Raw genomic sequence first — 57671 nt, forward strand, 5'->3', positions numbered from 1 at the left:
TGTAAATCAAACTTGAGAAAAATGAGCATGTATTTAAGAAAATCACTTTGTGCTGCTGTATTACTTGGAATGTCCTTACCTGTATTTGCACAGGGAATTGTATTAAATAATGAAGATCTTCGCACAGATTTGAACTGGTTAAATCAACAAGGTGTGATTCAAATCAGTACATCGACTTGGCCAATGAGTGGGGATGAAATTCAACGTGCCTTATCTCAAGCAAAAGTTTTAAACAATACTCAACAAAAAGTTATTGATTCAATTCAAAATGCACTAAAAGCAGATAATCAAACCGCAAAATTAGGTTTGTTTGCCGAAACTGATCAAAAAAATATTCCTCAAGCTTTTGGGGACAGTGCTAAAGCACAGTATGTGGGTTCATTAGAATTTAATGCAGGCGGTGAAAACTGGGATGCAAAGCTTCGTGTGAATGGTGAAAAAGATCCGCACATTGACAATGGTCAAGATGTCAATGTGGAAGGTTCATATATTGCAGGGAAGTTGTGGAATCAATGGGTTATTGCGGGTCAAATCCCAACATATTGGGGGCCAGGACATGATGGTAGTTTGATTCGTGGTGATGCCAGCCGTCCAGTTTATGGTTTTACAGCACAGCGTGCTGAACAAAAGGCTTTTGAATCTAAATGGTTGTCTTGGATTGGTCCTTGGCAATATCAAGCATTTGCTGGACAGCTAGATGATTATAAAGCTGTTCCAGATGCTAAGCTGCTAGGATTTCGTTTAACAGCACAACCATTGCCATATTTAGAACTGGGTGCTTCACGTACTTTACAATGGGGCGGAGAAGGGCGTTCACAAAGTTGGGATTCACTATGGAATGCGATAAAAGGGAATGATAACTTTGAAAATGGTGATGATGACAAATCTAATCAGGTTGCAGGTTTTGATGCTCGTTTAAATTTACAAACGTTATTGAATGTACCTGTTAGTTTATATGGCCAGTATGTTGGGGAAGATGAAGCAGGGCTATTACCTTCGAAAAAAATGTATTTGGCAGGTATGGATTATTCGACACGTTTTAAAAACATGCCAGTTCAGCTTTATGCTGAGTGGGCAGATACAACAACAAATGGTGATGTTCAGGCGATTTCTTATAATCATTATATTTATAAAGATGGTTATTACCAACAAGGTTTCCCATTGGGGCATGCAATGGGTGGTGATGGTGAAATGATTTCTGTCGGTGGTGATATTCGTTTTGATGTGATGAATCGTTTATCTGGTCGTGCAATCTATGCCAAAGTTAACCAATCTGCTGCTTCCTTTGGTGATAAGCAAATCAACTTAGCTTTTCCAGAAAAAGACAAAATTAAAGCATTAGATTTAACTTGGACACATTATATTAAACCGACCATACCATTAAAAATTAATGGTTGGGTCAGTGATTCTGATGTACATGGCAATGATGCAGGTGCTTCTGTAGGAATCGAAATTCCTTTAGATAAAGCATTATTCGGCCATTAAGCCCTGAGTTGTCAGACTGTACATATCTAATTTTAGGCATATACAGTTTGATGAGCTGGGACTAAGCTAAAATCGCTTCTTTAAAATTTTTACAAAAGAAGCGATTTTTAGTTTTTGATTGTTGGTTGAATTATTTGATATGCAGATCTTCAATTTTTTAAATGAATTACATCTAATAAGTTATGTTAATGCCTTTTTATATTGGATAAATCCTGTTTTATTCGCAATACGATCATAAAGGTGTTGGGCGCTAATATTGGATTCTTGAGTGAGCCAATAAACACGGTCAAACTTTGTTGCGCAGACCTGATAACAATGCTCAATTAATTGCCGAGCTAAACCTCGATTCCTAAAAGCTTCATCCACAAATAAATCTTGTAGATAACAGTAGGGTAAATCTGTCCACATGCTCATATGTGCAATCAAATGTACAAAGCCAACTACCTGACCATTTACTTTGATGGCAAAACCAAACATATCAGTTTGTTCAGGATTTGTGATTCGCTTCCAAGATAATCTTATTTGTTCATCACGGAGTTGTGATTTATAAAATGTTAAATAGCCGCGCCAAAGTGGAAGCCATTGCTCAAAATCAATCTGTTCTAGTGCAATAATTTGTGTGGTCATGCCAATCTCTTGTTGTTGCTTATGATGTTTTTATATATGAATATAAAAAAACAAGCAAAAGGGTTGAGGTGTAAATCACTATAATGAATATAAATTTTAATATGTGTAATAAGTACACGTTTTTGTGAGCTGGTGCTGTCAATGCCTATATCTGAGGAAAGACTTACTCATCTAAAACAGCTTGAAGCTGAGAGTATTCATATCATCCGTGAAGTTGCTGCTGAGTTTGAAAATCCAGTGATGCTTTACTCAATCGGGAAAGACTCAGCTGTCATGCTGCATCTTGCTTTAAAAGCATTTTATCCTGCTAAACTTCCTTTCCCACTGTTGCATGTCGACACAGGTTGGAAGTTTAAGGACATGATTAAATTCCGTGACAACATGGCAAAAGAACACGGTTTTGATCTGATTGTGCATCAAAACAAAGAAGGTAAAGATGCAGGCGTAAACCCATTTGATTATGGTAGCTCAAAATATACTGATATTATGAAAACCCAAGGCTTAAAACAGGCATTGGATAAATATCAGTTTGATGCTGCATTTGGTGGTGCACGCCGTGATGAAGAAAAGTCACGTGCAAAAGAACGTGTTTATTCTTTCCGTGATGCTAAACATCGTTGGGATCCTAAAAACCAACGCCCAGAGCTTTGGAATCTTTATAACGGTAAAGTCAATAAAGGCGAGAGTATCCGTGTATTCCCATTGTCAAACTGGACTGAGTTAGACATTTGGCAATATATCTACCAAGAAAGTATTCCTTTGGTACCTTTGTATTTAGCAGCTGAACGTCCAGTTGTTGAACGTAGTGGTACGTTGATCATGGTGGATGATGAACGTATGCGTTTAAAAGAAGGTGAAGTTCCACAAATGAAATCGGTACGTTTCCGTACTTTGGGCTGTTACCCGTTGACAGGTGCAGTTGAATCAACGGCAACAACATTACCTGAAATTATCCAAGAAATGCTTTTAGCCACCAGCTCTGAACGTCAAGGTCGTATGATTGACCATGATGAAGCAGGTTCGATGGAAAAGAAAAAGCAAGAAGGCTATTTCTAAGTATTTTTTATATGAATCTCCCCCTAACCCCTCTTTATAAAAGAGGGGGGAACTCCAGCAAGAAAACGGAGGACTTAGGAGGATTTAAAGATATAGCAACCGATTTCAAAATATTGTGGAGCTTTGAGCAATGTCTCATCAATCAGAATTAATTAGCCAAGATATCTTGGCATATTTAAAACAGCACGAAAATAAAGACCTGTTAAGATTTTTGACTTGCGGTAATGTGGATGATGGTAAATCAACGTTAATTGGTCGTTTACTTTATGATTCAAAATTGATTTATGAAGATCAATTACAAGCAGTAACCCGTGATTCTAAAAAAGTGGGTACAACAGGTGATGCACCTGACTTGGCCTTGCTTGTCGATGGTTTACAGGCTGAACGTGAGCAAGGTATTACCATTGATGTAGCTTATCGTTATTTTTCTACTGAAAAGCGTAAGTTTATCATTGCTGATACACCAGGGCATGAGCAATATACTCGTAACATGGCCACAGGTGCATCTACCGCAGATCTTGCAATCATTTTGATTGATGCTCGTTATGGTGTACAAACACAAACTCGTCGTCATACCTTTATTGCGAGTCTATTGGGTATTCGGAATATCGTAGTTGCGATTAACAAAATGGACTTGGTTGAATTCTCTGAAGCGCGTTTCAATGAAATTCAAGTTGAGTACAATAATTTTGTCAATCAATTGGGTGAGCGTAAACCTGCCAATATCATCTTCTCGCCAATTTCTGCATTGAATGGCGATAACGTTGTAAATAAATCCGCAAATACGCCGTGGTATCAGGGTAAAACCTTGATGGAAACATTGGAAACTGTTGAAATTACACATGATGTAAGCAAACATGAATTCCGTTTTCCTGTGCAATATGTAAACCGTCCTAACCTCGATTTCCGTGGTTTCTGCGGTACGATTGCTTTAGGTGAGGTGAAAGTTGGCGATGAAATTGTGGCTTTACCTTCGGGCAAGAAATCAACAGTGAAAGAAATAGTCACTTTTGATGGCAATTTAGCACATGCAATTGCTGGTCAAGCAGTGACTTTGACCTTGAATGATGAAATTGATATTTCGCGTGGTAATGTCTTGGTCAAAGCAGGTGAGCAACCGCTCATTTCACGTTCTGCTCGTGCGACAGTCGTATGGATGACTGATCAGCCATTAGTGTTGGGCAAACTTTATAATGTGAAGTTTGGTACACAAACCATTCCGGCTAAGGTTGCGAAGATTAATTATCGTACCAATGTCAACACATTGGAAAAAATGCAAGTTGAACAGCTTGATTTAAATGCGATTGCAGATGTAACGATTGAGTTTGATGCACCCGTGGTATTTGACCGTTATCATGATAGTCGTTATACGGGTTCTTTTATCTTTATTGACCGTTTAAGTAATGTGACTGTTGGTGCGGGTATGGTTGAAGCTGCGGTTGAATGGACTGCACACAATGAACCTGTCACTGCTGAAGCTCGTGCTGCACGTTTAGGTCAAAAACCTGCTGTGGTTGCTGTCTCTGCTCAAGCACTTAAACATGCACAATCTCTTGAAAGCTTGTTGATTCAACAAGGTGTTGTTGCGATTGCAAAAGTAGGTTTATCAAGCGACCAAGTTGCATTACTTCGTCAAACTGGTGTTGTGGTGGTGACGGATGTTGAACAGGGTGCTGATGTAGCATTTGCTCAAGAAGCAGTTGAAGAATTGGCTGAAAAAATTGTGGAATTGGTTCGTCTTTAACAGATTGGATTGGTTGAGAGAAGCCCACCATAAGGTGGGTTTTTTGATGCAAAAAATTTAATATATACAAGATAATACTAATCAACATTATATAGGTTAAAGCATTTTTAATTTTGCATTGTTTAATACTTAGAGTATATATCTTGCTATAAATAAAGGAATTTTAAAATTTTTATCCTTAGCAAGAGTAGATGAGTACTTTTTGCATTCCTCAGCTAAATCTATTTAGAACTTCAAAGAACGGTACGGCTGTGCAAGCTTTAAAAAAATAAGAATTCACATTGATGGAATGCGATCAAAACAGACTTGCAACAGTACAAGCAATAAAATTTAGTTTTAATTCAAGTTAAGATTTAATAGTAGGTCATGTAATGAAAACATTTTTCCTGATTGGTATTGCAAGCATATTGACAGCCTGTGCCTCAAACCAACCGAAAATACAGGAGCCGACCAAAGAATGCCGGAACTATCATGCAATGATGACGGCACCTATGGATCCGATGGCAATGCAGCGTTTAAAACAAGCGTGTGATGAGTCCGAGCAACAAAAATAATTTAATGATCAATCGTGTGCCGATGATTATAAAAAATGCGCTAATCCCAAGGGTTTAGCGCATTTAATTTTTATATAGTTGCGAATATTATAGTTAAAAAGCATGTTGCGTTTTTAAAGTCAAATACGCCCGTAAATCGTTTGGATAGCCATGAATCAATTCTAAAAACAGCGCTTGATTACCTTGATATAAAGCACGAGTGGCTTCCTCATAATTTGGCATATTGCCTGACATTGCTGACATAAAACGATCAGTTGCCTGTTTTGCCAACATTTTATTACTTGCTGAATCGGGGTTATTTAACTCTTGGTCAATCAATTTTCGAATCACGGCAGATGCACTAGAACTTTGTTGATCTAACCAATCCCAATGCTTTTGCTGCAAAGTGATTTCACGAGAAATTACCCCTAATTTAGGACGTCCAACTTTTTTAACCGCTTCAGGTTCAGCATAACGTTGTTGAATATCGGCTGTAGAGCCTATGATATTAACATCAATAGCTTGACCCGTTTGATCATTAAAAATCAACACAGGTGTGGAGGTGTTTTGTTGAGTCTTAATGGTTAATGCCACGTTTAACAAAGAATCAGTGATTAAACGCTCATTGCCAACAAAGGCAGTGTAGGTGTTTTCAGTATTCATTTTAAAACCTTTGAATATTTTTATCTGGGTAAAACTAATTTGTGTTTGAATATTATCAGGGTAAAATTAGATTAGCAAACAAAAAATGATCAAAAGGGTCTTTGATGCTTAAAAATAGCAATAAAAAAGCATGTAAATCTTTAAAAATTAAATGCTTACTTGCAAAAAATATAATGAGTTAAAGGCGATAATCTATTTTTAAACCATAAGCGAGTGCATGGTTATGTGTAATTAACAAATAGTTGGTTTTTTGATATTTGTTCTTACGTCTTTATCCGTTTGGTGCAATTTGTATAAACAATTGAAAACTATATTTTTGTAAGGATACTCACTCTATTTTGTAGACATTGGTGGCGAAATATTTGCACATGCACTGGTTTATGTTCAAATACAGAAAACATGAAAAGTAATGAATGGAATAGGAAAGAAAGTATGTCTACAAATAACATGCAACAGGTCATTATTACAGAACCCGGTGGTATAGAAAAACTGGCTTATGAAACGGTAGAAATTCCTCAACCCAAAGCAGATGAAGTTTTGGTTAAAGTCCATGCATTTGGGATTAATCGGCCCGATATTTTACAGCGTCAAGGCTTATATCCTATGCCAAAAGGGGTGACACCTGTTCCCGGTTTGGAAGTTGCTGGAGAAGTGATTGCAGTAGGAGAAAAAGTCACTTTATTCACAGTGGGGGATAAGGTTTGTGGACTGACCAACGGCGGTGGTTATGCAGAATATTGTGTCGTGCCAGAATCTCAAACCATTAATATTCCAGAAGCTGTAAGTTTTGTCCAAGCTGCAGCAATACCTGAAACCTTCTTTACCGTATGGGCCAATGTTTTTCAAATGGCGCATGCCAAAGCAGGTGAAACATTATTGGTACATGGTGGCTCAAGTGGTATTGGTACAACCGCGTTAATGTTAGCGCAATCATTAGGTTTGAAAAGCTTTGCAACTGTAGGTTCTGATGAGAAGATTCAAGCCATTCGCCATTTGACCGACGCGATTAATTATAAGACTCAAGACTTTGAACAGGTCATTCATGAAAAGACTCAAAATGAGGGAGTTGATATTATTCTTGACATGGTTGGGGCGCCTTATCTAGATCAAAATCTAAACCTACTCCGTAGAGATGGGCGTTTGGTTTATATCGCATTTTTGGGTGGCGCAAAGGCCAAAGAAGTAAAATTAGGGCAGATTATGATGAAACGTCTTACTATTACTGGTTCAACCATGCGTGCGCGTACAACTGCTGAAAAAGCTGAAATTGCCAAAGGTTTGATGGAACAAGTCGTTCCACTGTGGGCAAAAGGTGAATGTTTACCCATGATTTATAAAACATTTAAGTTTGATCAGATCCAAGCTGCGCATGCATGTATGGATACTGGTGAGCATGTTGGTAAAGTTGTGGTGGAAGTGATTTAAGCTCACATTGTTATACAAAACTTTAATCTTTTGCCTTTGTTTATAAATGTGTAAGGCGATTTCAATCTAACTCATACAGATTGAAATCGCCATTAAAAAACCAGCGATTAAAAGCCTGCTAATACGATCTTACCGATGCTTTTACCTGACTCAATCAGCGTATGGGCTTGGGTTATATGCTCAACGTTGATTTGGCCTAGGTTTTGTCCCAAAGTGGTTTTGATTCTTTGATCATCTACTAATTTTGAAACTTTATTTAAAATATCACCTTGTCGGCTGAGATCTTTGGTTTGGAATGTAGAGCGGGTAAACATCGATTCCCAATGAACAGAAACAGACTTAACTTTAAACGGGTTAATGATAAAGTTTTCAGGATCATCAATTAAACCAAAATGACCTTGGGGTGCAATCAAGTTGGCAATGGCTTGTGTATATCGCCCTGTACCATTAATTGAAAAAATATAATGAGGTAGCCCAATATTCAAGTCTAGGATTTGCTGTTCTAAAGGTTGGCTATGATCCACAATATAATCTGCACCAATTTCAGTCAGCCATGCTTTAGATTCAGGGCGGGAAGCTGTGGCAATAACAGTAAATTCAGTTAGTACTTTTAACAATTGAACCGTAATAGACCCTACACCACCTGCAGCACCAATGACTAAAATCACAGGTTTTTCAACTTTTGTGTCTTGGATTTTTAAACGGTCAAATAACATTTCATATGCGGTGAGTGACGTTAAAGGTAAGGCTGCGGCTTCTGCATCACTCAATGATTTAGGTTTTAGTCCAACGATACGTTCATCGACCAATTGGAATTCAGCATAAGAACCTTGTCTTTGGTTTGAACCCGCATAAAAAACTTCATCACCCACTTTAAAATTTTGAACTTTTTCTCCGATTGCTTTCACGATCCCAACCGCATCATGACCCAAAATTTTCCAAGTATCATTGTCTGGCGAAGTGCGCTGTCGCATTTTGATATCGACTGGATTGATTGAAATGGCTTTGACCTCAATTAGTAAGTCATGACCTGTTGCAACTGGCTGTTCGATTTCGATTTCGGAAAAAACATTGGCTTCTGAAATTGCGAATGGTTTTTTATAAGCAACAGCTTTCATAAGGTTTCACTTTTTATTGGCATATCAAATCAATAGCAAAAAAATCCCAATTAAGAAAGCAAAAAATTGTCAGTTTATGCTTATTGATAAGATTTTATCGAATGGTCTTAATCAAGAAATTTGGACAGCAACAAGCGTATAGGTAAGATAAACAATTGCCAGCATGTGTAAAGCGGCAAAGTCAGCCAATTTTCATGATTCAAGGTGCGGTTAAATGGTTGTCGTCCCTTTTGATAAGACGCTGGAGTAATTCGGTAAGCAAATATGAGTAAAATCACTGCCAATATAAGGAAAAGAGGTTGTGGTTGTTGAGCAAAATAAAAATAGATAAGATACAAGGCGGAATAAAAACTGGTACAGGCCAGTAAGGCTAAAACAGACATTAAACTATCATCCTTTATTGTTATTTGATCAGTTTGAGATACATCGCAGCAGATTAACATTATCTCTGACTTAATTTTAAAATTGTGCGAAAATAGAGTTTCTATTTATTTTTGTTTTAGGACTCCCATGACAGATTCTTCTGCTTCATTAAGTGATATTGAAATTTTAGACATTCTTCAGTCGATGAAATCGGATGAACTGAATGTTGAAGCACAAAAAATCATTCGTGATGGTGGAAAAGCAGGGCGTCAAGAAGCACATAAACAGGCATTGGTTGCTTTACATCAAAGCTTTGAAGACAAACTTGTTGAAGCAGTGACTTTGGCTTTAAATTTAAATGAAGCACAAGCCAAGAAAATTCGTTATAAGAAAGATCGTGTTCGTATTTTAAAAGCAAAAGGTATCGATTATTTAGCCATTGATGGTGCAGAAACTGCTCAAGTGCTATCGCAAGTTGCTCAAGCGATTATTCGTGAAGATGCCACCGTGACGCGTGACCTACATAATATTTTCCCTTTCTGGAAAGAAGGCTGGCCAATGGTACAGTTCGATAGCGCCTATAAAATTTTAGAAGATGACATTTCAATTCATTATCAAGCGTTGCTCGATGTCTTGATTCATCCTTAATTGGATTTGATTGTAAATAAATCATTATTTTAAATAGATGATGATGAAAATAATCTATTTAAAATGAAAAAAAGCCGATATAAATATCGGCTTTTGTCTATTAGTGGAGTGTTGAATAGAGTGGGAATACACCGAGCAGCATGGCTGCAACCAGCATTACCAAGCAGGTCAGAATTGCCCATTTAATGGTGAACTTCTGATGCTGTCCAAATTCGATACCAGCCAATCCACATAATAAATAGGTAGAAGGAACCAATGGTGACAGTAAGTGCACAGGTTGGCCGACAATTGAAGCACGTGCCATTTCTACAGGTGTAATACCATAATGACTTGCTGCTTCTGAAAGGATCGGTAACACCCCATAATAGAAAGCATCATTCGACATAAAGAAGGTCAAAGGCATACTAATCACAGCAGTAATTGGTGCTAAGAAAGGCCCCATACTTTGTGGGATAATCGCCACCAATTCTTTCGACATCGCATCAACCATGCCTGTCCCTGAAAGAATCCCAGTAAAAATCCCTGCAGCAAAAATAATACCCACAACGTTTAGGGCACTACCTGCATGATGAGCAACCAAAGATTTTTGCATATCGACGTCTTTATAGTTCACTACCAATGCAATACAAAGTGCGATCATAAATAAGATCGGTAAAGGCAACACACCTTTCACCAAACAGATCATCAGTACGACGGTTAATAAGCCATTGAACCATCTTAAGTGTGCACGATTCGCTTCTGGATTACTTGAAATTTGAATGTCATCACCATGACTAACATCAAGTTCAATAATACCTAAGCGTTTACGTTCCATGCGACCATACATAAAACCGACAAAATAGAGCCAAAGAATTGCAGCCAGCATTGGTAAAACCATAGGCACAAAGATTTCACTCGCCTCTACATGCAGCGCACTTGCAGCACGTGCCGTTGGTCCACCCCAAGGGGTAAGGTTCATGATTCCGCTTGCCAGCATCATTAAACACGCCATAATCAGCGGGCTCATACCTAATTTTTTATAGAGCGGAAGCATTGCTGCCACACAAATCATGTAGGTGGTTGAACCATCACCATCAAGAGAGACGATGAGTGTCAGGGTAATAGTACCAATAACGACTTTAAGGGGATCACCTTTGACCAGCTTTAAGATGAACTTTACAGAAGGATCAAACAATCCCGTGTCAATCATGATGGCAAAATAGAGAATTGCAAAAAGTAGCATTACGCCTGTTGGTGCAAGTTTTTTCACACCATCAAGCATCATTTCACCGAGCTGTTTGATTTCTAAATGCCCAAGGCTGTCGAAATAGAAGCTAAGACCGTAAGCGATTAATGCAAATAAAATTGGAATAAGTGTGAGTGCTGCAAGCGCAGTCATTCGTCTAGACATGATTAAGTACATAAAGCACAAAATCATGCCCAAACCTAGTACGGTTAGCATAGTTCGATCCTTGAATGAGACTTTTTTAACAGAAGTCTTTTAGTTTTTTAAGCAGAAGCATGCTAATAGTTATTTGATTAAATTAAAATATCCTTGTAGAAATACTGAATTCAGTACTATTTTTTAAATAAATAGAGTATTCAAAACAGATATTTAAAAATGAATATTATTTTTGCACCAAAATGGTTATAAATTATATATTGTTGATTTATATGTTTATTATATTTTTTCTTTTTAATAATTGAGTTCATGTTAATTTTCATATTTTTAAAATTTATAAATCAAAAGCCCATAAGCTAATCAAAGATGCTCTGGAAGTTTTAATATTGAAGCACTACTTTGCATAAAAAAAGCTTAGCAAGGTGATTGCTAAGCTTTAAATACGCTAAAGAAACTTACTGTGAAGAATCTTCTGAGCTTGATGGTTCTGCTTTTTCAAGTAATCGAGTGACCAGTAGCTGGTCAATTTTAAAATGATCTACATCGACCACTTCAAATTTATAACCACCAAAAATCACCGTGTCAGCTGGTTTAGGAATTTTTCTTAACTGATACATCATAAAACCTGCCAGTGTTTCATAGTTTTCTTCATCTGGCATTTCATCAATGGCTAAGGCATGCTTCATGTCTTCAATTGGAGTACTCCCATCGATCAACCATGAGTTGTTATCCCGTTTAATGATTTGTAGCTCTTCATCCATTGGTGTAACCCAGTCGCCCATCACAGTGATCATGATATCTGACAGGGTAATAACACCAACCACAAGCGCGTATTCATTAAATACTACCGCAAATTTTTCTTTGCTTGAGCGGAAGCGGTCAAGAAGTTCAGAAAGGGTCAATGAGTCAGGAATGGTTAATACTGTACGAATGGTTGATTCATGTAATTGATTAATTTTCTGGTTATTCAGAATACGTACTAAAATATCTTTAGCATCTACATAGCCAATCACTTGGTCAATGGTTTCGTTACAAACCAGGAACTTTGAATAAGGGTATTCAGCTAGCTTTTGGCGGATACTTTCTTCTGGTTCTTTTAAAGTAAAAAACACCACGTTTTCACGTGGGGTCATACTAGATGGAACATTACGTTCTTCAAGTTCAAATACATTTTCAATAAAATGATGTTCTTGCTTTTGTAAAACACCTGCCTGAGCACCTGCATCCATCACCGCTGAAATATCATCAAAGGTAATGTTGTCTTCACGTGTTGTATTGACTTTAAACAAGCGGAACAACAAATTAGCCACCGCATTGATAAACCACGCTAAGGGTTTACAGACCACGATGAAGATCTGGATGGGATTAATGACTGAAACCGCAATTTTTTCCGGTGCAATCATTGCCATACGTTTTGGCATTAAATCGGCAAAAAGAATAAATAGTGAAGTGACTAAAGTAAATGAGAGGACAAAGCTAATGGTTTCTGTCCAATTTCCAACATAGAAACGCGAGACAAATTCAAGAAAATAAGGGCGAAAGGCACCTTCACCTAAAATACCGCCAAGAATAGCAACAGCATTTAAACCGATTTGGGATGCGGCAAAGAAATCGGCAGAGTTTTGCTGTAAGTCTAGGACTTTTTGTGCTCTCTCATCGCCAGATTCGGCAAGAATTTTGAGTTTAACTTTACGCGCACCTGCAAGGGCGATTTCAGTTAAAGATAAAAAACCAGCTCCTGCGATGAGGACAGCGATGATTAGGATATTCTGGAACAGGCTCACGAATCCACCTATGGATCATCATTATTATGAGATATTTTTAACACATAAAAGGGGGTGGTAGTGAGTAACACACTACCGATCTGGAATTAGTATAAGCTTGAAATGATAAGAATTTAAGAAAATTCCTATTAATATTGAGAAAAATGCGAATTATTTTGCATAAATTCACGATTTTCTTCTTCAATCATTTGACGTGCAACATAAAGAATCAATTGGCGTAACCAACGATGTGCAGGATGATGATGAAGTAACGGGCACCATGCCATTTTTAATTCAAATTCTGGAATATAAAAAGGCGGATCTTTAATGAGTAAATTTTGGCTTTTGGCTTGTAAACGGGCGATACGGGTTGGTAATGTTGCAATCAAATCGACATTTGAAGCCAACAATGCTGGCATTTGATAATGACGAGTAAAGACTGAAATTTTACGCTTTTGACCAATTCGCTCTAAAGCTTGATCAATCCAACCCAATCCTGCTTGTTTCTCAGGATTCACACCAAAACCGACCCCCATACCTGTTTTTGATACCCAGATATGTTGCGCATCTAAATAACTTTTAAGATTTAAATTACTCGAAGCAGGATGTTTGTTGTTGAGTAGGCAAGAGAAACTGTCACGCCATACTAAAACTTGGTGAAAGCTTTGTGGGATTTCATTAAAACGGTTAATGGCTAAATCAACTTTACCTTGTTCCATGTCACGATATGACACGTCACTTGGTGTTAAAAAGTCGAGTACAACATTCGGTGCTTCTGAGCGCAATGCTTTGACTAGACGAGGAACAAGTGTCGCTTCGGCATAATCAGAGGTCATAATACGGAATACACGGTTTGAAGTATAAGGTCGGAACTCAGTACGAGGTTCCAAAATCATTGATAAATCAGACAGTGCGTCACGGATGCGGGGTTGTAATTCTAAAGCACGTTCTGTTGGTGTCATACCTTCAGAAGAACGAATTAAAAGAGGGTCATTAAATAAATTACGAAGACGACGTAAAATATTACTCATTGCGGGTTGGGTAACACCAAGCTGTTCAGCAGCACGAGTCACATTTTTTTCACGTAAAAGAACGTCAAGGTAAATTAAGAGGTTGAGATCGACCCGCTCCAGATTCATAAAAAAAATACCGAAAATAAAATTTAGAAATCACAGGGGATTATGCCATAAGGAAATGCTTTTGTGTAAAAAGTAGATAAAAAAACAGCAGGCGATTTATTGTTATAGAAGGATCAAGATTTATTGTCTTGGTTTTAAATTGAGATGCATGCTTGAATAAATCCTAATCTCCTCATTATACCTCAAGACCAGCAGATTTTTGAGCAACAGCATTGTTTCTCAATGGATGAATTCGGCGATTATACTTTGTGTGATTATTGATCATTCAGGGTATTTTTATATCAAAAAAATCCAGTTCTGGTTTTTTTGTTACAAGCTCAGACTTAAGTCTAATAGCGATAAAATCAGTAAATTGTCTGCTATTTAAGCAAAAAATAGATGATTGGGTTTTATATAAGGTTTTATAAATTAAAGAGTTATAGATTTTTTATATAATTATAATACGACTTTGATCTACATATTTTTTAAATAAATACTGAAAATTAACTCAGAATATTGGATTAATTTGAGGAGTCAATCTAAGCTAAGACCATAACAACGAAGTGTTCTAAATCTGTACAAACAAATACCGAGTGGATTTAGCTCTTCGATTGATGAAATCCTAATATTATTACAGGAACATATCATGACTACATACCAAACAGCGATTGATGCAATCCGTGAATTAAAAGCAAAATTCGGAAGCACATGGCGCGATATTAGCCCAGAAGATGCTGCGCGTATGCAAATGCAAAACCAATTCAAAACTGGTTTAGATATCGCTAAATATACAGCTGCGATCATGCGTCGTGATATGGCTGAATATGATGCTGACTCTAGCAAATACACTCAATCTTTAGGTTGCTGGCATGGTTTCATTGCACAACAAAAAATGATTGCGAACAAAAAATATTTCGGTACTACAAGCAAACGTTATATCTACCTTTCTGGTTGGATGGTTGCTGCACTTCGTTCAGAATTCGGTCCACTTCCTGACCAATCTATGCACGAAAAAACTTCTGTACCTGCTTTAATCGCTGAAATCTATACATTCTTACGTCAAGCTGATGCGAAAGAACTTAACGATTTATTCCGTGCACTTAAAAAAGCAAACGAAGCTGGTGATACTGCTAAAGCTGCTGAAATCACTGCTCAAATCGACGGTTTCCAAACTCACGTTGTGCCAATTATTGCGGACATCGATGCTGGTTTCGGTAACGAAGAAGCGACTTATTTACTTGCACGTAAGATGATCGAAGCTGGTGCTTGTGCACTACAAATCGAAAACCAAGTATCTGATGCTAAACAATGTGGTCACCAAGCTGGTAAAGTAACAGTTCCACATGAAGACTTTATCTCTAAAATCCATGCATTACGTTATGCATTCTTAGAAATGGGTCTTGATGACGGTATCATCGTTGCGCGTACTGACTCTGAAGGCGCTGACTTGACTCAAAAAATCCCAGTGGTTAAAGAGCCAGGTGATATTGCTTCTCAATATATCAGCTACTTAGACACAACTGAAATTGACATTGCTGATGCTCAAGAAGATGAAATCTTGATTAAACGTGATGGTAAATTACACCGTCCTAAGCGTTTAGCTTCTGGCTTATATCAGTTCCGTGAAGGTACTCAAATTGACCGTGTTGTACTTGACTGTGTGTCTAGCTTACAAAACGGTGCAGATCTTCTTTGGATCGAAACTGCGACTCCAAACGTTGAAGAAATTGCACACATGGTTAACCGTGTACGTGAAACAGTTCCAAATGCGAAGCTTGTTTATAACAACAGCCCATCATTTAACTGGACTTTAAACTTCCGTCAACAAGCTTACGATCGTTGGGTTGCTGAAGGTAAAGACGTTTCTGCTTATGACCGTGCTAAATTAATGAGCGCTGAGTACGATGCTTCTGAATTGGCTGCTGATGCTGACTCGAAAATCCGTACATTCCAAGCAGATGCTTCTCGTGAAGCTGGTGTATTCCATCACTTGATTACACTTCCGACTTACCATACTGCTGCGCTTTCTACTCATGAGCTTGCACAAGGTTACTTCGGTACTGAAGGTATGTTGGCTTATGTTGCTGGCGTACAACGTAAAGAAATCCGTGGTGGTATCGCTTGTGTTAAACACCAAGCAATGGCGGGTTCTGACATCGGTGATGATCACAAAGAAATCTTCTCTGGTGACAATGCACTTAAAGCGCATGACGATGCTAAAAACACAATGAACCAATTCGCTGCTCACTAAGCACTGACTTGATTCGAAGAACCCAGCGTAAGCTGGGTTTTTTTATGGCAGCTGATTAAGTTAACTGTAGGATTTAGTTTACACAGCATATTGTTGTTTGAATTAAATAGAGGTCGATGATGTTAAAACATCGTTAAAGACTGAATCAAATAGCGGATTTTAGCAAAGTTTATTCATGTTGATGTGTATAAGTATTTAAATTATTGTATTCAATAGTGATGACGATACGTTAGAGCGCTTTGTGATATACATTGAGAAAAAGAGGGCTGTATAAAATAAAAATGCCCAATGAAATTCATCAGGCATTTATTGATTAACAATATTGAGTTGTATTGTGTTATTCGCGTATTTTAGTCGTTAAGCAAACTTTGCTAATACGTCTAAGAAACCTTCTTTTTGACGCGGATATTCTGCGATCACATCATGAATACGTTGACCTTCAGGATTGGTTGCATTGATGTCTCGACCATCAGCAACAAACTTGGTCAACAAACGCTCATAGTCAAATGGGCGCATATGTTTAAATGCATGATAAAGTGCATGAAAATCTGTATTGGTACCTTCAGGAGGAAGTTGATCTAAATAGGCAAATACACGCTCGTCTGACCATTCTTCATTGAACGTTGCTGGCTGTGAAAGTGCCATAACAGCATCTCCTCAAAATAAAATAATTCTAAATCAAATGATTGATTTGCAGCATTATATAAACCTTACTGATCTTTTGTTTAATAAGGATAAATACAATATTTAGCTGAAAAAAATCTAAAATAAAAAGGGCAAAATATATTGCATGAGTAAAAGCAATGCTTTTTGACTCTGCCCTATATTTTGCCCTGAATCAATTCACTTGACTAATCAATAATGAAATTATCGTTCTTCAGGTAAATTGATATTCATTTCCAACATTTCAATGTTGGCTTCAGAACGAACTTGCATTTGAATATGCTGTTCATCCACACCACGGACATAACGATTAACCACTTGCATGATTTCTTTCTTCATTTGGTCAATCTTGTCTTGGCTTAAACGTTTGCCCAAACCGTTTTCAGAAGCAACAATAACTTTTAAGCGATCTTTAGCAGTTTGGGCGCTAGATGGTTTGTCATCATTGCTAAAAAGTTTACTCCAAAATCCTGCCATTTCTACGCTCCAAATAACCGTGCTAACCAACCCTTAGGTTTCACTGTAATATGTCGATAAGGACGTTCCTCACCCAAGAAACGCGCAACTAAATCATCATATGCTTGCCCAGCAGATGCTTCTTGGTAAAGAATGACGGGTTTACCTTCATTCGATGCCTGAAGTACGCTAGGGCACTCTGGAATGACGCCTAAAGTTGGTACACGTAAGATATCTTTTGAGATATCATCAATGGTCAACATTTCTTGTTTATCGGCACGTTCAGGGTTAAAACGCGTAATACATAAATGCTTACGAACACGCCCTTCGTTGTTTTCTACTTTTTTCGTCTTGCTGTCGAGCATACCAATAATACGGTCTGAATCTCGAACAGAAGAGATTTCTGGGTTTGTTACAATAATTGCTTCATCTGCATGATACATGGCTAAAATCGCGCCACGCTCGATCCCCGCAGGTGAGTCACAAATAATATAATCGAACTCTTGCGAAAGCTCATCGATTACACGAGCAACACCATCATCGCTCAACGCATCTTTATCACGGGTTTGTGATGCAGGTAAAATATAAAGATTTTCAATATCTTTATCACGAATCAATGCTTGTTGTAAGCGTGCTTCGTTATTAATGACATTAACAAAATCATACACAACGCGGCGTTCACAGCCCATGATCAAATCTAAATTACGCAAACCCACATCGAAATCAATCACAACAGTTTTATGACCACGTAGGGCTAATCCTGTTGCAAAAGATGCACTCGTCGTAGTTTTACCTACGCCACCTTTGCCTGATGTAACGACAACAATTTTGGCCACCGAATCCACTCCTGTTATGGTCATTTTACCCGATTAAACGAGTTTTATATGGTGTTAATTTATACCTTAAAATTGCAAAGCTTCAAACACTAGCTCTTGCTGGTCATTCAAGTAAATATGTACAGCCTTTTTAATGACATCTTGAGGAATGTCATCTGCTACACAATATGTTCCTGCAATAGAAACCAATTCGGCTTCTAGTGAATGACAAAAAATTCTTGCAATGGTGTTACCACCTGCACCTGCAATGACTCTACCACGAACACTGCCATAGATATGTATATTTCCTGAAGCAATCACTTCCGAACCACTGTTAATACCAGCATTCAGTATGATGTCCCCATGATCTTGAACTAGGCATTGACCAGTTCTTAAAATTTCATCATGGTATGAGGTTATATGACTCAATGTTTTAGGTGTATCAACGCTTGCATTTGGGGTCGCCACAGTTGGAGCTTTTACTGGTGTTTCAACCACTTGCTCTTTCGTCGGTTTAATCCGTTGCAATGGACGATCGGCAGGCAAGACTGGAAATTGAATTGCACGTGCTTGATCACCCAATAAACCATCAATCACAGCCATAGGCTGTAAATCTAGACTGATAATAAGTTGAATCAGGGCAATAAGCTCTTGTTCAACTGTAGTATCAATAATGACCAAAGCCCCTTGATAAGAGGTTTCACTCATCATTGAAGTTAATTGCTGGCGGATGGCATCATGATCATTAGTATCGAAGGTTAATCGGGTAAAATTAACCATTCTGCCTGTAATCCGTATATCAGCCATAATTATTCCTTAAAAGGCGTGTGACCTAAATTTTCTATCTAAGCGTCAAAAATTGTGAAATAGGGCAAATGCTAGAACATATTGAATGATTTCTCTAGCAAAGATACAAATATTTTCAATGAATTGCTTATTCTTTGAATCACTCATCTTTTACTTGATCATTTTTTTCTAATTCAAGCTGCCATTGTTTTACTTTCACTTGCTTCCTTAACGATTCTAAACTTTCATAGACTACAGATTCAACTAGTTCTTCAAGCTTCTGATTTTCAATATTTAACTGGCTTAATTTGGTTGAAATCAGTTGATAGGTCGCGTTTGGATTGTGTAAATTGCCTTCAGTGAAAGGTTCCACCAATCCTTGAGTAATATTCTCACCTAACTGTTGCCCAATATTTTGAATCTGATTTTCAATCATACTGCCGGCAATTGGGATCATGCGCAATAATTGAGTCAATTGCGGAGTGTCTTCAATGGCTTGACGTACAATCTGTCCAACATTATGGCTAATTACATGACTTTGTGCTTTTAATTCAGTGGCTAAAGACTCTTGTAAGACTTCCGCTAAGGTTTGTGCAAAACGCTCTCTATGATGGTCAATCAAATCATGAATGATTTTCTTATGACTGGAACTTGTATCTAATTCTTGTTTAATTCCATCAATGACTGTAATCACAACACGATCAGATAATTCTTCCATCAGCACTCGATAATAAAACAGCACACGTTTTAGAATGTTATCGGGAATAACCTTATAACCTAACTCATGAAAATGATAAGCAATAATACCGACCCGAATTAAACGTAAAAAACGTAAATAAGGAATAATTGCTAAAATTTCATACCAATGAATAAATGGAAAGAAAAACCAACGTGCATGGTGTTTGTTGATGATTGCGATGAGCCAGCGAATGCCTAATTCAACAATCAAAAAGGTAATAAACCAGCTTTCCGTTTTAATCACCCATGGGTGCAGATCTGTTTTGTAATACTGTAAAACTTGCGGTAAATGAATTTCATTGAAAAGCCAGTCACCAAAATTACTCATTAAAAAAGCATTGGCACATAAACAGAATAAGTTAAAGATGATAATAAACATCATAAAGATGTCATAACCAAAAGCGATCCACCATCCTCGTGACATATCGTTTTTCGTTTCTGTACTATTTTCGAGTGGTGGAACTTGCTCTGTCATATCCATCCTATTCTGTGGTTTTTCTTCAATTGAAAGTTAGTGGTTATATTTTTGTTTTATGGTGCTAATCAGTTGATCTTTTTCAGTCCATAAATCATCAACCCAGTTTTGAAAGCGTTCGCGATATTCTGCATCATCTTCATAATTGCCGCCTAGTACCCATTCAGGAATCTCAATTTTACGCATATTGACTGCAATTCGAGGGACTTCGCCTAACCAAAACTCGCCATAACCAGGTGCACCATCTGGATACACAATGGTCATATCCACCAATGCATCAATCTTATCACCTAAGATACTTAAAGCGAGTGCAAGTCCACCAGCCTTAGGTTTAAGTAAATTGGTAAAAGGCGATTGTTGTTGAGCATGTTTTTCTGGGGTAAAGCGTGTTCCTTCAAGATAGTTGAGCAGCGTAAAAGGCTGGCTTAATAACTGTTCACAGGCTTTACGTGCTTCTTCCATATCACGTGTTTTCAGTTCAGGATTTTTTGCAATCTGTTCTTTTGTATGGCGTTTCATCATCGGAAAGCCGAGAATTTTAAAGGCTTGCCCGACAAATGGTATGAAAATAAGTTCCCATTTGGTGAAAAAGCGGGTGAGTGGCATGCGTGTTAGACCAAAATATTGGTTTACGGTGGTATCGACCCAACTTTGATGATTACAGGTCATCAAATAACGACCTTGCATATTTAAATCCAAGTTTTCATCAACGGTAATGTCCCATTGTGTTTCAGGAAGAACATGATCAATCAACCAATTATTGACGCTTAACCAACTATTGGTGATGTTGATATTGGTTTCATCCACCTTTTTTGACTTTTTAAATAATTTGGTCAAGCCTAAAGCTAAAACAGGCGGGCCGTGAAAAAAAGTACTACCAGTAATCACTGAGCCAACGGTTAAACCTTTCGTAATTTTTTTTAAAATAGGTTGCTTCTGTTGTTGAGATGACATAGAACAGTCCTAATGATTTATTGTGAGTGCCAGTTCAAGCGACTAGGATATTTTTTACTATCACGTTGCGGCCTTGGAAAATCATGTTAGTCTTGATTTAGCATAACTAGATTTCGGATTTGCTGCTTCGTATTCGCTCAAAAATATACATCGTTGTAAACATAGACGAATTGTCCACAGACTCTAAATATAGTCGTTACAATGCAATTAAAAAAGACACATTTAATGACTATGTATAAATTATGATGATCACATTTGTAAATTTTATTGTAAATATTACAAAATGTAAAAAAATAAGTGATTGTTAACAAAACGCCTATAGTGGTGCTTTGTTTTTTATACCAAAATTAAGCTAACAAAAAACACAACTTGGAGGCATGCAATGCGTGCACTATTAATTACAACACTTACAGCAGGGGCTTTAGTACTTTCTGGCTGTCAAACAACTGGTAATAACATCGGTGGTATGGAGTACGACAAATCTGCTATTGGTGGTTTGATCGGTGCAGCAGCGGGCTATGGTTTGTCTCGTGGTAATGCAAACTCATCTGCACAAAACAATCGTGCAGCAGCAATTGGTGCGCTTTTAGGTGCGGGTACTGGTCTTTATTTAGACAATAAAGAGAAGAAATTACGCCAACAAATGCAGGGTACTGGTGTAGAAGTTAACCGTAATCCAGATGGTTCTGTTGCGTTAATTATGCCTGGTAGCATCACGTTTGATACCAACAAATCAACAATTAAGCCGAACTTCTACGGTACTTTAAATAAAGTTGCTCAAACTTTAATGGAAGATAACAAGAGTGTAATTCTTGTTACGGGTTATACAGATAATACGGGTAATGATTCAATCAATATTCCATTGTCTCAAAACCGTGCGTATTCAGTTGCAAACTACCTTAAAGGTAAAGGTGTAGCGAGCCGTATTGATACTCAAGGTTATGGCTCACAAAACCCAATCGCAGATAACTCAACTGCTGCGGGTCGTGAACAGAACCGTCGTGTTGAAATCAGCATTTATGCAGCAAACTAATATCTGACAAACTAAGAAATCGTAACAACAGTAACGTATTTTTTAGTTGAAGGCATTGAGTTGAAAGCATTGAAAAGGAGTCATGGTTCGCTATGATTCCTTTTTTTATGCTCCAAATTTTTATTTAAACCGCATCAATCTGTTTAAGGTTACGATTCAGATTTTTTATTATTAAAACCAGCGTTGATGCTATAAAGGTCTTTCTTCTTGCTGCTATTTGCTAGCCGTTATGCTGGCTTTTGGTTATGCTTTCGCCACTTGATCACCAGTCAACTGAATAACAACAACTCATAACAAAATAGAGTATTGAAACAAGAAGGTTTGAAACTAAAGCAGAATTTAACTGAAATTATTTTTATCTGGTTTTTATATTGGAAAAATTCAAATTAAGCATTTTGCAACTCTACTTTAGATGACTATAATCGAGCTCGAAGTTTTTAGAGGATGAACAATGTCGAAAGCAAGTCAACTGAATGACAAGCAACTTGAAGCCATGAAATATACTCAAGGACCCTTGTTAGTACTTGCAGGGGCGGGTTCAGGTAAAACCTCAGTAATTACAAGAAAAATTGCGTATTTGGTTCAACAGTGTGGGATTCCTGCACATCGAATTACCGCAATGACCTTTACCAATAAAGCTGCACGTGAAATGAAAGAACGTGTTGGTAAGTTGTTGGGCAAAGAAGAGGGCAAAGGGCTTTCGGTTTCAACCTTCCATACCTTTGGTTTAAATTTATTACGAATTGAGCTGAAAAATACTCCACTGAAAAATAACTTCTCAATCCTTGATGCCGATGACTGTAAGCGTATTCTTATGGATTTGATGCATCGTGATAATTTATCGGGCGCTGAAAGCAAAGAATTAATTGCTAAAGCCATGAAAAAGATTTCAGATTGGAAAAATGATTTGATTGTGCCTGAACAAGCACATACGACTTGTGAAACACCAGAAGATGTGCAATTTGCCCACTTGTATCAATTATATGAACGAAATTTACGTGCTTATAATGCCGTAGATTTTGATGATCTGATCGTGATGCCAACACGCCTCTTACAAGACAATGCAGAAGTTCGTGATCGTTGGCAAAACCGAGTTCGCTATCTACTTGTGGATGAGTATCAAGACACCAATACCGCGCAATATATTTTGGTAAAATTATTGGTCGGTGTGATGGGGCAGTTCACCGCTGTAGGTGATGATGACCAATCCATTTATGCATGGCGTGGTGCAAAGCCTGAAAATATGGCATTGCTCAAAGAAGATTTCCGCAATTTAAAAGTGATTAAGCTGGAGCAAAACTATCGCTCTACCAGTCGTATTTTAAAAGCCGCGAACCATGTCATTGAAAATAACCCACACATTTTTGATAAAAAGTTGTGGAGTGATAAAGGCCATGGTGAAGTCATTCGAATCATCACCTGTCGTAATGATGATGATGAATCTGAACGCGTAGTAAAAGACCTGCTCACGCATAAATTGATGAATGGCAAAAACTGGAAAGATTATGCGGTGTTGTATCGCGGAAATTTCCAAGCACGTGTATTGGAAACTCAGCTACGTCAAATGCAGATTCCATACAAGCTCTCTGGTGGTCAATCTTTCTTTGGTCGTGCAGAAATTAAAGATGTGATGAGCTACTTGCGTATCATCATCAACCCTGAAGATGACAGTGCTTTCCTTCGTATTATCAATACGCCTAAACGTGCGATTGGCCCAGTAACACTTGAAAAGTTAGGTCTTTTTGCCCAAGAAAATCATTTATCACTGTTGGCTGCGGCAAGTGATCAACGCTTAACTATGGTAATGCCGAAAAAGGCCACTACACAATTGGCTGAGTTTGCTGGCTTTATCAATGATTTCACTCGTGAATTGTTAGATGACGATGAACCTGTTCCTAAAATTCGTCAAATGATGAATGATGCAGGCTATATCGATTATTTACGTGAAACTGCTGCAACGCCTGCACAAGAAAAAACCAAGATTGATAATGTGGAGATGCTCTATACCAGTATTCAAAGCTTAATCAACCGTGCTGAAGATGTAGATGAAAAGAACATTGAAAGTGTGATTCGTAAAATGGTGTTGCTAGATATGCTTGAGCAACAACAGGAAGATGAAGACACCGATAAAGTTAACCTGCTGACATTACATGCATCTAAAGGTCTGGAATTTCCATTTGTTTATATTATGGGCTTAGAAGAAGAGCTTCTGCCACATAAGAACTCCATTGCCGCGGAAACGATTGAAGAGGAACGCCGTTTAATGTACGTGGGTATTACCCGTGCACAACAAGGTTTAACCTTAACTTTGGCTGAGCAGCGTAAAAATGGTGGGCAAATGAAACAAATGACCCCGAGCCGCTTCTTAGATGAATTACCACAAGATGAGTTGGATTGGTTAGGACGTAAGAAAAAATTAGCTGAAAATGTTGATCCTAAACAACAGGCACAGCAATATTTACAAAACTTAAAAGCGTTATTAAAACGTTAATTTTTTAAATCAGTTCTTTTATTTTTCTTTCGATTTGCTTTTAAACAGATCGGAAGACATTGAAGAACCTTTAACAGCTTTATTTAACCAAGGATTTCAATATGAAAGTTCAAGTAAAAGTACTTGATCAACGTTTAGGTCAAGAATGGCCAATGCCAACATACGCAACAACAGGTTCAGCGGGTTTGGACTTACGTGCATGTGTAGAGGAAGCGATTCAAATTGAACCTGGTCAAACTGTGCTAGTTAAAACAGGTATGGCCATTTATATTGAAGATACTAATTTTGCTGGTCTGGTTTTACCACGGTCGGGCTTGGGCCATAAGCATGGGATCGTATTGGGCAACTTGGTGGGCTTAATTGATTCAGATTATCAAGGCGAATTGATGGTTTCTGTTTGGAATCGAGGTCAAACCACCTTTACTTTAGAACCAGGTGAGCGTTTAGCACAGTATGTTTTGGTGCCTGTAGTTCAAGCGCAATTTGATATTGTAAATGAATTTGAAGCGACTGAACGTGGTGCTGGTGGTTTTGGTCACACTGGGAAGAACTAGATTTTTCTCATTATTTTAAAGCCTGATTTATCAGGCTTTTTTAATGTAATATTGAATTGTAACAAAAAGTATGTATAACGCTGTATATAAAATTGAATATATTATCAAGAGTTTTTTAGTATATTGCATTTGACCCGATATAAATATTCTCATATAAATGAATTGCTTGCTTATCATTAGAGCGATAAAGCTGACGAAATAAAGGGTTAAGCAAATAGAAGTTTTGCTTATGAAAAAGATGAATGATTTTCCTTTTCAGATTTTCCGCGCTTATGATATTCGTGGAAAAGTTGAAATGATGCCACCTGAATTGATTCAGGCAATCGCATATGCTTTAGTTGATCAACTGATTGAAAAGGGTCAATCAAAAATTACCTTGGGATACGATGCTCGATTAAGTAGTCCTGCGTATGCTCAAATTATCAAACAAGTATTTCAAAATAAAGACATTGAAGTGACTGAAATAGGTTGTTGTGCTACCCCACAATTGTACTTTGCTGCAAGAAATACGCAGGGCAATGGCATCATGGTCACAGCCAGTCATAATCCAAAAACTGACAATGGTATTAAATGGATTATGCAGTTTGAGCCACCGTCTCCTGAAATGATTCAAAACATAGGCATTCAAGCAAAAAATTATCTGCAAAGTCATCAGTTGCCATGGATTGATGCAAAATCTGTGATTCTAACTACGACTCATCAAATTAAATCTGAATTTTGTCTGTCCTATCAGTCTGCATTATTAAAAGATATTCATTTAACCCGACCGCTCAAAGTCGTGATTGATGGCTTAAACGGTTCAGCAGGATTTTGTGCCAATCTTGTTTTAAAAAAATTGGGTTGTGAGGTGATTGCATTACGTTGTAATGCTGATGGAAACTTCCCCGACCATGCACCGGATCCTTCACAAGCCACGCATTTAGAATTATTACGACAAAATGTACTTAATCATCAGGCAGACATTGGTATTGCTTTAGATGGTGATGGCGATCGTGTGGTTTTGTTGGATGAAAATGCCCATATTATTTCAGCGGATCGGCTTTTAGCATTGTTTGCCCAAATGTGTTTAAAAGATCATCCACAGCATGAAATTGTATTTGATGTGAAATGTTCATCTATGGTACGTCAAGTGGTTGAACGCTTGGGCGGTCAAGCCAAGATGATTCGGACTGGGAGTAGTTTTTTACGCAAATACATGTCGCAATCAAAAGGCCAAGCTGTCTTTGGTGGTGAGTACGCAGGTCATTATGTATTTAATGATGGGCGTGGACTTGGTTATGACGATGGTTTGTATGCGGCTTTACGTGTGATGGAATACTTATGTTGTTTTCCTCAAGCAACATTGTCTGAAATTTTAGCCTGTTATCCTGACCGTTTTTATACTGAAGATACTTATATCAGTACCCATCGTACTGATCCGAAAATTGTTTTGAATGAGATTGAACAGCTCAGTCAACAATTTGGTGCTGAGCTGAGTAAAATTGATGGTGTTCGCCTTGATTTTGAGCATGGTTTTGGCATTATTCGGGCATCAAATACAGGTGAATATTTTACCGTACGTTTTGATGCAGATTGTCCAAATTGTTTAAATGAAATTCGTCAGACATTTGCGTCTATGCTCAGTGATCGTTATCCTATGATCGCCCAAGATATTCTACAGGCACACTGATTTCTTGCATCATCCATATTCATCAGTCTAATTCCTACAGCTCACTAAGGAGAGGCGAATGCCACATCAGCATACTGGCATCGACAAAGCGCAAATATTGACAGAGGCTTTGCCATATATTCAACGATTTTCAGGTAAAACACTCGTTGTAAAATATGGCGGCAATGCAATGACTGATCCAGAGTTGGAAAGCTCATTTGCTCGCGATATCGTTTTACTCAAAACTGTAGGTTTAAATCCGATTGTCGTACATGGTGGTGGTCCACAAGTAGATTCATTGCTTAAACAGTTGGGCCGTGAGTCTGATCGTATTGATGGAATGCGGGTAACGGATCCTGCAACCATGGAAGTGGTCGAGATGGTTTTAGGCGGCAGTGTAAATAAATCTATCGTTAATCTGATTAATCAGCATGGTGGACGTGCCATTGGTTTAACGGGTAAAGACGGTAATTTATTGCGTGCTCAAAAGCTCTTGATGGAAAAGACACTTGCAGATGGTACAGTCACGCAAATTGACTTAGGTTTGGTCGGGGAAGTGACTGGGGTTAAAACTGACGTTTTAGAAATGTTTACCCAAAGTGATTTTATTCCAGTGATTGCGCCTTTAGGTGTAGATGAAGACGGTCAAACTTATAATATCAATGCAGACTTAGTCGCAGGTAAAGTGGCAGAAGCTTTAGGTGCGGAAAAATTGATTCTATTGACCAATATATCAGGTGTTTTAGATGAAAATAAAAACCTCCTAACGGGTCTTAGTACTCAAGAAGTCGATCGTCTCATTGAAACTGGGGTGATTTATGGGGGAATGATTCCTAAAGTGGGTTGTGCCTTAGATGCGGTTAAAGGTGGGGTTGTGAGTGCGCACATTGTAGATGGACGGGTACCTCATGCAACACTCTTAGAAATCTTTACCGATCATGGTGTAGGAACCTTAATTACCAATCGTGCCAAGCCTCAGAAATAATTTTTAATCAGTACATTATTTTTTTTAAATGCCAGTGTGAAAACATTGGCTTTTTTGTTTTACCGATTTTATTTCAAATTCACCATTCATAGCGTGTTTTTAAACGGTCATTTTTTCGTCATATAAGTGTCATCGGGATTGCCTAGTGTAAGTAAAAGCTCAAGGAGTCGAAAATATGTTCGCAAAATTAAATCAGTATCGTCAGAACTTCCAGAACTTAAATTTACCCTTACCAAAACCTAAAAAAGCACAATCACAATATAAATTTGAATGGGTTGAAGACCTGAAACAACTCAAAGAAGTACAAAAATTTCGTGCAGTACAATTCGCAGATCAGTTTGGCATTACATTTGAAAATGGATTAGATCAAGATTTATATGACCTTGATTGTGAGCATGCAGTATTACGTGATAAATGGAGCAATGAGATTGTTGCCTATACACGCCTGAAGTTGATTCAGGGGCATGAGCTTGCACGTAGTTATAGCGCACAAGAATTTGATGTTTCTCAACTTTCACATCTATCTAATATTGTGGAAATAGGCCGTACTTGTGTACATCCGCGTTATCGTAATGGACGTGCATTGTCGATGTTGTGGTTAAATTTGGTTCCGACAGTACTGTGGAAAATGAAGGCAAAACACTTAATGGGATGTGTCAGCATTCGTTTGGAAGACAATAAAGCACGTGCTTACTATACGCATCAGCATTTGAAGAAAATGACTGCCAAACAGTCGATTGATATAAAGGCAAATCTCGCTTTTGAACCAAGTCATCCAGAGTATAGCTTTCCACAAGATGAACGAATTCCAAAGTTGTTTGATGTCTATTTGAAAATGAATGCGCGTTTATCGAAACAGGCATATCACGATGAAGCATTTAATTGTTTAGATTATTTTGTCTTTTTAGATGTCAATGAAATTGCCAAAAATTTTGTTTTAAACAAAATGGTTAATCGCTGAGTGTCCGAAAAATAAGGGGATTTAGAGTTTGATCCGCGAATAAGTACCCAATTATTCTGCTGATCTATGTTAAGTGATTGGTCTAATATGCATCTGTTTGCAGTTATTTTCAGTTATTGAGATTTGCAAGCAGATGCGTAGTCATGCACAATATTCTTATAAATAAAATGCTGTATGAATACACTATGTGCCAATTGCTTGGAATGAACTGCGCTGCTCCCACTGATATTACTTTCTCATTTCGTGGGTTTTCTCAACGTGCAGGAATAACCTCTGATCATTCTGATGGGTTTGGTATTGCCTTTTTTGAAGATAAAGCATGTCGTTTATTTGTCGACAATCAATCTGCAGTCTTGTCACCGATTGCTGAACTGGTACGTAACTATCCAATCAAATCACGGAATGTCATTGCGCATATTCGCAAAGCAACTCAAGGTAAAATTACCTTAGAAAACTCTCACCCCTTTATTCGTGAGTTATGGGGCAGACAGTGGATTTTTGCACACAATGGTGATTTACATAACTTTCATCCACATTTGTCGGGGCGTTTTACCCCTGTAGGCAGTACCGACAGTGAGCTGGCATTTTGTTATTTGCTTGAACAACTGGTTTTAAGATTTGGTTATTTTGAACCGAGTTTAAATGATGTATTTGCCTTGCTTGAAGAAATTTCACCTAAAATTGCAGAATATGGCACTTTTAATTTTTGCCTCTCCAATGGACAAGCATTGTTTAGTTATGCGACAACGAAGCTGCATTGGATTGTACGTAAGTATCCATTTACATATGCACGCTTAGTTGATATTGATGTTGATATTGATTTTAGTCAATTTACAACAAAAGAAGATCGTGTTGCCGTGATTACCACAGAGCCGTTAACTCAAAATGAAGTTTGGACCGCATACCAGCCTGGTGAGATGATTTTATTTAAAGATGGTCAAGTGATAAAAACAGCAACAACACATGTCGAAAGACTTGCTCGTGAGGCTGCTGATCCAAGTTTGGTTAGAGTCACCAAGGCAGATCAATATTAGTTTGATCTGAATGAATTCATGTGATGATTGGGGGAGGTATTATTCGCTAACTCCATGTTTTTTAAATATAAATCATTGTAAAAATAAAAAATAATTCAATTTATCTAGCCCATTCAGGTTTTTATAGGTGCTTTTGCACCAACTATAGATGCAAGAATTATCTTAGATCGATAGTAATTTCTTTATCATTCATTTGCAGGCTTTTTCACGATATCCTGTAAAAATTACTTCGGATTATTTATTGTAAATCGCATTATTTTGAATGATCAAAGTCTCATATTCAATTGTATAGGATGGTCATCTTTGAGACTTAACGGAATATTTTGATGTTGTTAAAGCAAAGAGAAGATAATGAAATAATAATGTTTAATTATATTTTATTGAAAAAAATGAGTAATAATATCGTTATAATTTTTTAAATATTAAAGATCTTTCATAAATCAAAAAATGATGATGTAGAGTGAATCATATTGGTATTGAAAGTTCCTTCTCGCTTTGGGAGAAGGCTAGGATGAGGGCGCTTTTAGGTTGATTTATGGTTTTAAAAAGGACTTATGAAAGAAGTCTATTATATAAAATTGTCATGATAAAATTTATACTTCAACTCTTTTAAAAGTGGATCATGAAATAAGTAGAATAAAAATAGCACATATAAAATATTTTTAATTGAATAACGAAAGTTTTTAAAAATATAACAAAACCACAAAAGAATAGTTTTCCTTATTTTGTAAAAATGATCTTAGTGCACTTTTATCACGAGAAATCATGTTGAAAATAGTAAAAAATATCATTTGACGTAGTTTTTAAAATTTTTATATTACACATTCATAATCATTTATTCATTCTAAATAACAAATATAAGCAATCAATAAAATTATTTAAACTTAATAATTGGTTAAAAAATATCTTACTCTTTTAGTGCGGATTAAAATATTATACAAGTATAAACAATAACTTAATTTATTTCATAGTTTTTTTAATGAATCCCGACTAATACAGTTTATTTTTATTTAGAGAGATAGCCGTTAATATGGTTGCTGAAGGTCAAAACATTATTTAAAGGTGATCGTATGAAGATGAGGTGGATTCCAGAATATAATACGGGTATCGATGTGATTGACGACCAACATAAAAGAATTTTAGAGTACATCAATGAACTTGATGAAATCGGAATGATAACGGATCGTGTTCGTATTAAACAAATTCTTGATAATATTATTGACTATACACAATCACATTTTACCTTTGAAGAAAGCTTACAAGAAGAAGCGGGTTATAAATACCGTGTTCCTCATAAACGTGTACATGACTTATTTATTAAACGTATCGAAAGTTATCGTATCAGTTTTGAAGAAGGGCATTCTATTGAAAAAGAATTGCATGAGGTGTTGTCTAAATGGTTAATTAATCATATTCAACATGATGATGCAGATTATGTGGGGGCTGTAAAATTAAATATGATGGGGATCATTAAAGAAAACGAGAAGAAAAAAGGCAAAAATTGGTTTGCAAGATTTTTTTCATAATTTACAGGCATTTTATGATTGTGAAATTATGGGAATCACCAGCTCTCTAACTAAAAAAATTCAGAGGGGATAAAAAGAAATAACAAAGATTATAACAATATCTAGCGCAGCAAATCATCGAGGGGTGATTTGCTTTTTTCTTTTAAGCTTTGATTTTCAGCATCGACAAAGGCAAAATAGCAGAACTTTTTACGAAACACCTCATGCAGGATTATTCTATGTCACGATGGTTATCGCCGCTCATGGCATTTTGTTTATCATTTATAATTATCGCAGGCTTAGCTCCAAGTCTGGGTATTCAAATTGATCGACAAATTGATTTTTGGATATTGTGGTTAGTGTCAATGCTGGTGTTGGCATTGCCGATTACTTATTTAGAAGTTGCTTTAGCAAAGCGTTCTAAAACAACTGCACTCAATGCCTTGTCTAGCTTAACTCGTGATGCTGACGCATCTCAATCGTGGCGTATTGTGGGTTGGCTGGCTGTTATCTTTATTCCATTCTTAGCGGGCGGGATTTTATTCAATATTAGTCAAAGTACTGTGCAGATTGCGAATTTACCGATAGAAGGTCATTTGTTATTTGCAGGTGCCGCTGTAGTGGCTTTTGCTTTGTCTTTTGCACCTCGTCAAATTTTAGTGGGCTTGATCACGCTAGGCGTGCTGCTTTCTTTAATCCTTGCACAGGTTTTCGGTACACACTTATCCGCTTGGCATGTTACTCCTGTAGAGTTTAAAGAGTGGGGCAATGCAACGATTTTAGCCCTTGTAGCCACAGGTCTCGGTTTAGGCTTGTATTGGCAAACCAGCTTGTTGAATGTTCAACAGAATAATGAGGCATCTAAAACAGCTTTCCCGATTTGGATTGCGCAATTGGTTGCTGTGATTGCCTTTGGTTTTTTTGCAGCTTCAGCACAAATCCCTGCCTATACTTTATTATTTACTGCTGTCATTTCAGCCGCGTTATTATTACAACTAGGCAAAGAACAGTTAGCTCAACGCCAAGTCGCAATACTTATTCAATTTGTGGTGTTGTTGGTGGCATTGTTCATTTGGGCAATTCCTAACATTGCAGTGCTGTTTAATCCATTGCTGATGATTTGGGGCTTGGTCATTTGCTTGATTTATTCAATCTTTGTGGGTTGGATTATGAAAATCAGCCATCTGCGTAAAGCAATCAATTTTAGCTCAGAAGCGTTTTATAATATTTGGCGTATTGCGGTACGAATTGTTTTACCTTTGAGTATTGTGTTGGCATTGGTATCCTATATTGGACAGTTAATTTAAGGGTCAGGTGATTCTCGTGGCAAAGATTTGGGTGGCATATGCTGCCGAAAAGCAACAATTTCACATTGAGTTACAATTTTCTCAAGGCATGACGATTGCCGATGCAATTGCGCAAAGTGGATTGGCGCAACAAGTAGAATTGCCTGAAAATTTTAGTTTTGGTATTTTCGGAGTGAAAATAAAAGCACAATCGCATTTGCTACAAGCAGGTGATCGTGTTGAAATTTATAGAGCTTTAACGATTAATCCAAAAGATATCCGTCGCAATCGCGCAAAAGCAAATCCTGTCGGACGTTACTGCCGTGGCAATCGCTATCAACAATTGTTATTTAAATAAGGCGTTATTTACAATAATCGCTTTAAACAATTGAATGCATATGAAAAACCCCTCATTGAGGGGTTTCTTTTTATCGCAAAGTGTCTATAGTGGGGGCGCATTCAATATTGCTTCTTTAGAAGCAGGTAAACCAGGTTGAGACTCAGGAATGGTTTCTAAACCTTCAATTTTGTTTACGACACCTGATTGATCAAAATAAACCTTTAAATGTTGGCCATGTGCTGCGGGAATCTTCGCTTTTTTCGCGTAAGTTCCTGGGATATAGTTGTAAATGTAATCCCATCGTCCTGGATTCAATGGATCTGAGACTGTTGGGCTACCCAACAAGAATTGTACTTGTTGGTAGGTCATACCGACTTGAATTTTTGAAGCTTGAGCTTGGGTTAACGGTGTTCCCTGAGGAATATCGACTTTGTATACTCCAAATACAGAACAACCACCAAGTAAAGAAGCGACGAATAACGTCAGCATGATTTTTTGCATTTTGCTACACTATCCCAAATTAATTATGATGCAATTGATCCAAGGATAGATCATACTGCATCTCAACTCTGTTGCATATTCCAACTTAAAATTTGTTGAGAGACCTTTTTATATGCCTATTTCAAATCAAGATTTACGCAAAGCTGGACTTAAAGTTACCCTACCACGAATCAAGATTTTGGAATTATTAGAAAATTCAAGACAACACCACTTGAGCGCGGAAGACATTTATAAAACATTACTCGAACAAGGTGAAGATGTCGGTCTAGCGACCGTATATCGTGTGTTAACACAATTTGAAGCTGCTGGAATTATCCAGCGCCATCATTTCGAAAACAATCATTCTGTTTTTGAAATTATGCAAGAAGATCATCATGATCATTTGGTTTGTCAAAATTGTAACAAAGTCGTTGAATTTACTAATGAAACCATCGAGCATGAGCAACATTCGGTAGCTGAGAAACACGGCTTTCAATTGACTGGACATTCTTTGAATCTGTACGGTTATTGTGATGAACCTGCATGTCAGGAAGCTTATCGTAAGCGCTAGAATCACATAAATACAACAAATGAAGAGGGGGCTTAGCCGAGCCCCCTCTTTTTATATCAGCCTATTTTTACTTTTGAACTACTGTCCATCAAAGGTGAGTTTGCTATTTGAATTGAGTAGCTGTGCACCACCTTCTTCATCCAATTTGATTTGTAGACGTAAATCATTCGGAGAGTCGGCATGTTTAAGTGCGTCTTTATAGGTAATTTGTCCTGCTTTATAGAGGTCAAATAAAGCTTGGTCAAACGTCTGCATACCCAATTCACGAGAGCGCTTCATCAAATCCTTAATTTCATGTACATCACCTTTACGGATTAAGTCTGAAACTAAGGGTGAGTTAATAAGAATTTCAATTGCAGCACGACGAGAATTACCGTCTGGTGTTGGAATCAATTGCTGTGCAACCATGGCTTTGAGGTTAAGTGATAGATCCATAAACAACTGGCTATGACGGTCAGACTCAAAGAAGTGAATAATCCGGTCAATTGCTTGGTTGGCGTTGTTGGCATGCAGTGTGGCAAAGACTAAGTGACCTGTTTCAGCAAAAGCGATGGCATAGTCCATGGTTTCACGAGAGCGGATCTCACCAATTAAGATCACATCTGGTGCTTGACGCAAAGTATTCTTAAGCGCAATTTCAAAAGAATCTGTATCAATTCCGACTTCACGTTGAGTAATAATACATCCTGCATGTTCGTGTACAAATTCAATTGGGTCTTCAATGGTGATGATATGACCTTTAGAATTTTGATTACGATAACCAATGATGGATGCAAGCGAAGTTGATTTACCTGTCCCTGTTGCACCAACAAAGATAATGATCCCACGTTTGGTCATTGCGAGATCTTTAAGGATAGGTGGTAATTTAAGCTCATCCATGGTCGGAATTTGAGTTTCAATACGACGCAAAACCATTCCAGGCATATCACGTTGTTGAAAAGCGCTGACACGGAAACGCGCAGTTTTATCACGATTGGTAATGGCAAAGTTACATTCACGCGTCTCAGCAAATTCTTTACGCTGCTTTTCACTCATAATAGAGTTAAGCAATTGCATAATAATTTCGCCGTTTAACTTGGTTTTTACCACAGGAACAATTTGACCATTAATTTTCATTGATGGTTCAACATCAGCGGTAATAAATAAGTCTGATGCTTTTTGCTCAATCATCATGTTGAGCAAGTCATTAAAGTCCATCTTTTTTAAACCTCAATAATCCATTTTATAAGAATGATTCTGGTTGTTTTGCTACATTTCTTGCAACTTGAGGACTAATAACACCTTTAGCGACCAGTGTTTTTAAACTCTGATCCAATGTGGTCATACCATAGTTTGCACCGGTTTGAATTGCTGAATACATCTGTGCAACTTTGTTTTCACGAATCAAGTTACGAATTGCAGGAATACCGATCATGATTTCATGTGCTGCAACTCGTCCGCCACCATTCTTTTTCAGTAGGGTTTGTGAAATAACCGCTTGTAATGATTCTGATAACATGGCACGGACCATGTCTTTTTCTTCAGCAGGGAATACGTCAATCACACGGTCAATGGTTTTTGCCGCTGATGTGGTGTGTAGTGTGCCGAAAACCAAGTGACCTGTTTCTGCTGCTGTTAAAGCAAGGCGAATGGTTTCAAGGTCACGCATCTCACCAACTAAGATAATGTCAGGGTCTTCACGTAACGCAGAACGTAGCGCTTCATTAAAGCCATGTGTATCACGATGCACTTCACGTTGGTTGATGAGACACTTTTTAGATTGGTGTACAAATTCGATTGGATCTTCGACCGTTAAAATATGGTCATAGCGACTGTCGTTAATAAAGTCAATCATAGAGGCCAATGTGGTTGATTTACCAGAACCTGTTGGACCTGTTACAAGGATTAAACCACGGGGTAATTCACAAAGATCTTTAAAGATTTGTCCTAAACCTAAATCTTCCATGGTCAATACTTTGGAAGGAATGGTACGAAATACAGCACCCGCACCACGGTTTTGGTTGAATGCATTGACACGGAAACGGGCTATACCTGGAACTTCAAATGAGAAGTCAGTTTCTAATTGTTCTTCAAAATCACGACGTTGCTTATCATTCATGATGTCATAAACCAGTCTGTGAACTTCTTTATGTTCCAGTGCTGGTAAATTGATACGACGGACCTCACCATCGACACGAATCATCGGTGGCATACCTGCTGAAAGGTGTAAGTCAGATGCACCGTTTTTGACGGAAAACGCCAATAATTCTGTAATATCCATAATGTCCCCGAATAAAAACCTATTTGCCTAGGGGGTGTAGATTATTCATCTATGCTTGCGACTAAGCCTGTTTTTTAGGGTTACTAGGCGCGAAGTACGAAATTTAGTTATTCTAAATGATGAGAAACATCGTTTCGCAAGGTAACACGCAATAAAAAAACAGTTAAAAACTTAGCTTCGCCTTGCGCTAAGAACAAAGCAATACTTTGTTCTTGCTCAGGTTGTGGCTAAAATTATCTCAAACTGCGTTATGAAATTTGAAAATAGTCTTGCTATTCTCTACATTCCATTCCTTGTTTGCTCAATTTTAGCCTACAACGCAAGCTATTTATGAACGATCAACACACCCTCATTATTTTGTAGAATAATAAGGCCTTTCACTCAGCATAACCAACAATTTCATTGCTTGGAAGCTGAAATTTTTATGAAATGAGAACCTTGTCAATGAATGATCTAAATCAAGCTCGAAATCATGTACTCGCGCAAATTCAGCAGGCCTGTTTGGCTGCAAATCGAGATGTGAGTCAGGTACAGTTGTTGGCAGTTTCCAAAACACATCCAAGTACGTTATTAAAAGAAATGTATGCTACGGGGCAGCGTGCTTTTGGCGAGAATTATTTACAAGAAGCGCTCGAAAAAATTGAAGATTTAAAAGATTTAGAGATCGAATGGCATTTTATTGGTCATGTGCAGCGCAATAAAACCAAGCATCTTGCTGAAAAATTTGCGTGGGTGCATGGTGTTGATCGTTTTATCATTGCAGAGCGTCTCTCAAATCAACGAGAAGCGACTCAAGCGCCATTAAATATTTGCTTGCAAGTCAATATTGATGCACAAGACAGTAAAGACGGTTGTCAGCCGGATGAAGTTGCAGATCTGGTGAAACAAATCAGTCAATTAAAGAATTTAAAGTTACGTGGTTTAATGGTGATTCCTGCACCTGATCATCCGCAAGCATTTAGTGATGCAAAGCAATTGTTTGATCAGGTTAAAGTTCATCATGCGCATGCTGAAGATTGGGATACGTTAAGCATGGGGATGTCTGGAGATATGGTGGAAGCCATTGCCGCAGGGTCAACCATGGTACGTATTGGGACAGCTTTGTTTGGTGCGCGAGATTATTCAAATCAGCGTTAAAGGTTGTAGCGAAATCGGCGCGAAGGCTGAGTTAATTTTCGCTGGGTTTAAGTTTATTTTAATTTAGATTTAATGCTGTAAACGTATAAGACATCAATAATTCTAATCCATTGAGATTGTTGATGACTATTTTTCATGTATTTATTCTTGCGATCATACAAGGGTTTGCAGAACTGCTGCCTGTATCAAGTTCAGCACATGTGATTGTGGCTGAAAAATTGATGGGTTTTGACCCATCAGCGCCTGATATGACGTTTTTATTGGTAATGCTACATACAGGAACCATGTTTGCGGTCATTGTGTATTTTTGGAAGTCTTGGCGCACAACCTATTTTTCGTCATGGGATCGCTTTAAAAAACAAGCATGGTTTGTGATTGTTGCAACAGGCATCACGGGCGTACTCGGATTGGCACTGCAATCGATGATCAAACATGTTTTTTTTGCTGGGGCAAGCCACTTTGAAATTGAGCAATTGTTTAGCAACTCAAAATTAATGGCTGCTGCTTTAGCTTCTGCTGGTGTATTGATTATTATATCCTCTCGATTAGATCGTGGACAGGTTGGTGATGTGACGATGAAAAGTGCGGCATGGATTGGCGCTGTTCAGGCTTTATGCTTGCCGTTTCGTGGTTTTTCACGTTCAGGTGCAACAATTTCAACAGGATTATTTTTAGGTGTTGCTCGCCAAAAAGCGGAAGAGTTTAGTTTTGCCTTGGCAGTGGTGTTAACCCCAGCGGTGATTGTAAAAGAGCTTTATCGATTGCTACATGCCGAGAATTTTCAAAATATCCATTTAGCTCAACTGCTTTTACCCAGTATGTTTGGGATGCTGTTTAGCTTTATTGCAGGTCTTGTTGCTTTAAAATGGCTATCGAGTTGGCTTGAACATGGTCGTTGGCATTTCTTTGGTATTTATTGTCTGGTTTTCTCTGGTGTCGTTTTACTCATTGGTTAAATCTAAGCGTTCAATCCAGTATGAAAATATTGAACGCTATGGGTCATTTTTCCTATTAGTATTAGACTTCTTTGTTTAAGTCGAGTACAAAAATAATGCGGGATTATATGTATAGCGAATGATTTTTAAGAGTGATAGGGAAGTTTATGTCTGCATATTATCAATTGATTCAGCGTCAAATCGATAAACAGGGTGTAGTGACTGCACATTATCAATCGACACATCATGCTCAAGGGGCTTGGAATGCGCATGAGCAACATATGGCACCAGCGACAGGGGTTATTTGTGCTGAATTAGAGCATTTTTCACCTCGAAATGATGTTCGAATTGGTCGTATAAGTTTAGATATTCTTGGATTAATTGCGGGTGGCGAATTTTATATTCGGACAAAAGTAATTCGAGCTGGCAAGACCATTGAACTGATTGAATCCGAAATGGTCACACAAGGTAAAATAAGTATTGTGGCGAGAACTTGGCGCATGATGACCAGCAATAGTCAAAGTGTTGCAGGTTTAGAGGATCAATCTATTGGAACGCCTGAACAGCTACCGATTTGGCATGAAATACGTCAGTGGCCTGGTGGATATATTCATTCGATTGAAGCAAGGACTGAGCAACGTCGACAGGGAGCTGGTATTGTATGGCTTAGCAATACTTTGGATATGGTTGAAGGTCAACCGACATCGGCATTTGTGAAGTTAATGGGAATGGTCGATACTGCAAATGGTGTCGTGGCGAGACAAACACCTCCTTTTAATTGGGGCTTTCCAAACTTAGATTTACAAATTCATTTATATCGTTTGCCCCAAGGTCAATGGTTAGGTTTAGAAACCGTACAACAGTATGGTGAAGATGGTATTGGTTTAACCAGTTCCGTCTTACATGATATTTATGGACCATTCGGACGTAGTGAACAGATTTTAACACTAAGACCTGTACACGCTGAGTAGTTGCTGGTATGAAATCAAAAAATGTATTTCTACATACAGTTTTTTGATTTGTGTTGATATTTATTCTTTTAAGAAATAAGTATGTTTTTCACATTGGCTAAGATAAATCACTATAAAAAACAATTCTATGTGCAGGTAAAATGAAGCTGATGAGTATCCGTTTAAGCATTTGGAATTTACTTTAAGGCAAACTATTCAGTTAACTTTTTTAAAATATACTCAACAATTCTAGATGTAATATGATCGTCAATTTGACTATACTGATTTGAATAAGATTTAAAAACTGGAAATAGAATATGTATAAATCCAAGCTATTATTATGGTTATGTCTTTGTGCTTTAATCAGCGCTTGTAGTACTGCAAAATATTCTTCAACGCAGGATGCTACTTCACAAGAAATCGAATCTGCACCATCACCTAGCTCAGCAACAGCTAAGGCTGCACCAGCGCCTATTTCCAACCAAAATCGAGTAAAGTCAGAAGAGCGTTTGGGAACGAAATGGGGAGATGACGTAAGCTCATATGTGACTCAAGTTGATTTAAAACGTTTAAGTAGTAGCCCTATTGATGAAACTCAAATTCGTTATGCCAGTAAGCAATTTTCAGGACGCAGTATTAACAGCATTTCTTTAGCCGCTGGAAAAATTAGCTTTTCTGTTGTGGATGATCGTGGGCGAATTTTACCGCTATATCGTGATGGCGAGCGTTATTATCTCTCTGCCCGTGATGGACAAAGCTATCAATTGCGTTATGCCAATACCAGTAGCCAAACCTTTGAAGTTGTTGCAAGTGTCGATGGCCTAGATGTTTTAAATGGAAGTAAAGCATCACGTTCAAATAGTGGTTATGTGTTAAGACCATATAGCTCATTTGCGATTGAAGGTTTTAGAAAGAGTAATTCATCTGTAGCTTCATTTATTTTTAGTAAACCAAATGATGCCTATGCTGCTAACTCTGCCAGTGGTTCTATTCAAAATACTGGTGTGATTGGTACAGTGGTGTATGAGTTAAAAGCCCCTAAATACGATCTACCCAAAAAATCTAAGGATACTTATGCGCCTGCACCAAATGCCTTTCCTGCGGATTAATTAAAAATATTAAGAAGTGAGAGGGATCACATTATCCCTCTCATTTTTTGAGATGTTATAATGTTACACAATTGCAATAATTTAAAAATAGCGCAGTCAAAACAGCTACGATATTATGACTTTGATAATAGGGGGCTGCTGACACTTCATAAATAGTTTGCGTTGTAGGCTAAAATTGAGCAGGCAAGGCATGAAAAGAAGAGAATAACAAGACTATTTTCAAGTTTCATAACGCAGACTGAGATAATTTTAGCCACAACCCTTTGGGACTAGAGTGTTTTTTGCCACTACGTTGTTACGAACTACTCATTTAGAGTGGCTAAATTTCGTATTTCGTGCCTAGTATCGCCTAAAAAACACTCGTTGTCGCAGACATAGAAGAAGTGTCAACAGCCCCCCTTAACGTTACTTATAAACTTTAAAATAGGTTTTATAATGAAAAATATAAATATATTTCTCTGCCTTTTGTTGTGTATTTTTCTAGCTGCATGTTCGAAAAAATCAGATGAAAGCGCATCACAATCCCAAACCGAAGCGACCAGTGCAGATGCTGCTGAAGCAGCCAACAATCAAGTTGCAGCTGATGAAAAGTTAGGCACAAAGTGGGGCGATGAAATTGATTCCCATGTGACTGAGGTGCAGTTAAAGCGTAAATCTGATTCACCTCTTGCTGAAACAATCGTGCAATATGCAGATAAGAACTACAAAGGTAAAACGGTCAATTCAATTTCTATTGCTGCAGGAAAAGTGAGTTTTTCTGTTGTAGATGATCGTGGAAACCGAATTCCCATGTATCGTGTTGGACAAAGCTATTATTTGTCAGGGCGTGAAGGGCAAAGCTATCAACTTCAGTATGAAAATAACACAGCGAAAACTTTTGAAGTGGTTGCCAGTGTTGATGGTGTAGATGTTATTGATGGTAGTGAGGCGTCTCGAAGTAATTCTGGTTATGTCTTACATGCACATGATTCTTTGAAAATTGAAGGTTTCCGTAAGAGTGAATCTGCTGTTGCTTCCTTTACTTTTAGTAAGCCTAAAGATGCGTATGCTGCGAACTCAGAGAATGGTTCCATTCAGAATGCTGGTGTAATTGGTACGGTTTTATATGAGTTGGAAGCACCAGAAGATGAGGCTAAACCTGTGAATAAATATGCACCTCCACCAAATGCATTTCCCGCAGATCGATAAAGAATAAAGTAAAGAAGTGCTTATAAGCACTTCTTTTTTAATTGTTTGGAAGAATAATGAAAAATATTAAATATTTACTATCGATTCTATGTTTATTGGTTACATCTTTAATTCATGAAAATACAAGTGCAAATCCTGAGCTGAACAAAGCGATTGTTTCAGAGCAAAAGACTTATCAAGCGTTTAAGGAGGTTTTTGAATCCCTTGTTGCATCTCTCATGGATCCAATTGCGAATACGGCTCAAGATGATAATATAATGAGCGCACATAGGAGATGTGTTCATCAACAGCAAATCGTTAAAATGCTGTTGAATAATCAAAAGTATAAAGAGCAATTCGATCAAGAGTTTGCTGAAGATCAGCGTACATTTGATGAAGCTTTGAATGGTTTTAAAAATTCAGTGACTGCAATGAAACCTTATTGCGATAAGATACAAGCAGAATACGATAAAAATTTAAATTAAGAAGTGTGAGTTAAACACTAACTCACCACTTCAATCATACTTGCACCCGCCCCTAAAGGACGTACCTGAATTTGCACAGGAATACGTTCATGCATTTCCTGTATATGTGAAATCAATACAACTTTACGCCCTTGATTCTGCAATTGATCTAATGCATTCATGACCATATGTAAAGAAGATGCATCCAATGTTCCAAAACCTTCATCGATAAAGAGAGATTCAATTTTCATCGAACCTGATGCCATATTGGCAATTGCCAAAGACAAGGCAAGGGCAGTCAAGAATGACTCACCCCCTGAAAGTGAGGCAACAGAACGGGTTTCACCGTCCATATCATGGTCAATGATGGCAAGACTAAGTGAGTTATCTAACCGCTTTAAGGTATAACGTTGAGACAACATCGCCAATTGTTGGTTGGCGTGTTCGAGTAAAATATCCAGATTATACTGTTGTGCATAATCACGGAATTTCTTACCAGTTGCATCTCCCATTAAGCCTGAAATTTTGCCCCAGCGATGTTCTTCCTGTTGTACTTGTTGAATCTGATCAGCAAATTGCTTTTGCTTAGCAACATTTTGCTGATGCAATTCAAGTTTGAGTTTTAACTGATCGCGGATTTCAAATTGGGTTTTTAAAGCATTCACATTATCCAAAATCAATTGTTGTAGCTGTTCAAAATCAATATCGGGTTGATGGAGCTTATGTTCGATTAATTGCTCTTGTATGGTGTTAAGTGCTGAGTTGGCCTCATTTAACATTCGTTCAGCGTGTTGCAGTTGTTGGCGAATCTGTTGTTCTTGTACCGCCGTGATTTGAGCCAAGTGCTCAAAATCATCAGGCTGAAAAGCTGGATGTTGAGTGAGCCATTGCTGAATATCCTGATTCACTAGATTGAGGTTATTCTGATTGTGTTGTTGCTGGGCTGTGAGTTGTTCGAGCTGACTTTTTTCTTGCTCAAATTGATTACGTAATTGATTAAAGCTTTGCTTCTGTTGTTGGTAAAGTGTCTGAATTTTCTGATAGTCATGGTCATACTGCGTTAACCATTCATTCGGTTTAACTTCGGTTAATCCTGTCATATTTTGAATGAGTTGATTTGCCAATTCTGTGTTTTGTTGCCCTTTCAGTTTTATCTCGTTCAAGCTATGGGCAGTTTCAGAAATTTGTTTGGTTGCATTCGCTATATTGAGTTGAGCTGTATTGAGTTGCTGTAGATATTGATCATGCTGTTTCGACAATAACTCAAGCTGTTCAAGCTGTTGTGTACGCGTATTTAATTGGCTCAAGATATGTTGTGCTGTGGTGATACTGTACTGTTGCCATGCATTTTTTTCACGCTCAGCTAAGCAACGGACAATATGCTGCACTTGATTGTGTAGGTTATTGGCATTTTGCAATAGATGTTCAGTGTGTTGAATGCTTTGAGTTAATTGTTGCTGAATTTTGATGCTTTGAATCCATTGCTTAGATTGTGCTTCCAATTGTTGAATATCAAACTGATATTGCTGGGTAAGTTGCTCCAATTGTTGCTTAATTTCAGATTGTGTCTGAGTTAAGTTCAGCGGGATTTGGGCTGATTGACCTTGTTCAATACACAGCTGTTGTATGACGTTTATTTTTTCAGTCACATTTTGAAGAGTGGTCTTAAGCTGTTGCTGTTCGACACTCAATTTGGTCAAGTCTTGTTGAGCCGCTTGCCAAAGGTTAAAGGTTTCTTGTTCTTTGAGCGTGGCTTGTTGTTCCTGTTGCTGTTGTAACTCAAACAGTACTTTAGATACAGCAGAATCATCAAGATGATAGGGATGAGTTGTGCTTCCACAAACAACACAAGCTTGACCATCTATTAATTCAGCTCTTAAATGTTCTACATTTTCAGCATGTAATAAGCGTTGTTGTTGTAAAACCTCTTGCAGTTTTAAACGGGCTTGTTTTGCCGTTTGGAAATCTTGTTCAGTCTGTATTGTGGTTTTTTCAAGTTGTTGAAATTGCGCTGAGCAACGTTTCAATCGGTCATTAAGCTGCTGAGATTCAATCTTTAATTCAAAAAACTGGGCTAATTTTTGTTGTAACGTCGCCAATTGGTTGAGTTGGCTCAGTTTAAATTCACGTTGTTGGCGCGTTTGTTCAAGCTGAGTTTCAAGTTGCTCCGCAGTTCCAAATTGATGAATTGAGTCTTGTAATTGTGTTTTTTGCTCAATTAACCTCGTTTCAGCCTGAGATACATTTCCTAATTGATTTTCAATAGATTGATAGTGCTGAATAAATTGAGTTAACTGTTGCACATGTGCAGTTAAACCTTTATCTAAACTTGAGAACTGCTGAGTGTCTGCAAGTTGCTGATCTAAAATATTTCGTTTTTCTGTAATCTGCTGAATATGATGTTCAAGTTGTTGTTGTTGATTGAGTAGTGGGGTTTTAGACGATTCTAAATCATTTAATCTGGTCTGAATTTTCTTAAATTCGACCCCAATAAAATCCCGTTCCTGAATACATTTCCGTACTTCACTCAAAGACTCACGATGGGTGTTTTCGAAATTTTGCTGAACAGTTAAAGCACTTTCAGTTTGGAGAAAACGGGTCTGTTCAGTGTCAAATTGAACTTGTAATGTATCAAAAAGCTGTTGTTGTTTTTGAATTTGTGGTGCGAGTTGCTGTTCTGTTTTTATCAGTTGTTGCTTTTGAAAAATACTAGAGCGAATTTCTGAGAATATTTCTAAACGATTTAAACGTTCACGCTCAGGGATTAAGCCTTGTTGCGTTTGTAATTGTGTATCAAGCAACTGTTGCTTAACGACAATTTCATCATTCAGTTTTTGTTTACGCTCAAACCATTGCTGTTGTTTTTCAAGTTGCGATTTTTCATCTTCAAGCTTTTTATAGTCTCGATTGATGTGTTGGAATTGTATGTGTAATTCAGCGGCATCTTCCTCAGAGAGAAGTTCAATATGGCCGAGAAGATTTTCCAATTCCTTACGTTTTGATGCCACCAATTTGGTTTTTTCATAGGCCAATTGGCCGACTTTTCCAAAAATGGATGAATTGGTTAAATACTCAAGTAATTCACCACGTTCATTGTCACGTGCTTTTAAAAAGGCTGTGACTTCGGATTGTGCCAAAAGAACTGCACGGGTAAATTGCTCAAAACTCAGTTGGGTAATTTTATAAATCGCTGATTCAACGGCTTTGGCTTTATCTGCTACTACTGTTCCATCGGTTAAGCATTTTAAATAGCGTTGGACACTTTGTAGTTTTCCATCTGCTTTTTCACGGGAACGTTTAAGTTCCCAGCGTGCCAAATAATGCTTTTGGTCTTGTGCCACAAAACATAATTCAGCAAAGCCGTGTGCGGTCCCGCGGCGTAGTACAGTCAGTGGTGAGTTGGTTAAAAGTTCAGAGCCATCAACATCCTGTAATTTACCATCACTGTCTTTTAAACGTGGGATTTTATTAAACAGAGCAAGGCACATGGCATCCAAAATAGTTGATTTTCCTGCCCCTGTTTTTCCAACAATCGCCACTAAACCTGCTGAAGCTAAAGGTTCAGATTCAAAATCTATAAAATGTTCACCAGAAAGAGATGCGAGATTTTTGAGTCGTATAGATAAAATTTTCACGGCAAACTCCTATGCGTCATGTTCATTTTCAAGCGTTTTTTCGGCTTCTTGTAATAAGCTTAAAAAGTCTTTCAAGACCGCATCATCATTGGTATAGCCATTTTTTTCCCAAAGTTGTTGAAAGAGTTTTTCTGGTGTCGGTGGTTCTAAATTGATTGAAGTAATTTCATCGCTATTTTTTTCTGATGCGAAGTATTGTCTTGATATGCGAACTAAGCGGTAACGGCTTTTGGGTAAGGCATCTTCAAATTGTTGACGCAAATTGGGCGGAGGTGGAACATCGGTGTGGTATTCAATATCGACATATTCACGCTGATCAATATTTTCAATTTCACCGCTTGCTAAGGCCTTTAATTTGGCTAAAACTTCATTCAATTCCCCTTTAATTTTATGCAGTTGTACACTACGGGGAATAAATATACTTTCAAATGAAACCCGTGACTCATCTGTTTTAAGCGGGTCAATATTAACATCGACAATTTGGTGTTTATAGTTGATTTCACTAAAGGATAAGGGAATAGGTGAACCACTATAACGGATATGTTCCTGACCAACTTTTTGCGGTTTATGTAAATGCCCGAGTGCAACATAATCAATGCTATCTTCAAACAATGTGGTAGAAAGTGCTTCCTCATTGCCAATGATAATAGGCCGTTCAGAATCAGAGGTTTCTCCACCTTGCATATGGGCATGTGACATTAGAATGAGTGCTTGATTATCTGTCTTTCTTTTTCGTGCTTCAGAAATCACCTGTTGATGTAAATAGGCAATGGCATTTTGACTGTTATTGGTTTGTTCATTAAAGCCAGTGATTTCGGCTGGGCGCAGAAATGGTAAACTTAGACACCAAGCAATAATATTTTTTTGTTCATCATAAATTGGAATCAGTAAACGATCTAAATCAATTTGACCAAGCTCGTTTTTATGAATCACACCGACTGTTTTAGCGTGATATTTTTCAAGCAGGGGCTCAACTTGTTCAATGCGATAACCTGAATCATGATTACCTGCAATCATTAAGGTTTGCATATGTGGAGCAAGCTGATGTGCATTGGCTAGGAATTGATAGAGTTGTTTTTGCGCAGCAGATGCAGGATTGATGACATCGAATATATCGCCTGCAATTAATAGGGCATGGGGCTGTTTTTCTTTGATTTGGGCTAATAACCACGCTAAAAATTGCTCATGTTCATACTGGCGAGAATGGTTATAGAAGAATTGTCCCAGATGCCAGTCTGAAGTATGAAGAAAGCGTACAGTCATTAGTTGGATAAGCCTTACAGAATTTAAAATTAAGGTAGCACAAATTGAATGCTTAAATCAGCTGTAAGGCCTTAATCACTTAATATGATCTGTATTTTTTATAAAAATTCTTAAAAATTTTTCACTATCTTTTAATTTCAACTGTTTCATGCAGCCCAATATAGACAGGTTTTTCTCAAACATTCATTTAGATTTTTAATCAATCAAACTTATTTTGCATTGGGATCAACTTGGACTAATCCAAAGGTATTATGATCTGCATCTAAAAAATAACCTTGCCAACATTTATTGGGAATAGCAAATTTCTCCATTGCTACTTGACCACCTAAAGCTAAAATTTTTTCAGCAGTTGTATCAAAATCTTCAACTTCAAAGGAACAGGTAAAGGCATTGGTTCCGCAATGGGTAGGTGGTGTTTGAGCTGGACGCTCCAATAAGCCACCATGTATGTTGGCTGTTTCAATTTGAAAATATTGAATGGGTAGACCTTCAATTTTGCTAAATTTCCAACCGAAAACTTCATGATAAAATTTAACTTCACGTTCAGGGTTTGAAGACTGAATTTCAAAGTAGCTTAGTGCGTTCATTGTTATTGTCCAATTTTAAATGTTTTGATTAAGATAATAGAGTTTACAAAGTTGTGATGTATAAATATTGAAAATGAAAGAATGAGGCAATTAAAAGTGATGTGTTATGGATAAAGAAAAATTACATGAATTACGCGCAAAAATTACCATTTCAATCGCAGATGCTTGCGCTTTATTAAAACAATATGATGAGCTAGCACATTGCATACAAGTTTATCATCAGCAGAATATTGAAAAAATTTGTGCAGCAACAGATTGTGAGGCGGAGCTTGCACAAGAATATTATGATGATCCGAGATATCATCACAATCTTGAAAAAATCATTCAAAAAATTAATGAATTTAATCAGCGAACAATCAAATTAAGCATAGATGAAAATCCAAAATATGTTGATAAAGTGGGTTTCTTTATTTGGGCAGAAGATGAAAACTTAGAGAGCATACAAAATAAACGCAATAGAACTTATTTTATTCCGCAAGATGATTTTGCTTATGTCATTAAAATATTTAGATCTTTATTTCCATTGTTTAGCCCACTGAGAAATGAATTTGAGTGTAGTTTTGATCCTTGTTCAGATAACTATTTTGATCAAAATGCCATACAAGACATTATCTTAAAAATTAAAGATCTGCATTTTAACGATAGCAAAGTGATGAGTTTTTTAGAAAAACTGGTTTGTTGTTTAGAGGAAAAAATACAAATAGGGACTTATGTCGTTATTTTTGGAAATCAATAAATGAAATCGAAACGGCTGTTAGAAGTCGATGTGAAGTAATTTAGTGATGTCGATAAGTTAAGACAAAACTTTTAAGCTTATTTAAAATTTTATAACCAATAAAATCGTTAAAATTTGGATATTTAATTCGATAATACTCATTCCAATAGCTGACAATTCTACTTTGAGTCGTTTGGTCATATTTGGGATTTTGCAGCATAAATGCTGCAAAAAGCCCTTGATTATTTGCATCTAGAATCGGTTCAATGGCCTCTAAAATTTCTTGAACATATTCACCCAATAACTGAAAAATGAAAGGGATCATAAAACTTATAAGGTCAGTTTTAAGGAGTCTTTCGAGCGCTCTTTGCCGAACAAAACCATTGTGATGGCGAGTAAGAATACACCATAGAATTTGACGTTGTATTAAAGAAAAATTATGAAACTCAATATATTGTAACTGAGTTATATAGATCCTTGATGGTACAACGATATGTTCTTGATGAATCAACACTTCGCATTGAGAGCTTTCATGAATTTTTATTTTTTTACTTTCTAAGTATTTTGATATTACTAAAACATCATCTAATAGAGCTTTAGGAAAAGCTCGGATTAACTTTAGATGATTGCTCACGGATTTGCTGCTCTCAGTTATTTTAAAGTCGGTGCAAAATGAAAATCATAACTCTCAGAAATAGGAATAATTTTTTTATCCACTTGTTCGATATCCTTACCTTCTTTGGTAAATAACATGGGCATAAAACTAAAGACTTGGTTGCCATTGAGACTTTGAAGATCTGTCTGCCAGTTTTGCCAACGGAATACTTGATAAAACTGAGCAATATCTCCATTGAATGCCCAAGTCAAAAATTCTGAATAGCTCACATCAAGATTTTCCCATACCAATGTATCTGGGGCAAAATAGTAAATCTTTCCAATTGCTTCACCTAATTTTCCATTATTGATAGCAAAGTAACCTCCTAAAACATCATCAGCAATCAGTAGATAGGTTAGTTCTAGATCAGATTGATGAAACGTTTTATGATGATTCCATTCAGTAATACCACGATCTAATTTTGGATGTCCTGAAGCTAAAATTCTCAACCATCCATGATCAATCAGTATTCCACCTGTTTCATAAATAATTGAACCCATAGGTGAACGAGTTGTGACTTGAATGCTCAGTAACTCTTGTTCAGCTCTTAATTTGTTCTTGGGTAAAACTTCAATATGGTTGGTGGCTTGAGTCATCCATTCTTGTACCAATATCCAGCCTGAATCTTCAATATTGATTAATTGTTCTAAAGTTTTCATTGTTTGCTGTTATCCAAATAATACAAAGCGCTTAAGTGGTTTCCCTCGGGTACTCTAAAATTCGAGGAAAATGGAAATCATAATTTTGTAGTGCAAACTTATACAATTGAGCAGGGCGTTTGCCCGCAATTTTAGTTTGGTCTGTTTCCTCAACTGCGCCAGCTTCAATCATACGCCGTCTAAATGACTTCTTCTCTAAGCTTTGTCCCAAAATAATTTCATAAATCTGCTGTAGCTCAGTCAAAGTAAACAATTTTGGCATCAAACTGACGGGTAAGGCTGTATAACGCGCCTTACTGCTTAAACGGTCAACAGCCATATCTAAAAGCTGTAAATGATCAAAAGCCAAGTCTAATTTTTTTGCTTCAGCAATTGAAATCCACTTGCTATATTCATTTTGTTCAGTGGCAATCTGTTGGAATGCTTTGAAATCAATCAGGGCAAAATATAAAGCTGTTACAGCCCATCCACGAGGATCACGTGTTGCATTGCCAACCGTTGCAACTTGTTCCAAATGCGGTGATTGAAGTCCAGTTTTTTCAACCAATTTACGATGTGCTGTTGTCATCAAATCTTGATCTTTAGACAAATCGACAAAACCACCTGGGAGTGCCCATTTATCTTTTTGTGGGAAATTAGAACGTTTAATCAATAAAACCTGTAGTTGACCCGCATCAACAGAAAAAATCGCCATATCCACTGTAAGTAATGGGGATTCATAGTCCTTTTTATTATAGTTAGATAGAAATTCCTGTTCGGAGTTAAAGGTCACTGTAAGGCTCGCTTAATTTTATTAAAGTAACGGATTGTGTTGGATTATTGCAGGGTGGAAGAGATTCGCCAAGTAGAAAATATGTTTAGCAAGAATGAGATGGACAATGGCGCAGCCTAAGCGTAGAAACCTTGCTATAAAAGCAAGGTTTCTACAAATGGTTGTTATAACTGATTTGCCAATCGCTCCCGAATTTCATTCAATCGACACGCTCGAATCAATTGCCCATTTTCAAACACCGTTTTTAACTCACCTTGTTGCTCTTGTTCCATGGTTTGCTGATCAAATAACACAAATCCATCTTCAGTTTTTTCTACACGAAGTAAACCTTTAGCAGATTTCTTTATACCAGAATCAGTGATCGGATCTTTAAACAATTCACGTGGAACACCGTTGACTTGTCCCCAAGTGGCTTTAACTGCAAAACCAAATGTGTCACGCGTTAAATAGTTATAAGTATAACTACCGATGCCAAAGACCAGATTATTTGAAGCATAGCCCTTCGCTTCCAGCCCTTGAACAATATTTAAAGCACGTTCCAAAGTAATCGAGTCACCATAAATCAAACCAACACGCTCATTTAAAACTTTATAGCCTTGATCTGTTTCGGTTCCGCCAAAGATTTCCCATAAACATTGCACAGCGCCTTTATAAGCTGGACTGCCCATTTCAGCTTCAGGGTCACCGCAAATGATTTTTACAGGATCACCAGAGTCAGGACGAAAAACCAATTTAGCCAAACCTAAAGCATTTGGCTGACGAGCTAGAATTTCATCTTTTAGCTCCACAGTAAATTCTGTAATCACTCGCCAAAAATCCCAAGTATCCGATACGATACTGACCACACCTGATGGATAAAGCTCAGTGATTAAACGTCTAAAAGTTTCAATTTCGTTGTCTTCACTGCCCATACACATCACACTATGTTCGGTTGCTGGAACTGAAACACCTACAATGCCGTCTGCATCGTAATATTCTTCTGCATAATCAATCGCTGAAACTGCGTCTGTACCGATAAAGCTGGTTAAATGTCCTACACCATTTTGTGTGGCATCATAAATCCCACTCATGCCGCGACTACTAAAATCATGGCCTTGTACAGCAACGAAGTCTAAAGGTGCACCTGTTTTAATCGCATATGCTGTCAGTAAGCGTTTGTATTCAAATGCAATCGTTGCTGTCGTACAACTTTTCCATAATTCAGCACTGAGTACTGTTTCTAAGTAGTTGGTTAACCAAAAGAACTCAGGTAGGGTATTTACAATAGTGAGTACAGGTACTTTTATATTGACACGACTGCCTTCTTCTAGCGCCTTGATTCGGATTGGTAAATAGCCTAAGTCATATAAAGCTTCGATATGATCGACTGGTACTGCGCCGTCACCCAATGCGTTATCCATTCTACGTTTATATCTAGCAATGACTTTTGCCTTATCTTGTTGGAAAAAACCTTCATTCCAAGTCTCAATCAAAAAGTGTTTGATAAAGCCTTGTAAGCCAAAGAACACGATTTTATCGTCGAAGCCAGGCAACATTTTTGCTAAACGAGAAGAACGTGGGGTGAAATTGGCATAAACATATTCTGTGCCAACAGGGTACTGGCGTCTGTGATCTGCTTTATAAAAGTCGATTGCATTCAGTGGATTGATTTTTAAGCTCATTCTTATTCTCCAAAATAATTAAAATGAATTGAAACGACTAAATGAAATGACGTTTAGATTTGGGTGTTCAGTTTGTGGAAAGCTCGTCGTGGTAAAAATTTGATCAACCAAGCCTTCAAATACGTGCATACCTTTACTAAAGATCCCGTGAGTTACATACAAAATCACATGTTGGCAATTTAATTTTTTTAACTCTTGTGCAATACCAATAAAAGTTGCACCACCATCACAAATATCGTCTGTGATCACAGCTGTTTTGCCCGTTAAATCAGTTGCATTGACTTGAGCATTCTGAATTTTTCCTGTGACGGCATCACGGTTTTTTTCACAGTAGACCATTTCGATTTCGTGATCTCTTAAGCTATTGATGACCTTGGCAATCGTTTTAGTCCGTTGTTTTGCACCTGCATCTGGACAGATTAAAACGGTGTCTTGAGCAATTAAAATGTCTTGTAACTTTGAATTTTGCAGAATGATTTCACTTGGTTGAACATTCTCAATTTCAAAAAAATGGGTGTTTTCATTTAAAAGCTTTTCAGTAACACAACTATGTGCATCCCAAACTTTGATTGATTTACGTTGTTGTGGAAATTGTTCAGTATTGATATTTAATAATTTTGTCATCAGTTCTAATGAGAATGCCTGTCCCATCGCACAGATTCGATCTTGGCGTGCGTATGGAAAATAGGGGATTTCTAAATCAATTTCTAAACCTTGATTGAGTAATACATTTTCGATTAACAAGTAATCCATCAAATCTTGCGTATTACTGATTTTGGCTTGAATCTGAATTTGCCCTTTCAACGTTTTTAACGTATCTGCTGAAATTTGAACATGTCGTTCACCACCCGCAAACTGAATATTTTGAATAGGGATAATATTGTTGTTTGAATCTTTGACTTGGATAGACATGTTGCTTATACCTATAAGGTGGCTTATAGCCAATACATATATAGTGTCATAAAGCCTATTTAATTATCAATATTACTTCACAAAAGTTTACAAATCTGAGTTTTAGATGCTTTTTGAATGGATTTTTATTTAAGTAATTGTTTTGTATTGTAATATTTAGTGTGTGAGAGCGTGCTGATTTTTAATGCTGTCTATCATTCCAGATTTAACAGGTTTAAATCCCTAGACATTTATTATGTAAGAAAAAGCAGGGGATCACTAAAAGACGATAGCTATATAAAGACAGCTACGATAAAAAGTCCTTACTATAAGAAATATGCACTTTAACAAGTTAGGGGATATGATTCAGTCGTTGAAATATTCTTGTTCAACAGATAGAGAACAAGAGATTTTTTAAAAATCAAAAAATGCTTATGTGGAGTAAATCATATTGGTATTGAAAGTTCCTTCTCCACCTTTAGGGAAGTTTAGGATGAGGAACTTTTATGTTGAACTCAGTTTTAAAAAGGGCTTTTGAAAGAAGCCGAATAAAAATATTTTAAAATGATTTAAATTATTGAAGGCAGTTAAATAAAGTCGCTCTAATCCAAGAACACGGTAAAGTTTTCTATAGGTTCACGCGGGGTAATAAATGTATTTACAATATGATCTGGATCGGCATAGCCCAATACAACAGCACAGACTAACTCCTCATCATCAGGCGCATTGAGTACCTCTAAGACAATACGATGAAAATGATTCCAAGCAGCTTGAGGACAACTGTCTATACCGCGAGCTTTGGCTGCAATCATGACATTTTGCACCATCATGGAAATATCCATTTTAGCGCCAGTTCCCATGATTTTATTTACAGTAAAATACAGCACAACAGGTGCATCAAAAAGCTGATAATTTCTTAAATGTTGTGCCGCCATTTTTTCTTTTTCGCTTTTTTGAATCGCCAAAAGCCCATACAGCCCCCAACCATTTTCACGACGACGATCAATAAATGGTGAAATCCAAGTGGTTGGGTAGTATGAAAAGCTCGCAGTATGCTGTTCGGCAAGTTCTGGTCGGGTAAATAATTCGATTTGAGCAGCACATACACGGTCAATCATTTCTTGCCGTTTGTTACCAGTGACGACATATACTTTCCACGGTTGGGTATTTGCTCCTGATGGCGCACGACAGGCAACTTTTAAAATATCTTTAATAATAGATAAATCGATAGGTTTATCCAAAAATGCACGTACTGAATGACGGCTTGTAATTGCTTGATCTATCACTTGAACCTGTTCTAAAAGCATAAAAGTCCTTTATTGGTCTAATTTTTCATCAAATAGACTATATACGATAGTCGTAGAGGCGTTATATTCATTTTTTGAAATTTTAGCTAAGCCTTAGATTATATAATGATTATAGAAATACTAATCTGAAAAAAGAATTGAAATTAAAGTATTATTCGATAAAACTGATTTAATAAAGGGGTTGAGTTACGCTAGATTACAAAGGTGTAAGAATTATACACAAATTGTTACTTTTGGGTTTTAACTTAGTTTCAACGCTTTCATAATTTAATAGCAAGCATATATGTGCAAAGTTTTTTTTATGTGGTGTTTGAGAAACTACTGAAGAAAACAAGAAAAATTGATTTTTTAGCAAAGTATTGGGGTTAAAAGATCAAATTGTACGGATGCACATCATAAATAAGGCTAGGAGTATTTCATGAGTCTATTCACAAATCGTAAGTCATTGATCGTCAAAAGTTTAGCATTAACAGTAACAGCTTTGATGGTAAATACAGCTCAAGCTGCTACTGACAGTCAAGAGATTCAACAATTACGCAATGAAGTTCAAGAATTAAAAGCACTTCTTCAACAGCAACAGCAGCAAGTAAGATTAGTTGAATCTAAAGTTCAAGCAGCGCCATCTTCTTCTTCAGTTGGCTTAAAGTCTAAGTCTGGTGCAGATATCAATATTTATGGTTTTGTTCGTGGTGATGCGAACTATATCATTGAAGGCGGTGATGACGACTTCAACAAAATCAGTTCAACCAATGGCGAAGCGAAAGATAAACTCCGTGCTACAGCAAAAACAACACGAATCGGTTTAGATTTTAATACACCAGTAGGCGATGCTAAAGTTGGTGGTAAAGTTGAAGTTGACTTTGCAGGTAATGGCGTAAATGAAAACCTTCGTATTCGTCATGCTTATTTAACCTATAACAACTGGTTATTTGGTCAAACAACATCTAACTTCCTATCTAGCCATGCGCCAGAAATGATTGACTTTGCAACTAACGCAGGTGGCGGTACTACACGTATTCCACAAGTACGTTATGCATACAATTTGGCACCGACTACAAAATTATTAGTTGCTGCTGAAGAGGGTAATAGTACTGGAGTTACAGGTACAGCAGTTAAATATAGTCTTCCTGTGTTAACAGGTAAAATTACACAATCATATGCTGATGGCAACGGTAATGCATCTGCACGTGTTTTAGTGGAAAACTATAAAGATAACAATGTTGGCAAAGACAAGACTGGTTGGGGTGTTGCAGTTGGTACAGACTTTAAAGTTGCTGACCCTTTAAAACTTTTTGCTGATGCATCTTATGTGGTTGGTAATAGCAACTACTTATACGGAAGTAACAATGCATATTCTGTGGTAAATGGTGATATTGAACAGAATGAATTCACTGCGCTTCAAGTGGGTGGGACATATAAAATCTTACCTAACTTACGTTCAACTTTAGCGTATGGTGCATTATTTGCTGACAACGGTACAGATTTTGCCAAAGCAAACCAAACTGCAAATGAAAAAATTCAACAAGCTTGGTTAAACGTGATCTATTCTCCAGCGAAACCGATTGATTTAGGTATCGAGTATATCAACGGTAAGCGTGAAACTTTCGCGGGTCAATCTTATAAAGATAACCGTGTAGGTTTAATGGCGAAATACAATTTCTAATTCCAACTTAGAAATTTATTGATCCAAAAAGCCGAGGAATGATCCTCGGTTTTTTAATGCCTGAGTATTCATGTCAAAAATAATCATCAAATCAATATCATTTCAAATAATGAATAATATTGTAAAAACTTAAGACATTTGCTTAAAAAAATGCATAATTAACCCACTTTTTTTTGTATGTTCATATTATCGTATAGATAAATGACATGTTTTGGCCTGTTCTTGTAAAGCGAATGACTTATGAGGACTGTATTTCTCATTGTTTGATGAAATGATCTTTTATCAATAATAGGAGTAACATCATGACCATTTTCTTTTCTAAATTTTTGCAGCATTGCAATTCTGTTTATATCTAATCGCTAATGTATTTATCGCGATAAGCCTTTTTGATTTTCAATGTTGAAAATCTGCGTTTTATTTTAATTTTTTGTTGTATATATCAGGCAATTAGGTAATCACTAAATCTGAGTGATTTTAAGTCTGTTACTATGGAATAGCATTTCTATATCTATACAACAAAAAAATCTAGCCAAAGAATGGACAATTACTTATGGAATTTTCTTTTAATGCCTTCTATACGTTGATTGCAGCGGTCATCGTATTGTTATTGGGTCGTTTCCTGGTCAATAAGATTGATTTTCTCCGTAAATATAATATTCCAGAACCTGTTGCTGGGGGACTTGTTGCCGCAATTTTATCTTTACTCATCCATAATTTCTGGGGCTATAGTATTACCACGAGTAGTGAATTACAAACCAGTTTCATGTTGGTATTTTTCGCTTCAATTGGTTTAAGTGCAAATTTTGCAAAATTAAAAGAAGGCGGTTTTGGTTTAGTCGTTTTTTTAATTTGTGTTGCCTCATTTATTGTCGTACAAGACTTTGTTGGGATTGGATTGGCAACGGCCATGGGTCTAGACCCGCTGATTGGTTTGATTGCGGGTTCAATTACCCTCACAGGTGGACATGGTACAGCAGGTGCTTGGGGTGAGATTCTAGAAACCCAGCATGGTATTCAAGGTGCATTAGCATTAGGTATGGCAAGTGCAACCTTTGGATTAATCATTGGCGGAATCATTGGTGGTCCATTGGCCAAGCTCCTGATTAACCGTTATCAGTTATCTAATCCAAAGACACAAAAAGAAGTGGATGAGACCAATCAGCAAGCCGTTTCTGATCTTGGTGAATATGTTCCCTTTGAATATCCACATCAAGTCCGTTTGATTACTGCAGATAATGCGATTACTACATTGGGACTTTTTGCAGCATGTTTGGCTTTTGCTGAATTTATGACAGGTTACAGTAAAGGACAATGGTTTGAGCTGCCAACATTTGTTTGGGCGCTCGCTGGCGGTGTTATTCTTCGAAATGTGCTTGAAGGCATTTTAAGAGTTAAAATGTTTGATCGTGCGATCGATGTGTTTGGTAATGCAGCACTGTCACTTTATCTAGCGATGGCTTTACTTTCATTAAAACTTTGGCAGTTAGCAGATTTAGCCGGCCCATTGGTGATTATTCTGAGTGCACAAACATTAACGATGGCTTTATATGCTGCTTTCGTGACATTCCGTGTAATGGGGAAAAATTACGATGCAGCGGTATTGGCTGCAGGGCATTGTGGTTTTGGTATGGGTGCAACACCAACAGCTGTTGCAAATATGCAGGCTATTACCAATATGTACGGTCCTTCACATAAAGCATTTTTGATTGTTCCGCTTTGTGGTGCTTTTTTTGTCGACTTAATTAATGCAACAGTGATTCAATTAATTCTAAAATTTATCGCTTAATTTTTAGATTTAAAAAGCCAGTGATATCACTGGCTTTTTAAATGAAATTCAGCAAGGCATAATGAATAAATAAAAGGCTAGGAATACTGATAAAAATTGAAATTT

At 37.3% G+C, this 57671-nt stretch carries 53 protein-coding genes (1 of these 53 running past the window's edge); 27 read left to right on the forward strand and 26 right to left on the reverse strand.

The window, feature by feature from the left end:
- Positions 1 to 27: 27 nt before the first annotated feature.
- Entirely contained in the window at positions 28 to 1485 is a 1458-nt protein-coding gene (locus AC07WY_RS10815; RefSeq protein ID WP_419335162.1) for a capsule assembly Wzi family protein, read from the forward strand.
- A gap of 180 nt (positions 1486 to 1665) precedes the next feature.
- Here AC07WY_RS10815 and AC07WY_RS10820 read toward each other — a convergent pair whose 3' ends face one another.
- Positions 1666 to 2112, reverse strand: a complete 447-nt coding sequence (locus tag AC07WY_RS10820) for a GNAT family N-acetyltransferase (protein WP_419334911.1) — start codon at positions 2110 to 2112, stop codon at positions 1666 to 1668.
- A gap of 147 nt (positions 2113 to 2259) precedes the next feature.
- On the opposite strand from AC07WY_RS10820, the gene cysD reads away from it, so the two are divergent.
- The 3 genes from cysD (at position 2260) to AC07WY_RS10835 (ending at position 5466) form a co-directional block, all read left to right on the forward strand.
- A complete protein-coding gene (gene cysD / locus AC07WY_RS10825) occupies positions 2260 to 3168 on the forward strand; it encodes a sulfate adenylyltransferase subunit CysD (protein ID WP_171066897.1) in 909 nt (302 codons plus the stop codon).
- A gap of 130 nt (positions 3169 to 3298) precedes the next feature.
- Entirely contained in the window at positions 3299 to 4912 is a 1614-nt protein-coding gene (gene cysN, locus AC07WY_RS10830) for a sulfate adenylyltransferase subunit CysN (RefSeq protein ID WP_419334909.1), read from the forward strand.
- A gap of 371 nt (positions 4913 to 5283) precedes the next feature.
- Positions 5284 to 5466, forward strand: coding sequence for a hypothetical protein (locus AC07WY_RS10835; protein ID WP_419334907.1), 183 nt, complete (start codon positions 5284 to 5286; stop codon positions 5464 to 5466).
- A gap of 93 nt (positions 5467 to 5559) precedes the next feature.
- Here AC07WY_RS10835 and AC07WY_RS10840 read toward each other — a convergent pair whose 3' ends face one another.
- Positions 5560 to 6108 carry a DUF2239 family protein gene (locus tag AC07WY_RS10840; protein WP_419334906.1) on the reverse strand — a complete coding sequence of 183 codons (549 nt, stop codon included), beginning with the start codon at positions 6106 to 6108 and terminating at the stop codon, positions 5560 to 5562.
- A gap of 432 nt (positions 6109 to 6540) precedes the next feature.
- On the opposite strand from AC07WY_RS10840, the gene AC07WY_RS10845 reads away from it, so the two are divergent.
- A complete protein-coding gene (locus AC07WY_RS10845; RefSeq protein ID WP_262085187.1) occupies positions 6541 to 7533 on the forward strand; it encodes an NAD(P)H-quinone oxidoreductase in 993 nt (330 codons plus the stop codon).
- 107 nt (positions 7534 to 7640) lie between these two features.
- On the opposite strand, the gene AC07WY_RS10850 is transcribed toward AC07WY_RS10845, so the two are convergent.
- Both AC07WY_RS10850 and AC07WY_RS10855 read right to left on the reverse strand, forming a co-directional pair.
- Positions 7641 to 8651 carry a zinc-binding alcohol dehydrogenase family protein gene (locus AC07WY_RS10850; protein WP_096733339.1) on the reverse strand — a complete coding sequence of 337 codons (1011 nt, stop codon included), beginning with the start codon at positions 8649 to 8651 and terminating at the stop codon, positions 7641 to 7643.
- Positions 8652 to 8758: 107 nt separating this feature from the next.
- Positions 8759 to 9034 carry a hypothetical protein gene (locus tag AC07WY_RS10855; RefSeq protein ID WP_494736354.1) on the reverse strand — a complete coding sequence of 92 codons (276 nt, stop codon included), beginning with the start codon at positions 9032 to 9034 and terminating at the stop codon, positions 8759 to 8761.
- Between the two features lie 127 nt (positions 9035 to 9161).
- Here AC07WY_RS10855 and AC07WY_RS10860 point away from each other — a divergent pair, with 127 nt between their 5' ends.
- Entirely contained in the window at positions 9162 to 9662 is a 501-nt protein-coding gene (locus tag AC07WY_RS10860) for a hypothetical protein (RefSeq protein ID WP_004819381.1), read from the forward strand.
- 100 nt (positions 9663 to 9762) lie between these two features.
- Here the strand turns inward: AC07WY_RS10860 and AC07WY_RS10865 are convergent, their stop codons facing one another.
- The 3 genes from AC07WY_RS10865 to AC07WY_RS10875 all read right to left on the reverse strand — a co-directional run bounded on the left by AC07WY_RS10865 (position 9763) and on the right by AC07WY_RS10875 (position 13945).
- Entirely contained in the window at positions 9763 to 11103 is a 1341-nt protein-coding gene (locus tag AC07WY_RS10865) for a CitMHS family transporter (protein WP_004722773.1), read from the reverse strand.
- 395 nt (positions 11104 to 11498) lie between these two features.
- Positions 11499 to 12827 carry a polyamine export protein PaeA gene (gene paeA, locus AC07WY_RS10870; protein WP_034610998.1) on the reverse strand — a complete coding sequence of 443 codons (1329 nt, stop codon included), beginning with the start codon at positions 12825 to 12827 and terminating at the stop codon, positions 11499 to 11501.
- Positions 12828 to 12955: 128 nt separating this feature from the next.
- The gene (locus AC07WY_RS10875; protein ID WP_004722769.1) at positions 12956 to 13945 is read right to left on the reverse strand and encodes a LysR family transcriptional regulator; all 990 of its coding nucleotides are present in this window, start codon (positions 13943 to 13945) and stop codon (positions 12956 to 12958) included.
- A gap of 625 nt (positions 13946 to 14570) precedes the next feature.
- Here AC07WY_RS10875 and AC07WY_RS10880 point away from each other — a divergent pair.
- Complete coding sequence (locus AC07WY_RS10880; RefSeq protein WP_004722767.1) at positions 14571 to 16175, forward strand: isocitrate lyase; 1605 nt, start codon at positions 14571 to 14573, stop codon at positions 16173 to 16175.
- 357 nt (positions 16176 to 16532) lie between these two features.
- Here the strand turns inward: AC07WY_RS10880 and AC07WY_RS10885 are convergent, their stop codons facing one another.
- The 6 genes from AC07WY_RS10885 to yihG form a co-directional block, all read right to left on the reverse strand.
- Positions 16533 to 16820: a PA4642 family protein gene (locus AC07WY_RS10885; protein ID WP_494736355.1), complete on the reverse strand. Its 288-nt coding sequence runs from the start codon at positions 16818 to 16820 to the stop codon at positions 16533 to 16535.
- Positions 16821 to 17042: 222 nt separating this feature from the next.
- Positions 17043 to 17315 carry a cell division topological specificity factor MinE gene (gene minE, locus AC07WY_RS10890; RefSeq protein WP_004722763.1) on the reverse strand — a complete coding sequence of 91 codons (273 nt, stop codon included), beginning with the start codon at positions 17313 to 17315 and terminating at the stop codon, positions 17043 to 17045.
- A gap of 2 nt (positions 17316 to 17317) precedes the next feature.
- On the reverse strand, positions 17318 to 18130 hold the full coding sequence (gene minD / locus AC07WY_RS10895) for a septum site-determining protein MinD (RefSeq protein WP_004722761.1): 813 nt from the start codon (positions 18128 to 18130) through the stop codon (positions 17318 to 17320).
- Positions 18131 to 18196: 66 nt separating this feature from the next.
- Positions 18197 to 18916 (reverse strand): septum site-determining protein MinC, encoded by a 720-nt coding sequence (gene minC / locus AC07WY_RS10900; RefSeq protein WP_494736356.1) that lies wholly within the window; start codon positions 18914 to 18916, stop codon positions 18197 to 18199.
- A gap of 139 nt (positions 18917 to 19055) precedes the next feature.
- The gene (locus AC07WY_RS10905) at positions 19056 to 20108 is read right to left on the reverse strand and encodes a preprotein translocase subunit SecA (RefSeq protein ID WP_494736357.1); all 1053 of its coding nucleotides are present in this window, start codon (positions 20106 to 20108) and stop codon (positions 19056 to 19058) included.
- Positions 20109 to 20144: 36 nt separating this feature from the next.
- The gene (gene yihG / locus AC07WY_RS10910; RefSeq protein ID WP_004722754.1) at positions 20145 to 21062 is read right to left on the reverse strand and encodes a 1-acylglycerol-3-phosphate O-acyltransferase, YihG family; all 918 of its coding nucleotides are present in this window, start codon (positions 21060 to 21062) and stop codon (positions 20145 to 20147) included.
- A gap of 382 nt (positions 21063 to 21444) precedes the next feature.
- Between yihG and AC07WY_RS10915 the strand changes: the two genes are divergently transcribed.
- The 10 genes from AC07WY_RS10915 (at position 21445) to AC07WY_RS10960 (ending at position 32917) form a co-directional block, all read left to right on the forward strand.
- Complete coding sequence (locus AC07WY_RS10915) at positions 21445 to 22095, forward strand: YiaD family glycine zipper/OmpA-like lipoprotein (protein WP_004722751.1); 651 nt, start codon at positions 21445 to 21447, stop codon at positions 22093 to 22095.
- Positions 22096 to 22546: 451 nt separating this feature from the next.
- Positions 22547 to 24586 (forward strand): UvrD-helicase domain-containing protein, encoded by a 2040-nt coding sequence (locus AC07WY_RS10920; protein WP_004722749.1) that lies wholly within the window; start codon positions 22547 to 22549, stop codon positions 24584 to 24586.
- 101 nt (positions 24587 to 24687) lie between these two features.
- Positions 24688 to 25140, forward strand: a complete 453-nt coding sequence (gene dut / locus AC07WY_RS10925) for a dUTP diphosphatase (protein WP_056514627.1) — start codon at positions 24688 to 24690, stop codon at positions 25138 to 25140.
- A gap of 229 nt (positions 25141 to 25369) precedes the next feature.
- On the forward strand, positions 25370 to 26809 hold the full coding sequence (locus AC07WY_RS10930; protein ID WP_262085190.1) for a phosphomannomutase/phosphoglucomutase: 1440 nt from the start codon (positions 25370 to 25372) through the stop codon (positions 26807 to 26809).
- Between the two features lie 58 nt (positions 26810 to 26867).
- Entirely contained in the window at positions 26868 to 27773 is a 906-nt protein-coding gene (gene argB, locus AC07WY_RS10935; protein WP_004722746.1) for an acetylglutamate kinase, read from the forward strand.
- Between the two features lie 175 nt (positions 27774 to 27948).
- Positions 27949 to 28734, forward strand: a complete 786-nt coding sequence (locus AC07WY_RS10940) for a GNAT family N-acetyltransferase (RefSeq protein ID WP_004819394.1) — start codon at positions 27949 to 27951, stop codon at positions 28732 to 28734.
- 185 nt (positions 28735 to 28919) lie between these two features.
- Positions 28920 to 29768, forward strand: coding sequence for a class II glutamine amidotransferase (locus AC07WY_RS10945; RefSeq protein ID WP_494736419.1), 849 nt, complete (start codon positions 28920 to 28922; stop codon positions 29766 to 29768).
- A 1070-nt stretch (positions 29769 to 30838) separates the two neighbouring features.
- On the forward strand, positions 30839 to 31294 hold the full coding sequence (locus AC07WY_RS10950; RefSeq protein WP_494736358.1) for a bacteriohemerythrin: 456 nt from the start codon (positions 30839 to 30841) through the stop codon (positions 31292 to 31294).
- A gap of 203 nt (positions 31295 to 31497) precedes the next feature.
- The gene (locus AC07WY_RS10955; RefSeq protein WP_262085191.1) at positions 31498 to 32580 is read left to right on the forward strand and encodes a hypothetical protein; all 1083 of its coding nucleotides are present in this window, start codon (positions 31498 to 31500) and stop codon (positions 32578 to 32580) included.
- Positions 32581 to 32596: 16 nt separating this feature from the next.
- Positions 32597 to 32917, forward strand: coding sequence for an RnfH family protein (locus tag AC07WY_RS10960; RefSeq protein WP_004722741.1), 321 nt, complete (start codon positions 32597 to 32599; stop codon positions 32915 to 32917).
- 84 nt (positions 32918 to 33001) lie between these two features.
- Here the strand turns inward: AC07WY_RS10960 and AC07WY_RS10965 are convergent, their stop codons facing one another.
- Complete coding sequence (locus AC07WY_RS10965) at positions 33002 to 33400, reverse strand: outer membrane protein assembly factor BamE (RefSeq protein ID WP_004722739.1); 399 nt, start codon at positions 33398 to 33400, stop codon at positions 33002 to 33004.
- 112 nt (positions 33401 to 33512) lie between these two features.
- Here AC07WY_RS10965 and fur point away from each other — a divergent pair, with 112 nt between their 5' ends.
- Positions 33513 to 33950: a ferric iron uptake transcriptional regulator gene (fur, locus tag AC07WY_RS10970; protein WP_004722737.1), complete on the forward strand. Its 438-nt coding sequence runs from the start codon at positions 33513 to 33515 to the stop codon at positions 33948 to 33950.
- 78 nt (positions 33951 to 34028) lie between these two features.
- Here fur and AC07WY_RS10975 read toward each other — a convergent pair whose 3' ends face one another.
- Positions 34029 to 35147 carry a PilT/PilU family type 4a pilus ATPase gene (locus AC07WY_RS10975; RefSeq protein ID WP_004722736.1) on the reverse strand — a complete coding sequence of 373 codons (1119 nt, stop codon included), beginning with the start codon at positions 35145 to 35147 and terminating at the stop codon, positions 34029 to 34031.
- 25 nt (positions 35148 to 35172) lie between these two features.
- Positions 35173 to 36210: a type IV pilus twitching motility protein PilT gene (locus AC07WY_RS10980; RefSeq protein WP_004722735.1), complete on the reverse strand. Its 1038-nt coding sequence runs from the start codon at positions 36208 to 36210 to the stop codon at positions 35173 to 35175.
- 444 nt (positions 36211 to 36654) lie between these two features.
- Here AC07WY_RS10980 and AC07WY_RS10985 point away from each other — a divergent pair, with 444 nt between their 5' ends.
- From AC07WY_RS10985 to AC07WY_RS11010, 6 genes are all read left to right on the forward strand, one after another.
- A complete protein-coding gene (locus tag AC07WY_RS10985) occupies positions 36655 to 37347 on the forward strand; it encodes a YggS family pyridoxal phosphate-dependent enzyme (protein WP_262085193.1) in 693 nt (230 codons plus the stop codon).
- A gap of 122 nt (positions 37348 to 37469) precedes the next feature.
- Positions 37470 to 38303: an undecaprenyl-diphosphate phosphatase gene (locus AC07WY_RS10990; RefSeq protein ID WP_494736359.1), complete on the forward strand. Its 834-nt coding sequence runs from the start codon at positions 37470 to 37472 to the stop codon at positions 38301 to 38303.
- Between the two features lie 146 nt (positions 38304 to 38449).
- Positions 38450 to 39253: a thioesterase family protein gene (locus AC07WY_RS10995; protein ID WP_494736360.1), complete on the forward strand. Its 804-nt coding sequence runs from the start codon at positions 38450 to 38452 to the stop codon at positions 39251 to 39253.
- Between the two features lie 296 nt (positions 39254 to 39549).
- Positions 39550 to 40341 (forward strand): hypothetical protein, encoded by a 792-nt coding sequence (locus AC07WY_RS11000; protein ID WP_494736361.1) that lies wholly within the window; start codon positions 39550 to 39552, stop codon positions 40339 to 40341.
- 435 nt (positions 40342 to 40776) lie between these two features.
- Positions 40777 to 41529, forward strand: a complete 753-nt coding sequence (locus tag AC07WY_RS11005; protein ID WP_494736362.1) for a hypothetical protein — start codon at positions 40777 to 40779, stop codon at positions 41527 to 41529.
- Between the two features lie 56 nt (positions 41530 to 41585).
- Positions 41586 to 41993 carry a hypothetical protein gene (locus tag AC07WY_RS11010; RefSeq protein WP_262085198.1) on the forward strand — a complete coding sequence of 136 codons (408 nt, stop codon included), beginning with the start codon at positions 41586 to 41588 and terminating at the stop codon, positions 41991 to 41993.
- A 17-nt stretch (positions 41994 to 42010) separates the two neighbouring features.
- Here AC07WY_RS11010 and AC07WY_RS11015 read toward each other — a convergent pair whose 3' ends face one another.
- From AC07WY_RS11015 to AC07WY_RS11025, 3 genes are all read right to left on the reverse strand, one after another.
- Positions 42011 to 45607 carry an AAA family ATPase gene (locus tag AC07WY_RS11015; RefSeq protein WP_494736363.1) on the reverse strand — a complete coding sequence of 1199 codons (3597 nt, stop codon included), beginning with the start codon at positions 45605 to 45607 and terminating at the stop codon, positions 42011 to 42013.
- A 9-nt stretch (positions 45608 to 45616) separates the two neighbouring features.
- Entirely contained in the window at positions 45617 to 46870 is a 1254-nt protein-coding gene (locus AC07WY_RS11020; protein ID WP_494736364.1) for an exonuclease SbcCD subunit D, read from the reverse strand.
- Between the two features lie 209 nt (positions 46871 to 47079).
- Complete coding sequence (locus AC07WY_RS11025; RefSeq protein ID WP_262085201.1) at positions 47080 to 47457, reverse strand: VOC family protein; 378 nt, start codon at positions 47455 to 47457, stop codon at positions 47080 to 47082.
- A gap of 106 nt (positions 47458 to 47563) precedes the next feature.
- Between AC07WY_RS11025 and AC07WY_RS11030 the strand changes: the two genes are divergently transcribed.
- Positions 47564 to 48193: a hypothetical protein gene (locus AC07WY_RS11030; protein ID WP_494736365.1), complete on the forward strand. Its 630-nt coding sequence runs from the start codon at positions 47564 to 47566 to the stop codon at positions 48191 to 48193.
- A 40-nt stretch (positions 48194 to 48233) separates the two neighbouring features.
- Here the strand turns inward: AC07WY_RS11030 and AC07WY_RS11035 are convergent, their stop codons facing one another.
- The 6 genes from AC07WY_RS11035 to AC07WY_RS11060 form a co-directional block, all read right to left on the reverse strand.
- Positions 48234 to 48806 (reverse strand): hypothetical protein, encoded by a 573-nt coding sequence (locus AC07WY_RS11035; protein ID WP_494736366.1) that lies wholly within the window; start codon positions 48804 to 48806, stop codon positions 48234 to 48236.
- 17 nt (positions 48807 to 48823) lie between these two features.
- On the reverse strand, positions 48824 to 49486 hold the full coding sequence (locus AC07WY_RS11040; protein WP_004722708.1) for a DUF2625 domain-containing protein: 663 nt from the start codon (positions 49484 to 49486) through the stop codon (positions 48824 to 48826).
- A gap of 31 nt (positions 49487 to 49517) precedes the next feature.
- A complete protein-coding gene (gene ntrR, locus AC07WY_RS11045) occupies positions 49518 to 50258 on the reverse strand; it encodes an ADPR responsive transcriptional repressor NtrR (protein WP_494736367.1) in 741 nt (246 codons plus the stop codon).
- 164 nt (positions 50259 to 50422) lie between these two features.
- Positions 50423 to 51919 carry a nicotinate phosphoribosyltransferase gene (locus AC07WY_RS11050; RefSeq protein ID WP_419334888.1) on the reverse strand — a complete coding sequence of 499 codons (1497 nt, stop codon included), beginning with the start codon at positions 51917 to 51919 and terminating at the stop codon, positions 50423 to 50425.
- Between the two features lie 18 nt (positions 51920 to 51937).
- Positions 51938 to 52831: a phosphoribosyltransferase family protein gene (locus tag AC07WY_RS11055; RefSeq protein ID WP_262085208.1), complete on the reverse strand. Its 894-nt coding sequence runs from the start codon at positions 52829 to 52831 to the stop codon at positions 51938 to 51940.
- Between the two features lie 581 nt (positions 52832 to 53412).
- Complete coding sequence (locus AC07WY_RS11060) at positions 53413 to 54117, reverse strand: nitroreductase (protein ID WP_262085209.1); 705 nt, start codon at positions 54115 to 54117, stop codon at positions 53413 to 53415.
- A gap of 418 nt (positions 54118 to 54535) precedes the next feature.
- Here AC07WY_RS11060 and AC07WY_RS11065 point away from each other — a divergent pair, with 418 nt between their 5' ends.
- Together AC07WY_RS11065 and gltS are read left to right on the forward strand one after the other, a co-directional pair.
- Positions 54536 to 55780, forward strand: a complete 1245-nt coding sequence (locus AC07WY_RS11065) for a DcaP family trimeric outer membrane transporter (protein WP_034610928.1) — start codon at positions 54536 to 54538, stop codon at positions 55778 to 55780.
- 550 nt (positions 55781 to 56330) lie between these two features.
- Positions 56331 to 57566 (forward strand): sodium/glutamate symporter, encoded by a 1236-nt coding sequence (gltS, locus tag AC07WY_RS11070; RefSeq protein ID WP_004819437.1) that lies wholly within the window; start codon positions 56331 to 56333, stop codon positions 57564 to 57566.
- A 37-nt stretch (positions 57567 to 57603) separates the two neighbouring features.
- On the opposite strand, the gene chrA is transcribed toward gltS, so the two are convergent.
- Positions 57604 to 57671, reverse strand: partial view of a chromate efflux transporter gene (chrA, locus tag AC07WY_RS11075; protein WP_494736368.1) — the 3' end only. The gene runs 1141 nt beyond the window's last position; the window shows 68 of its 1209 coding nt (coding positions 1142-1209); its start codon lies off the right edge, out of view; it ends in the stop codon at positions 57604 to 57606.

It is taken from the genome of Acinetobacter sp. GW821-FHT01C12 (genome assembly GCF_059422625.1).

Bases quoted from the DNA above. Each gene is read 5' to 3' on its own strand.
- AC07WY_RS10815 (WP_419335162.1), top strand. From the start codon at position 28: ATGTATTTAAGAAAATCACTTTGTGCTGCTGTATTACTTGGAATGTCC.
- AC07WY_RS10820 (WP_419334911.1), bottom strand. From the start codon at position 2,112: ATGACCACACAAATTATTGCACTAGAACAGATTGATTTTGAGCAATGG.
- cysN (WP_419334909.1), top strand. From the start codon at position 3,299: ATGTCTCATCAATCAGAATTAATTAGCCAAGATATCTTGGCATATTTA.
- AC07WY_RS10835 (WP_419334907.1), top strand. From the start codon at position 5,284: ATGAAAACATTTTTCCTGATTGGTATTGCAAGCATATTGACAGCCTGT.
- AC07WY_RS10840 (WP_419334906.1), bottom strand. From the start codon at position 6,108: ATGAATACTGAAAACACCTACACTGCCTTTGTTGGCAATGAGCGTTTA.
- AC07WY_RS10845 (WP_262085187.1), top strand. From the start codon at position 6,541: ATGTCTACAAATAACATGCAACAGGTCATTATTACAGAACCCGGTGGT.
- AC07WY_RS10850 (WP_096733339.1), bottom strand. From the start codon at position 8,651: ATGAAAGCTGTTGCTTATAAAAAACCATTCGCAATTTCAGAAGCCAAT.
- AC07WY_RS10855 (WP_494736354.1), bottom strand. From the start codon at position 9,034: ATGTCTGTTTTAGCCTTACTGGCCTGTACCAGTTTTTATTCCGCCTTG.
- AC07WY_RS10860 (WP_004819381.1), top strand. From the start codon at position 9,162: ATGACAGATTCTTCTGCTTCATTAAGTGATATTGAAATTTTAGACATT.
- AC07WY_RS10865 (WP_004722773.1), bottom strand. From the start codon at position 11,103: ATGCTAACCGTACTAGGTTTGGGCATGATTTTGTGCTTTATGTACTTA.
- AC07WY_RS10875 (WP_004722769.1), bottom strand. From the start codon at position 13,945: ATGAATCTGGAGCGGGTCGATCTCAACCTCTTAATTTACCTTGACGTT.
- AC07WY_RS10880 (WP_004722767.1), top strand. From the start codon at position 14,571: ATGACTACATACCAAACAGCGATTGATGCAATCCGTGAATTAAAAGCA.
- AC07WY_RS10885 (WP_494736355.1), bottom strand. From the start codon at position 16,820: ATGGCACTTTCACAGCCAGCAACGTTCAATGAAGAATGGTCAGACGAG.
- minE (WP_004722763.1), bottom strand. From the start codon at position 17,315: ATGGCAGGATTTTGGAGTAAACTTTTTAGCAATGATGACAAACCATCT.
- minC (WP_494736356.1), bottom strand. From the start codon at position 18,916: ATGGCTGATATACGGATTACAGGCAGAATGGTTAATTTTACCCGATTA.
- AC07WY_RS10905 (WP_494736357.1), bottom strand. From the start codon at position 20,108: ATGACAGAGCAAGTTCCACCACTCGAAAATAGTACAGAAACGAAAAAC.
- yihG (WP_004722754.1), bottom strand. From the start codon at position 21,062: ATGTCATCTCAACAACAGAAGCAACCTATTTTAAAAAAAATTACGAAA.
- AC07WY_RS10915 (WP_004722751.1), top strand. From the start codon at position 21,445: ATGCGTGCACTATTAATTACAACACTTACAGCAGGGGCTTTAGTACTT.
- AC07WY_RS10920 (WP_004722749.1), top strand. From the start codon at position 22,547: ATGTCGAAAGCAAGTCAACTGAATGACAAGCAACTTGAAGCCATGAAA.
- dut (WP_056514627.1), top strand. From the start codon at position 24,688: ATGAAAGTTCAAGTAAAAGTACTTGATCAACGTTTAGGTCAAGAATGG.
- AC07WY_RS10930 (WP_262085190.1), top strand. From the start codon at position 25,370: ATGAAAAAGATGAATGATTTTCCTTTTCAGATTTTCCGCGCTTATGAT.
- argB (WP_004722746.1), top strand. From the start codon at position 26,868: ATGCCACATCAGCATACTGGCATCGACAAAGCGCAAATATTGACAGAG.
- AC07WY_RS10940 (WP_004819394.1), top strand. From the start codon at position 27,949: ATGTTCGCAAAATTAAATCAGTATCGTCAGAACTTCCAGAACTTAAAT.
- AC07WY_RS10945 (WP_494736419.1), top strand. From the start codon at position 28,920: ATGTGCCAATTGCTTGGAATGAACTGCGCTGCTCCCACTGATATTACT.
- AC07WY_RS10950 (WP_494736358.1), top strand. From the start codon at position 30,839: ATGAAGATGAGGTGGATTCCAGAATATAATACGGGTATCGATGTGATT.
- AC07WY_RS10955 (WP_262085191.1), top strand. From the start codon at position 31,498: ATGCAGGATTATTCTATGTCACGATGGTTATCGCCGCTCATGGCATTT.
- AC07WY_RS10965 (WP_004722739.1), bottom strand. From the start codon at position 33,400: ATGCAAAAAATCATGCTGACGTTATTCGTCGCTTCTTTACTTGGTGGT.
- fur (WP_004722737.1), top strand. From the start codon at position 33,513: ATGCCTATTTCAAATCAAGATTTACGCAAAGCTGGACTTAAAGTTACC.
- AC07WY_RS10975 (WP_004722736.1), bottom strand. From the start codon at position 35,147: ATGGACTTTAATGACTTGCTCAACATGATGATTGAGCAAAAAGCATCA.
- AC07WY_RS10980 (WP_004722735.1), bottom strand. From the start codon at position 36,210: ATGGATATTACAGAATTATTGGCGTTTTCCGTCAAAAACGGTGCATCT.
- AC07WY_RS10985 (WP_262085193.1), top strand. From the start codon at position 36,655: ATGAATGATCTAAATCAAGCTCGAAATCATGTACTCGCGCAAATTCAG.
- AC07WY_RS10990 (WP_494736359.1), top strand. From the start codon at position 37,470: ATGACTATTTTTCATGTATTTATTCTTGCGATCATACAAGGGTTTGCA.
- AC07WY_RS10995 (WP_494736360.1), top strand. From the start codon at position 38,450: ATGTCTGCATATTATCAATTGATTCAGCGTCAAATCGATAAACAGGGT.
- AC07WY_RS11000 (WP_494736361.1), top strand. From the start codon at position 39,550: ATGTATAAATCCAAGCTATTATTATGGTTATGTCTTTGTGCTTTAATC.
- AC07WY_RS11005 (WP_494736362.1), top strand. From the start codon at position 40,777: ATGAAAAATATAAATATATTTCTCTGCCTTTTGTTGTGTATTTTTCTA.
- AC07WY_RS11010 (WP_262085198.1), top strand. From the start codon at position 41,586: ATGAAAAATATTAAATATTTACTATCGATTCTATGTTTATTGGTTACA.
- AC07WY_RS11020 (WP_494736364.1), bottom strand. From the start codon at position 46,870: ATGACTGTACGCTTTCTTCATACTTCAGACTGGCATCTGGGACAATTC.
- AC07WY_RS11025 (WP_262085201.1), bottom strand. From the start codon at position 47,457: ATGAACGCACTAAGCTACTTTGAAATTCAGTCTTCAAACCCTGAACGT.
- AC07WY_RS11030 (WP_494736365.1), top strand. From the start codon at position 47,564: ATGGATAAAGAAAAATTACATGAATTACGCGCAAAAATTACCATTTCA.
- AC07WY_RS11040 (WP_004722708.1), bottom strand. From the start codon at position 49,486: ATGAAAACTTTAGAACAATTAATCAATATTGAAGATTCAGGCTGGATA.
- AC07WY_RS11050 (WP_419334888.1), bottom strand. From the start codon at position 51,919: ATGAGCTTAAAAATCAATCCACTGAATGCAATCGACTTTTATAAAGCA.
- AC07WY_RS11055 (WP_262085208.1), bottom strand. From the start codon at position 52,831: ATGTCTATCCAAGTCAAAGATTCAAACAACAATATTATCCCTATTCAA.
- AC07WY_RS11060 (WP_262085209.1), bottom strand. From the start codon at position 54,117: ATGCTTTTAGAACAGGTTCAAGTGATAGATCAAGCAATTACAAGCCGT.
- AC07WY_RS11065 (WP_034610928.1), top strand. From the start codon at position 54,536: ATGAGTCTATTCACAAATCGTAAGTCATTGATCGTCAAAAGTTTAGCA.
- gltS (WP_004819437.1), top strand. From the start codon at position 56,331: ATGGAATTTTCTTTTAATGCCTTCTATACGTTGATTGCAGCGGTCATC.